Origin of the sequence: Nocardia sp. NPDC004168 (assembly GCF_040610355.1) — a bacterium.
Classification (GTDB): Bacteria; Actinomycetota; Actinomycetes; order Mycobacteriales; family Mycobacteriaceae; genus Nocardia; species Nocardia sichangensis.
Window position 1 is genome coordinate 56,322 of record NZ_JBEXME010000016.1, and the last position, 57,671, is coordinate 113,992.

The window sequence follows — 57,671 nt, forward strand, 5'->3', positions numbered from 1 at the left end:
CCGCTCCAGCTGATCGCACTGGCGACAGGCGTCCCGGGCAACTCCGGCGAGACGCGCAACTACAATTCGCACACGGCGTTAAAAGCCCTGAATGAACTGGGATTCCCGACCTTCGAAGAAATCACCTACTCGGGCAACGGCAACGTCGTTGTACGCGAGAACCGCAAGCGCGGCTAACTGGCCGCCGCGGCCCCAGCTATTCCAGCACGGACTTCATTGCGTCTTCGGCGACAGCCGGATGAGCGTGCGACCGAGCACCGCGCCCGTGTCGTGCCATACCGCGATCTCGGCATCGCCTGGCCGTCGCGCTCTACGCCGCCGCGCTGCGCCGCAGCGAAGCTGTCGGCCTGAGCCTGGGCGACCTGACCATCGTCGACGGGCCGGACAACGATCAGCGGCTGCGAATCCGTCTGCGGGGTACCCAAGATCAGCCAAACCGAGGTCGAATACCTATACCTGAAGCGTGGTTCTGGTGATGCCCTGTGGTGCGCGCTGCAGCGGTGGCGGGCCGGTAACCCGCTCGCTGGACCCCACCGGACGTGGCCGGGCACGATGGGAGATGAGGTGGAAGCCCGCACGCACCGCGTTCGCGGTCCCTTCGAAGACCGGATCACCCTGACCGGAAACTGCCAGGACAGCGGTCGATACGGCGGAGATGCTGTGCGGCTCAGTCGGAGAAGACCGACCAGCAGATGCTGTTGCGCCGGGCCTGGTCTTCGAGGACCAGGGCGCGGATGGGGTCGGTGAGCTGGTCTCGCTGCCAGTCACGCTCGATCCGGCCCGCCTGGGGATTGCCGGGATGCGCGCTTCGAACGGCTTTGATCGCGTAGGCGGCGGCACCGAGGTCGTGTTCGGCGACGTGTCCAACGCATGCGGCTTGTCCGGCGGCGTAGGCGGCGAACCGGGCCGCGCCGGTCAGCGGGCGGGCGGCGCCCATCGCGTGTCCGCCTGCTGCCCGGGCTTGCATCATCGGCATGTCGCCTCGCGCCCACGCTCTGGCGGCGGCGATGGCGTCTCGTGGGCGCGGATCGTCGGGCTGTTCGTGCTCGAAATGGCCGAGAACGTGCTCGGCGCATGCCGCCGCCCACAGCGCGAGCAGCTGATGGTCGGCATCGGTCAGGCGGCCACCCCGACGGATCGTCACCATCCGGGGGTCTCGGACCTTGGGCAGGATCATCGCCGCTCCGCCCCTCGCTCGTGCCGCGGTGACGGGGTGCGCTCATCTCGCAGGCGGTTGTCGAGCTGGTGCACGAGCTGGCTGAGCCGGTTCGTGCCGGCGCCGATCCTCGGATAACGACGGAGGACGTCGATCAGCAGTGGCGTCGCGAGGTCGACGATGCGCTCGACCGAGTCGCCGTATTCGTCGCTGGGGCGCAGCTCGAATACTCGGATGGTGTGCGCAGACGCGCGCAGGATGTGGTTGACCTGAGCGGCATCCGCCAGCGGATGCAGATACGCCGATGCGGCGGCATCGCCCGCGGCCATCGCGGCGTGAAACGGCACGGGCGCCGCCGCTTCTCGCCCAGCACGGTGGGCGGCAGGTGCCGTCACCCGCTGGGCGCGAGAGCGGCGGCCTCCGTGGACGAACGCGGCTGCGGCGGCGAGCGCGTCGCGGGGTCTGCTGTCATCGGGGTGACATGCCTCGAACAGCGGAAGTACCTGCTCTGCCGAGGACATGGCAAAAGCCGTCACTGCCCTGATCTCGTCCATGGTCAACGCGAAGTCTGGGGTGCGTTGCTTGCGCCGGAGGGGAGGCTCTGACCGGAGGTTCACACCCTCCGATCGTAACCATGAACGTTCGATTGAACGTTGTGGTCACCTAACCAGGGGATGCGACCGTAAACCCTCAAAGCGATGCCACGTCAGCCGCGAATGACCGGACAGCCGAAACGAGCATCCCCACACCTGAGACGGGCCCACCCGTCCAGCGCCGCTTCCACGCCATCGGACAACTGACCCCTGGTCGGAGGTGTCTACGGTCAGCTTCACGTTCGGGTTGAGGACGCGCAGGAGCGCTTCGAATCGCCGCCCAGGGAAGGCTTGGACGATTTCCCGATGATCACGACCGAGGCCCGTCGGCTGATCTGTGGCTTGGACGTTGCGACGAGCCCGGCTGGCGATCATCTTGGTGGCATCGGTCGATCCACCCAGGACCTCGCCGATTTCCTGGAATGTGAAACCGACTGCGTGCCCGCAGGTTTCGGCGGAATACCTTAGATATCCACTGATCCAGGCCCGTTCGCGCGGTGCCTGCTGCTTGGAGGGCAGTCGGGATGTTCGTAGAACCGCTGTCGAGGCATCGCTATTTTCGGACCGCCGACCCCGAGGTGGCCCGGGCGGGGATGAGCGGCATTCTGCGTGAGCACCGGCTCGATCCGAGCGCCTCCACCATGGAGGCCAGCTGCAATGTCGTCCGGTACGGCGATGTCGGCCTGGTCTACAAGCATTACGGGGTCCAGGTTCGGATCCGGACCGAGCCCATCGAAACCTTCCGCCTGGTTCAAATACCGCTGGCCGGGTGGGCCCGGGTGCTCAACGGGACCGCGGATATCGCCTCCGACCCTGCGGTGGCCTCGGTTCCGGACCCGGACGCGCCCCTGGACATGAACTGGCACGAGAGCAGCAGGCAACTGCTCGTCCGATTCGACCGTGCCGCGTTGGACGACCATTTGCGGCGGATGCTGGGCCGGCCGCCGGATCGTCCGCTGCGGATGGCCGTCGCCATGCAATTGCGGTCACCGGCCGCCCGGACCTGGTTCGAATCGCTGCGCATGCTGCAGGACGACGCCGAAGGCCCCGGCCTGTTCCTGGATTCGCGGCTGCGGCCGCAGATCGAGCAGCTGATGATGTCCCAACTCCTGCTGGCCCAGCCGAACAGCTATACCGAGCTCCTGCTCGACGACGCACCCGGAAAGTCGACGCCGCGTCCCATCCGCCTGGCCGAACAACTCATCACCGACCATGCGCACGAAATGCTCACCATCACCGACATCGCTGAGGCAGTGGGACTTTCGGTGCGGAGCCTGCAAGAGGGCTTCCGGCGATACCTCGACACCACACCGACGGCGCGATTGCGTGAAGCCCGGCTGGTGGGCGTGCACACCGCGCTGGCCGCCGCGGACCCCACCATGACCACGGTCGCGGCGGTGGCCGCGGACTGGGGGTTCTGGCATCTGGGCCGTTTTTCAGCCCTGTACCGACGGCGATGGGGTGTGCCGCCGTCGGTTACGCTGCGCGCCTGAAACGCCGCGCCGCGCCGATCCCGCCGCGCAGCCCGGATAGAACTCGCGCGAGGTGGATAGTCGCGGGCGGTCCGGTCCACCCATCATGAGTGCGGCGCTTTTCCGCCGCACCGATACTCGATCTTATCGGCTTCGAAGGGTCAATCATGTTCTCACTCACATTGTTTCGTCGTCTCAGCGTCGCGGCGGCGGCTACCCTCGCGGTCGCTGGATACGGCGCGGCCCTCGCGCCGGCACCGGCGTCGGCGGCTTACGACTGCCCGGGCGGACTGTTCTGCGGCTACGACCACCGCAACGGCACCGGCATGTTCGTGCAGGTCGACAGCAACTGCCTGCTGCACGACATCGGCAACGAAGGAAATGGAGATCGTCTGAGCTCGTACTGGAACCGCACCGGGAAGACGGTCGGCGTCTACAACTGGACCGGTCAGGAGTGGCAACTGCTCGTCTCGGTCCCCGACAACAGCAAGGGCAATGTGCCCGCCGACGGTGACAACAAGGCCGATGCCCTGTGGGTCTGCGGCTGAGTTGAAATTTACAATAATCGGTAAACCCTCTCGGCGCGCAGCCGGGAGGTTTACCGACCGTCCGCGGGCGACGACGTCAGGTCGCGGCCAGGCAGATTATTCGCCCGCAGGTGTGGTGGATCGTCTGGGCGCCTATACACAGCTAATCGGAGGCGTGCAGTGGCCGCAGGGCGTCGTAGCCCTCCCGCCGGTCGGCACCGACGCCGTGATGAACCGCGTTTTGGCGTTGGCCGGTCTACCGCTCGGCGACGGCGCCGGAAAGGTACTGGCGAACCATCGGCCGGCGACCGTCCCGCTCAACGGACAGCCCGTGGAGCTGCCCACCGACCACGACAGCCCCGAAGCCAAGAACTTCGTGGACCGCGTCACCGCCGAGTTCAACCCCACCTCCGCATGAACTGATGCCCGTGCCCCGCACTCGGTGGCACGCGAGCTCCGATCCGGTACAGCGCGAAAGCGCTCCAACGGGACAGGCGTGGCGGTCGATTCCGGCAGGCGGGTCTCGGCGACTACAGGTCAGTCGACGAGGTCCGGCGTCGGCAGTCGGCCGCCACGACCAGCTTGTGTCTCCCAATGATTCGAGCCACTCGACGATGAGGGCCAGGACGAATCCGTTTGCGATTGGCGAGCTGGTCGCGGCATTGGGAATCACAGTTCGAATGTGTTCGCGGCACAAGAGAGTTCGATCCGACGCTGCGGCATCGCATGTGCGGCCAAGGTCGGAGTCCCGCCCGTCCCAGCAAGAGCACTCGCAGCCTGGGATCGCAGACCGGGCCTACTCCCTGGGACTGCCCGAAAAATCGGCGTCGAAAGCTGTGAACTCTTTTGAACCCGCAAACTCCTGCAAATTCTCCGCGTCTGAGAACGGATGTTCTCCAGACTGGAGGTGTTGGGTCTGGCGGATGGCTGGCCGACACCACCCGCCAGGCCCAACCCCGCGACACCACGACACGTGGGAACGGCCGTTCAGGAACAAACGAGTAGGTCGGATCTACCGTGCCTGCCGTCTCCAGACCTTTTCGTGAGATCTCGTGCACCTCGGCTGCACGCCCTGGTCGAGCTCTCGCCGACATCTCAGTCCTTCGGCGCGGAGTTGATTGTGTCGCCGTACCAGCTCAGATCCGAATTCTCGGCGACCTCGAAGGCCTCGAAACGATCGTCGGCCACAACCGCGTCGATCAGAGCCCGTGAGCCGGCGACGATCGTGGAGTCGAAGTCGATCTCGCTGGCCACGACCCATGCGTGGTCGGCGGGCCAGAGCAGCTGGGGCGTCACTCCGGGGAAGTCGGTCGTCCATCCCAGACCCGCCGCATGCACCCAGCTGGGGTCGGCGAGTTCGGAGAGACTGGTGTCGAACAGCATGAAGTCGCGTCCCGGCCACCGCAGGAAAGGCCCTGTCCGGACCGCTCGTCTGACCTGTGGCGCGACAGACGCTGCCAGCTCGGCGTCGATTCGAGCTCGCTCGCGCTCGAGGTTCTGCGGATCGCCGTCGGTGGACGCGACAAACACCGTACCCGAGGATGTGTTCAGCTCGCCGAATCCATTCCACACTCCAGCCGTCACCTCTTCCGGTGCCTCGGTGGCTGCGCGAAGGTGGACTGTGAGCGCGGCCAGCAGACTCGGGTCGAACCACCCCTCGACGGTCTGGCCGACTCTCCAGCCGTCATCGAACGACATCGCCGCTTCGTCCTCATCGTCGGTGAGGTTGCGCCACTGCACCAGCGGATGCATCACTCTGCCGTTGCGCACGGCGACCTCGGCCCACGGCCACTTCACCTCCTCCACGATCTCGGGATTACCCCACTCGTCGGTGACCGTGACATCGCGGCGGGTCGCCTCGACCGGGTGCAGGATCCGCGCATAAGCCTCGAAGCCGGTACCAGCGACGCCGCCGACCCCGTGTTCGCCGACGCGCGCCAGCAGCCACCCACCACGCTCGAAATCCGTTGTGAACTCCACCCAGCCAGCCTAATGAGCCATACCTGTCGGGCAGCTCCATCTCTGGAGGCTGAGTAACACGCAAAGGGGACGCGCGTAACCGACACGGCCCGAGTCCGAATCTTACTGAGTCACGCCTTCGGGCGGTTGTGATCGTCCTCGATTGGCGGGTCGGAACGCACCGCCACGTCACCCGTTACCGTTCGGAAATCGAGAACGAAGGACTGCCCGGCGGTTGGCGGGTAAGAGTTCCATGGGGAGCCCGGTATTGGCGTAGCCGATCGAGAGGACTTGGCCTTGAGTGATCTTTCTCGCCGTGACCTGCTCAGGACGTCGACGGCCGTCGGCGTAGGAGCAGTCGTTGTTTCGGGCCTCACAGGCGCAGACACGCCGGATATCGCGGACGCAAGCGTCCCCGAAAAAAGCCCGGGATGCCCGCCCGCGACGCTGACCGGCCACATCGTCCGACCCGGTGACGTGTCGTACACGGAGGCCCGACTCGGCTGGGATCAGCTCTTTTCGCACTATCCGCTGGTCATCGTCTTCGCGCAGGACACCCAGGACGTGGTGAACGCCCTGACGTGGGCGCGGCAGCACAACGTCGCGTTGCGGGTACGCAGCGGCCGCCACGCCCTCGAGGGCTGGTCGAACGTCGACAACGGCATCGTGATCGACGTCAGCCGGCTGAAGTCGGTCCGGATCGACCCTGGCGCTCGTATCGCGACGGTCGGCGCCGGGCTGAACCAGCTGGAAGCGGTGACGACGCTCGCGAAGCAGAATTTCGCGATCACAACCGGAAGCGAGGGCAGCGTAAGCGTGTGCGGTGCGACGCTCGGCGGTGGCCTCGGGCCACTCAACCGCTGGCTCGGCATGGCCTGCGACAGCCTGATCGCGGCCGAGGTCGTCGTCGCGTCGGGTGACGACTGCGCCGAGGTGATCAACGCGGACTCGCAGCACCACTCGGACCTGCTCTGGGCGCTTCGCGGCGCGGGCAACGGCAACTTCGGGATCGTCACCCAACTCACCTACAAGGTGTATCCGCTCGAGCATCTCGCCTATGTACAGGCGACATGGGATGGACTCGGGGACCTGTACGGGGTCTTCGAGGCGTGGCAGCGTACGGTACCGTCCGCCGACAGCCGTCTGGGTTCCGAGCTCGAGGTCCACAAGTCCCAGATCCTGCTGTCCGCGTGGCTCGTGGAGGGGGCGGCGGCACAGGCCACCGAGATGCTGGCCGCGATCCTGTCGGTCGGCCGCCCCGATGTCACGGTGCAGGTCGGTAACTGGGGCGATATTTTCGCGGGAGCCCAGGTCCCGCTCCCGCGAGAGCCCGCGAACTGGAAGTTCTTCTCGCAGTTCGTCAAAGAGCCGTTCCCGAAGAAGGCGATCGACATCATCGGCGACTTCATGCGAAACGCTCCCACAGAGGACAGCAACTACTTCGTCGATGCCTTCGGTGGGGCGATCAAGTCGGAACCCCCTGGCGGCACGGCGTTCGCGCATCGTGACGCGCTTTTCTACGGTGAGATCGGCGCAGCTTGGGGGACTCGTTCAACACAACCAGGCGCCAGCGACCCGCTGACCTCGCAGGCCCAGGCCTGGACCGCCGAGTTCAGCCAGGCGCTGCGGCCCTACGCGGACGGCGCCTACGTCAACGTACCGAACGTCGGAATGCAAGAGTGGGGAACCGCCTACTGGGGCGGACAGCACTTCGAGCGGCTGCGCACGATCAAAGCGAAGTACGACCCCCACAACATTTTCCAGTACGAGCAGAGCATCCCGCCCGCATCACACTGATCGACAGTCAGTCATGACTGTTCCGCAGACCCGGACCGACCCAACCTATCTCCGCGAGCTGCCGTGACATGCCGGCCTGTCCTGAAGGTTCATCTTCGACCGGCCAAATGCTCGTCGAGTACGCGCGCGATGATCGGCAACACGTGTCGTGCGGTCAGTTCGTCATGGGTGACTCCGATATCGTGATCGACGATCTCGCCGGTCACGTAGGGCCGCCATCCACCGGGGCCCGAGTTGCCGGAAGCGTCGACGGTCGCACTGAAATACACTGCGTCCCCGTCGAATACGGGACGATGATATCCGGTTCTGATCTGTGCCACTATGTTGTACCACCGCGTCAGACGCTCGATTGTGCCCGCATCGATCGGCGAAACACCGCCCAGCTGGGTACGAATCAGATCGGCGGCATCTTCCGCGGACGCATCGGCGGGCACACCACGAATACCCAACATCGGGCCGAAAGTACTGACGAAGCCGCCGGCGGAAAGCTGCTCGATGCTGTCACCATCGATGTCCGCGGAGTCCGTGTCGAGTAGCGCGAGAAGTCCTACATGCTCACCGGCGTTCCTCAACTTCGTGGCGATCGCGTGCGCGACGAGCCCGCCGAACGACCACCCGAGCAGGTGGTATGGACCCGTCGGCTGCAGAATCCGGATCTCGTGGATGTACCGATCGACCAACTCTTCGATCGATCGCGCTAGTGCTTCGCCGCCGCCCAGGCCCGTTGCCTGTAGCCCATAGATCGGCCTGCCCGGCGACAGCACATCCGCGAATCCCGAGTAGGGCCAGGCGACTCCGGAGGACGGAGACACGCAGAACAGCGCGGGTTCGCTGCCGCCGAGCCGGATCGGCCACACGACGTCGAGCATAGGTCCGGCGTCGACTGGAGGCAGCTCATCGGCCATGCGCCCGGCGGCCGCGGCCAATGCGGCGATGGTGCGGTGCTGGAACACCTGAAACGGCGTGCGGTGGACGCCCCGCCGCTCGGCCCTGGATACCAGCTGGAGAGCGAGGATACTGTCGCCGCCGAGAACGAAGAAGGAATCGTCGGCGCCGACTTTGTCGACACCGAGCAGCTCCGCGCAGATGTCGGCGAGAATTGCTTCGGTCGGTGTCGAGGGTGGCCGGTACCCGGCCTGCCCGTCCGCGAATTCAGGTGTGGGCAAGGCGGTCCGATCGAGCTTGCCGACCGCGTTGAGCGGAATCGTATCGAGCACGACGAACACGGAAGGGACCATGTACGCGGGCAGGGCAGCGGTCGCGACCATACGCAGATGCGCGACGTCGACCGTGACATCTTCGGCAGGCAGCACATACGACACCAGTACGGTTGCCCCTGTCGGCCCGGCGCGGCCTATCGTCACCGCATACTCGATCTGTTCATCGCGGCACAGCACGGAATCGATCTCGCCGAGTTCGATCCGCAGGCCGTGGATCTTCACCTGAAAGTCGTTGCGGCCCAGAAACTCCAGCTCGTATGTATGGTCGGCCCCGATGACCCATCGCACCATGTCGCCGGTGCGGTACATCCGCTCCCCCGGCTGGCCGTAGGGATCGGCGACGAAGTGTGTCGCGGTCGCCTCGAAACGGCCGAAATAGCCGCGGGCGAGCGCGGGACCGGCCAGGTACAGTTCACCGGCGACGCCGACCGGCACCGGACGCAACCAGGTGTCGAGCACCATGGTCGCGGCGCCACGGATCGGCCCGCCGATGGTGATCGGTGCTGCCGCGGCGAGATCGCGGTGACAGGTCGCCCAAGTGCTGAACTCTGTCGGACCGTACAGGTTCACCATCCGACGCTCGGTCGACCACCGCTCGATCAGTTCAGCCCTCGCGGGCTCGCCCCCCACAGCAAGCACCCGCAGCTGATCGAGTCCGCCAGGATCCATCGTGGCCAGTACCGACGGCGTGATCGACGCATGGGTGACCCGTTCGGCGCGCAGCAGTCGATCCAGCTCTCCGCCCGCACATACGTCAGGCGGCGCGATCACGAGTTCGCCGCCCGCGCCATGTGCTGTCAGCAGTTCGAAGATCGACGCGTCGAAGCTCGGTGACGCCACATGCAGCACGCCGACCGCCGGATCCAAGTCCAGTGACTCGGTCAAGTCGGCCACCAGATTCGCAAGCCCGCGATGACTGACCAGCACAGCCTTGGGTTCGCCGGTGGAGCCCGAGGTGTAGATCAGGTACGCCGCGTGGTCGATGCGGATGGGACTCCCGCGCTCCGCGTCGGTGATCGGTGCTGCGGAGACCTTCTCGACCCGGCGGCGCGTAACGAGGTCATCGAGCAGCAGCCAGTCGATGGTTCCCGGTAGCGTCTCGCGGGTCACCGTCACGCCGATCTCCGCCTTCGAGTCGGCCAGGATGTGCTCGATCCGCTCGATCGGATAGCAAGGATCGAGCGACACGAACGCCGCGCCGGTCTTGGCGACTGCCCACACCGCCACCACCGATTCCAGCGATCGACCGAGAGCAAGCACGACGCACATTTCCGGCCGCACGCCTCGGCGCAGTAGGACGCGGGCAAGACGATTCGACCAGGCGTCGAGCTCGCCATAGGACATCGTTATCTCGCCCGCGCGAACAGCGATGGCACTGTGGTCGATCCGTGCTCCGGCACAGAGAATTTCGGGCAGTGTTCGCGGCGGCATCGACGCCGGTCCACGCACCGACAGCAGCGTGGCGCGCTCCGCGTCGTCGCAGCACTGTAGCTCGGACACCAGCGCCTGTGGGTTGCCTACGAGTTGAGTCAGGAACCGGACCAAGCGATCCAACAGTAGGCGCGCTGTCTCCGGCACGAACTGGTCGGCGTGGTACTTCACGCTGATGCGCAGCATGGCCTGCCCGTCGCTGCCGGGCAGCGGAACCACCATGAGATTCAACGGATACGGCGTGGCATCGGTGCCCTCGATGTCGACTACCCGCATGCCCGCGATGTCCGGCAGCGCCGACAACGCGCCTCGGTCGAGCGGATACGACTCGAAAACGGTGAGCGTATCGAATAATTCGGCCAAGCCCACCGTCTTGTGAATCGCAGCGAGCCCGACGTGCTGATGATCCATCAGCCGTGCCTGTTCACTCTGCATGCGAGCCAGTAGGTCGGCGACCCGCTCCGCGGGATCGAACCGTACACGCACCGGCAACGTATTGATGAAAAGACCGACCGATTCTTCGACACCGGCCAGCTCGGGTGGCCTGCCCGACACCGTCGCGCCGAATACCACGTCGGATCGGCCCGTCAGCACGGCCAGCAGCATCGCCCAACCCGCCTGCACTAACGTGTTCGCCGTGGTGCCCGAATCGCGCGCGGCCATTTGCAGACGTGCGACGATGTCCTGGGACAGGTCGGCGGACACCGTCCCGGTCCCTGTCGCCTCCGTGCCGGTCGATGTCGAGACCGCCCGTGTCGGGATGTCGATACCTGCCAAGTACTGTGCCCACGCGGCGGTCGAGGCAGCATGATCCTGCTGGCGCAGCCAGGAGAGGAATTCGCGGTAAGAGTGCGCGGGCGGCAGCGCGGAGGTGTCGCCCGCAGTGGCATAGAGCGTGAGTAATTCCCGCACCAGCAGCGCAGTCGACCAGCCGTCCAGCACAAGGTGATGGTTGGTCAGCACGAACCGGTACTGCGTGGGAGCGGTACGCACGAGCGTGCAGCGCACGAGCGGCGGGCGGGTCAATTCGAACCGGCTGCCCGCGTCCAGGGCGATCACCCGGTCGAGTTCTCGCTGTCGTTGCTCGGCTTCGGCGATTCCGGTCAGGTCGATCTCCCGCCAGCAGATGTCGGCGTCGGTGACGACGAGTTGGCGGGGCCCTTCATCGGTCTCTACGAACGCGACCCGCAGGATGTCGTGCCGTGCCACCAGCGTCTGCGCGGCGGAGCGTAGTCGCGCGGTGTCGACGGTACCCGTCAGCGTGAGTAGCGACTGCACCGTATAGACGTCGGCGCCTTCGGGATCGTACAGCGCATGGAAGAGCAGGCCATGCTGCAATGGTGACAGCGGCCAGACATCGGTGAGAGTCGGATAGGTGCGTTCCCAGGCGTCGATCTGTGCCTGCGTCACCGCGACGAGGTCGAAGTCGCAAGGAGTGTTTCCTCCGGCTCCTGGGCTGCCGCTGTGATCGGCCAGTGCCCGCAGCGCGGCTGCCCAGAGATCGGCGAACTCTTCGACGTCTACGGCCTCGAGCAGCCGGGCTGCGTATGCCCACGTCACTTCCAGCCCGTCGTCGGTCAGTGCGGCATTGATATCGACGACCGCGGCCAGCGGCGCTCGCTCGTCCCGCGTTGCCGCGAAGCGTTGCGGCAACCAGGCCCCGGCCTCGCTGTCGGTCGGCACCCGGCCCAGATAGTTGAAGCTGATCTGCGGGGTCGGCGCGTCCACGAGCGCATTCTTGGTGTCGGCGTTCAGATACCGGAGCATGCCGAAGCCGACACCCTTGTCGGGCACCGCGCGTAACTGTTGCTTCGTGGTCTTGATCGCGGCGCCCGCCGCGGGGCCACCGGTGAAAGCGTCTGCGAGGTCGATGCCGGTCAGATCGATGGCGATCGGATGGACCGTGGTGAACCAGCCCACGGTGCGCGCGACATCGGCGCCGGGCAGGACGGCCTCCGTGCGTCCGTGGCCCTCCATGCTGAGAAGCAATGACCTTCGATCACGCCAGCGGCATGCTGCCATCGCGAGCGCGGTCAGCAGCACATCGTCGGCACCGCAGTGGAAAAGGTCCGGCACCGTGGTGAGTACCGAGTTCGCGACATCCGGAACGACGATGGTCCGGAAAGTCCCCGCGGTGGCGGCGATGTCGAGGGCCGGGTCCCAAGCGCTCGTGCCGATCGGCGGATCGGGCGTCGCCAAAATGTTTTGCCAGACCGGCAGTTCGGCGCTGCGGCCTGCCGCATGGTCGACTTGTCCGTGCGCCCAACGCCGAAACGAGGTGCCGACCGGAGCCAGGGCGAGGCCCATGGCCGCGGTCGCCAGATCCGGCAGCAGGGTGCGCCACGACACCGCGTCGATCACCAGGTGATGCAGCACGATCCAGCACAAGGAAGGAGCATCCGCTCGTTCGATCAGCACGAAGCGTGCGACGACTCCGGCCTCCGGATCGAGCAGGTCCGCGGCAGCTTGCAATTCGTCATCGAACGTCGGATCGCCATTGCGATTGGCGCTCACGATGTCCACCAAGGTGCCTGCCTCGACCGCACCGGCTGGTGCGACAACCCATTCCCAGCCGTGATCGGTGTTTCGCATCGAGGAGCGCAGTAGGTCGTGATGGTCGAGAAGCACTTGCACGGCCTCGACCAATCGTGTGTGGTCCACGTCGGCCGGTAGACCGACCAAAACCGCCTGGCCGAGCCTGCGCCAGGTCTGTCCTTGGTCCAGCATCGCCTGCACGATCGGTGTGAGTTCGACGGCGCCGACGCCACCGCCGGGCAGCTCGCGTGCCACCGGAGTGCGCGCCTCGGTGGCCACCGCTGCGAGAGCGGCAACGGTCTTGCGCTCGAATACATCTCGTGCGCTGAGGCCGATCCCGGCGGACTTCGCCTTCGAGACCAGTTGAATGGCCGAGATGCTGTCGCCACCGAGTGCGAAGAAGCTCGCGCCGACGCCCACCGAATCCAGCCCGAGAACCTCGGCGAACAGCGCGGCCAGCGCCTGCTCCCGTGGGGTCGAAGGTGGTCTGCCCACAGGCGCGTCCGAGCCGAACTCTGGTTCTGGCAGTGCCGTGCGATCTACCTTGCCCAGCGGTGTCAGCGGAATACTGTCCAGTATTACCACCGCGGCGGGCACCATATAGGCCGGAAGCGCCTTGTCCGCAGCCGCTTTCAACGCGTCCACAGAGACTTCGGCACCCGGTTCGGGCAGCACGTACGACACCAGCGCGGTGGAACCCGAGTCGGTCTCCTTGCCGAGGGTGACCACGAAGTCGACGCCGGGGTGCTGTCGCAGAACGGCATCGATTTCGCCGAGCTCGATACGGAAGCCGCGCACCTTCACCTGGAAGTCGCTGCGACCCTGATGATCCAGCTCCAATCTCCCGGAACTCTCGGTCCAGCGAGCCAAGTCTCCGGTGCGGTACATCCGCTCTCCGCACGCGTAAGGGTTCGCTACGAATCGGCAGGCAGTGAGGCCTCTACGCTGATGATAGCCGCGCGCCACACCCGCCCCGGCGAGATAGAGCTCCCCGATCGTCCCGGGAGCCACCGGCCGCAACCAGGAATCGAGCACGACCGCCGAGAAACCGCGAGCCGGACTTCCGATCGTGACCGGCCCAGCGGGTCTCAACGCGTCGCTCAAGGTCGCCGTGACCGTGGTCTCGGTGGGCCCGTACCCATTGAGTACAGAACGACCGGACCACCTGGCCACCAACTCGCCTGGACAGCTCTCACCACCGACAACGACAGTGCGCACGCTGGGTAATGTCGCCGGGTCGAGGGATCCCACGACCGCCGGTGTGGCGTCCAGGTGGGACACACCTTCCGCGCGCAGAACCGCCGCCATCTCTTCACCGCCGTACGCCGATGGCGGAACAACGACGAGCGTCGCACCGGCGGCGAAGCTGACCAGGATCTCTTCGACCGAAATATCGAAGCTCGGCGAAACAACATGTGCCATTACGGAATCCGCGGCGACGCCGAAACCCTGCGCGGAGTTTGCGACCAGATTCGCCAAGCCACGGTGTGTGACCAGGACGCCTTTGGGCAGTCCGGTCGACCCTGAGGTGTAGATCATGTAGGCGACCTGATCCAACAGCACCGCAGCGTGCCGCACCGTATCGTCGACCGCGGCCGCACTCTGCTCCGCGATGTCCCGGCCGGTCTCGTCCTCGTCGATGATCAGCCAGTTCACCCGATTCGGAAGCAGACTTCGCGCGGTCGTTACGGTGAGGCCGATGCCGACGCCGCTGTCGTCGACCATATGCTCGATCCGGTCCGAAGGGTAGGTCGGGTCGATCGGCACGAATGCGGCGCCTGTCTTGGCCACGGCGAGCATCGCGAGCACGGAATCGATCGAGCGCGGAATCGAGATCGCCACACCGCGTTCCGGCCCGACACCGGCGGCGATCAGGATGCGTGCCAGCCGGTTGGTGTATTCGTCCACTTGGCGGTAGGTCAGCCGAGCTGACCCGCTATGGACAGCGATCGCTCCGGGGTCGATTCCCGCACCCGCGGCGAGAATTTCGGGCAACGTGCGCGGCGCGACGCTCGTCGGTCCGCGTGCCGGTGCGAGCTCGGCGAGCTCGTTATCAGGTACGACGGGAATCGTGGACAGTGCCGCGTCCGGTCCAGCGGTGAGGAACCTGCGCAGGAACCGCAGAAATCGGCTGTGGTGAGCGATCAATTCGGTATCGCTGTACAGGTTAGCGTTGCCCTGGAAGTCGATGTGGGTGCTCTCGCCCCCAACGCCCGGATACAGATTGACGTAGAGGTCGTCGATCAGCCCGGCCGTCAGCACATGCGCTCGTCCGGTCACCGCACCGAGTTGAACCCTGGTGTCCACCATCATCAAATTCACCGACGGACCGAAGGTCGCTACCTCGTCCATCGGCCAACCGAGGTCGCGGAAGATGTCCTCTTGGCGGTAGCGCTGCCGCCGCAGCGCGCCGGTCAGCTCAGCCTGTGCTGCCCGGATCAGTTCACCGACGGTCGTGGTCGGCCGCAAGCTCAGTCGCACCGGGACGACGTTGGCGATCATGCCGCCGGAGCGCCGCATCGTCGCCGTCGTGCGCGCAGAGACCGGCAGGCTCAAGACCACCTCTGGAGCACTGGTGATCGCAGCCAGATAGGCGCCGAAGGCTGCGACCACCGTAGGCGCCACACCGGACGACGCCGCCTTCGCGACCATCTCCAGCAACGCAGCCGTTTCCTGCGTCAGCGCCGCCTCCACACGTCTGGGATGCGCGTCCACTTCGGCGGTACGGCCCGCCAGACTCACCGGGTCGGCGATCCCGTCCAGGTGCCGAAGCCAATACTCCCGGTCGGCCGCGAAACGGTCGGAGCTGCGGTACGCCTGATCGGCATCGACGATCTTCCTCAGGTCCTCGGCCTGTGCGGCAGGGGGCGGCCTCCCCTCGATCGCCGCGGTGTAGAGCTCGCCGGTGCGTCGCGCCATGGCCGAGACCCCCATGCCGTCCAGCGCGATGTGGTGCATCCGCCAGTAGCAGAACCAGCGGTCGTCGGCGATCCGCAGCATGACGACACAGGCCAGCCGATCGTTCATCAGATCGAGGGGCGCCGAGTATTCGTGGCGCATCCAGGCATGAGCCGCGCCCGCGGGATCGCGCTCACCTCGGAAGTCGACAACGCGTGCACGATCGTCGAGCGTGGTGTCGACGCACTGGAACGGATAACCGTCGCTTTCTATCAGGCGCAGATACCCGGTGCCGAACTCGCGCCCGGCTCGGCGCGCTGCCGGGGCGAGCAGGTCGAGGTCGATCGATCCCGCCAGGTCGACGTACTGGGCAATAGAGATCGGGACATCGCCTGCGACGTGCTGGGCGAACCAAATTCCGCGTTGGGCCGCCGAAAGCGGGAAAACTCCGTCGGACAGCCTATTCCCGGTAGCGATCGGTCTAGCGGAAGACTGTTGCATGACAAGACCTTTATTCTGACCGGTGTAGCCACTCGGGCCATTCCTCACGATCAAGCACTACAGATGTCGTATTCCTTTCTCTCAGTCTGAGCCAGGCTCAGGACGGCGTCCGCGCCGACACAGGTTCCGTCGACGCATCGGCCGCAGTCCGGGATGTAAGACGGCAGACGTCGACCGCTCGATTCGGAAGGCCATAGACGCCGCGACTTGCTGGATACCGCCGGATCGGCGGCAAATGTGAACAGCCCGCCGACTTCACGGTGCACTGGCGGACCACTGATGATCGACTCGTTACCCACGATGAAGCTCAACTCGAGCGAGTTGGCATCTGCCCCTGCCAGCCGGACCAGCGCGGTGGCATCGACCGCCGCGACTGGCTTCGCGAGCGGCGGCATGCAGAGATTGTCGGCGAGCGACGCGGTCGGTGCGTGCATGTCGTATCCCAAGGCCACAGCCAGGAGGTCTGTTGTGCACCCCGACCATGGCCTCCAGCAGGGACTTCAACGATAACTCCGAAGCGAGGGCCAGTGCAGGCTTTCGGTCGGCGGAACTCACCACTTTCTCGACCTGCCTCGACGCCTGCACGGCGGTTCCGCGCCATCACCTGCTCAGTTGCCGATGACCGACGACCAAGTCCACGCGGTCACCTGGACCGCCGTGACCACCTTGCAGCGGGTCGGCGCGAGCTCAACCGGCACAGAACTCATCGGCGCGGACCTGCGCCACGCCGACCTGACCGCCGCCGACCTCAGCGACGCAGTCCTGATCGGTGTGGTGTACCACGACGCCGCGCTGGCCGGGACGGATACACGCCCCCGCTCCGGTGATGAAAATCCCGGCCAGGCCAGCCACCATTCTTCAGGCCCCGGCCCCCCGGGACCATGCATGCCGGCGCGCCAGCGATCAAATCGCATTGGGTTTCTACCGTCGCCGCCTCGGCGGTAGCTGACGCGTCTTACGCGACCGGCGCGACAAGGTGACTGCTACGGCCCATTGGCACGGAGATGATGTTAGCTGGAAAGTTGCCATGCGATTACGTTGGCGGTCGAGCACTGTCCCGTAGGGGACAATCGCAACGTGGGTATGTGCGTGCCTAGGAGCAGGTGATGAACGCCGATACCGGACCGATGCCCGAGTCGGAGGATGCTGCACACCCGCCGCGTGAAGGAGATCCGGGCTCGGCGGCATCGGATCGACAGCCTGACGCCGAGCCGACGCGCCAGGGCGCACTCGAGGTCGCTGGCCGGAGTGGCCGATACACGCTGTTCGCGGCACTTGTTGCGGCTGTCATCTCGAGTGTTGTCGCTGCGGGTTCGGCGGTCTACGTCAACATCGCTCAGTCTGATAGGACCGTCCGTATCGAGACGGATAAAGCTGTGCGCTCCGATCGTCAGAAGGTCTATGTCGACTGTGCTACAACGTTATTCGCGCTTTTCGAACAGCTTGGCAGGATACAAGGAAAATTGATTGCGCGCACAAGTCGGGAAGAGGTCAAACCTGAGTTACCCGAATACTCTCGCGTGGGCATTCGTGTTCTGGGTCAGCTGGAATTGGCGATGATGGTAGGGAGCCCCGCGATGGCGGATGTCGCGGGTCGACTCGCCGAGCGTTATATCCGATTCAATCAGGACGAATGGGTCACTTTTGCGCGGAAATATTTGAGCTTTGGCGCGCCGAACGAGTCGGATATTGCGGAGTGGGAGCATGATTCGGCTGCAATGGTCAAAACTATCAACGATTTCGTCGCCGACTTGGATCACATAAATGTGGAATTCATCAAGGCCGGGCGCGATGACCTATCCGCAAACCGCTGAGCATCAAGTGACGCGCTCACGGAGATGTGTCAACCTGGCTTTCGGGCCGAACTCGTAGCCGAGCGCGAGGGCTTCGTCGTAGAGGCTCCGGTAGTCCTCACCGGCGAGCTGCTGCCGCGGTTGACCCATTTGGCGAGGTCACCGAAGATCTGGCTCTTTCCGTCGAAGGACGCAGCCGCCTCAGGGCACCCCGGGGTACGGGCGTACGTCACCACAGGCTCGGGATGGGGTGGGAAGTGGCTCAGCCTCGTCCGAGGGCGCGGTCGAGCAGCTGCGGGTCGTGGGCGTTGACCAGCAGCAGATCAGGTTCGGCGGCGGCCCGCAGCTCGCGCAGGCGCGCGTGGTTGGCCTCGACCTTCTGCCAGTCGTAGGCGATCACGCGTTCCATCGCGGTGATCGCGCGCGGCGTCGATCCGTTGCCGTCGAGCTGGCCGCATCGACCGCCACGGCTGCATGCTCGCGGCTGTGGCCGGGCAGGTCGATCAGCACGATCCAGTAAACCCACAACGTGGGAAATATGCCAGAGTGGAAGCCATGAACCCCGCACCCGCGACGCCACCGACCTCGACCCGCCAGGCCTCGGCCCGTCGCGGGCGTCCACCGAAGGCGCAGGGCCGGCTCTCCCGTGCGGCGATCCGAGAGGCAGCTCTGGCGGTGATCGACGCCGAAGGTGTCGGTGCGGTGAGCATGCGGTCGGTCAGCCGCTCGCTGGGTGTAGATGCCAAGAGCCTTTACCACTACGTGCGGGACAAGGACGACCTGCTCGACGCGGTCGCCGAATACCTGCTCGAGCAACTGCGTCCACCGGAGCAGACCGGCTCGCTGGAAGATGACCTCCGAGCATGGGCGCATGAGTTCCGCAGGATCACCCTCGCCCACCCCCAAGCCGCCACTCTGGTCCTGACCCGCCAGCTCTCATCGGCCGCCGGCCTGGCTCCGGTCGAGGCCGCTCTCGCGGTACTGCGCCGCACCGGCTGCAGCCCCGAGGACGCCGTTCACTTGATGCGCGCCTTGCTGGCCACCTTGATCGGAACCTTGCTGCGCGAAGCCTCCGCCGGGCCCACCTACGGCACCGCGGACCCCGGCGAAATCGCCGAACGGCAGAGCACCCTCGAGTCATCCGGACTGCCCCAGGTCCGCCTTGCCGCTGCCCACCTCGCCCGCTTCGACCGCGGCCGCGAGTTCGACTTCACGGTGGACCTGATCGTGAGTCTGGTCAGCGCACGCGTCGGTGGCGTCGGCGCGTCGGCAAACAGCCAGAACAACTCCGAATGGTCCGCATAGTTGGCAAGAGTCCACGCCTTGTCGATGAACGGGGCCGGAACACTCCCTGTCCGTCATGTCGATCGGTGTTCGCCAACTACATGTTCGCTCCGAGGACACGGTGGTCACCTAACGTCAGGGCTCCGAAAGGCCTGGCCGCCCAGCAGGCAGCGGATCTCCTGGTCCGGGTACGGGGTGCTCCGGCTCTCCTGCTGGAACGCGCGCATGAACGCGGACATCGCCGCGGCGATCGGCGCGTACCGGGTGATGACCGTGGCGGCCTGCCCAGGGATGCCCTCCGGCGGCTTACCCTCGGCGAAGGCGCACACCATCGCGGCGCGCGCCTCCCGGTCCTCCCGCCGGAGCCCGTACAGGGCCGTGACCAGCCAGTGCACCAGGTAGGTGGCGGTGTAGCCGCGGTCGTAGCTCTGGTGCTGGTCGAAGAACGCGGCCTCCTCCGGTGAGAGGTCGAACGCCGAGGAGAGCGAGAGGCCGTAGTCGCCGAAGTAGAGGCGTCGACCGTCGGTCAGGATGTTCCAGAAGTGCGCGTCGAGGTGCAGCAGCCCGCGGCTGTTCATGAACGCGGTGCGGGCGGCCAGTTCCCGCTCGACCATGGCGCAGGCCCAGTCGGTGGCCTCGTCGCCCGCCTCGATCTGGGCGTTGAGCCACTCGTGCAGGTTCTGCGGGATGTATTCCAGGAACAGCACGATGCTCGCCGAAGAGTTCTGGAGGGCCTCGATCCGGTGGCGTACCTGCGGTCGGCCGTCCCAGTAGGCGACGGCACGGTCGATGTCGGCGAGCTCCTCCGGCAGCGGCGTCGTGTCCGGCAGCACCCGCCAGTGGTACATCAGCGGGAAGCCCTCGTGTTCGGCGGCAAGCACCCAGTTCGTCGTCATGGTGTGCACGGCGAGTTCACGCCAGGCTCCGAAGCCCGGCCCGCCGATGAGGCCGACGCCGTACTGGCAGAAGAGCGGCATGTCGAACAGGTTCGCCGTGGACCGGACGTGCTCCGGCTGCCGTTCCAGGTCGGTGAGGGGCACTCGCTTCATGAAGACCGGGGTTCCGGCGACCTCCAGCAGCGCCGACTTCCCGCCGATACCGGCGCCGATCGGCGTGGCGGTGTCCACGAGCTCGCGCAGCGCGGGATCGCTGTGCAGCGCCAGGGCCGTGGAGACGGCGCTGTGGGCTTGCAGACGCGCCGGGCGCGCCATGTGGCGGGTCGTCGCCGCGTCACGGGATATCGCCGCGCCCGGGGAGGAGGACGTCACTGCGTGCGGGGAGTTCGCTGCGGTCTCCACGTGAGCGCCGACCTCGATTCAGCCATGGCCACGCGGTCGTACCGGCGGCCTGCGGAGCGGGCAGGAGGCCGGTCCGCAGGCCGCACCCGACGGCGGTCCCGGCTTGTCCTCCGGAACCGCACTCTACGTCACGAGCTCCACGTAGGCGTCAAGTGACGGTCCGAGGCTACGGGGCCGCTGGCTTTCGACATGCCGCCGATCCGCAGCACGGCCACGGACCATACGGTTGTCCGACTGCACTCGGAGATACGCACAGCGCCCGTCGCGCCGCATGCCGCCGCGCTGGTCCGGCATGCAGACTCCCCCTGACCGGGAACGTCGCCCTCGGGCCGAGATGCCTCGCGTGCCAGGATGACGCGATGAGCACCGTGTTCAGGCGGCCGGTCAGCGAGGAAACCGTGATTCTGTTCATGGATTACGGGCAGTTCCGCATCGACGGTGGCGTCGAGAGCCCGGTCGAGGAACTCGAACTGCTCGACCGGGCGCTGGCGGCGCACCCGTTCGCCTCCGATGGGCTGGCGGTGGTGGTGTTGAGCCCGCACCAGAACAACTTCCATATGCCAGTAACGGTTCAGGTTTGGGACGAGCGGCCGCCCGGCGATCGCGCCGAGTGGCAGCAAGTGTGTGAGACCCGGTTGCGAGTCGGACCGGAGGGCACACTGTGCCTGTCGTCGCCCACCGACGGCGCGGTCGACTGCCCGGTTCCGGAGGGCCAGTACCTGATCGAGATCAGCGGCCGTGGATTCGTCAACTACGGCTGGCCCGGGTCGACCGAACCCGGCGACGTGTGGCGTATCCGGCTCTGGCCGGACGACGGCAGCGAACCGCTACCGGCCATGCAGTGGAACATGCCCGGATACGGTGTGCCCGAGAATGTCCCGCTACCCGAGGTCACCGCGTCGGTCGACGCGGAGGAATGGGTCGTCGTAGTCGACGACAAAGGCTCTCGCCGCCTGCACATCGACGAACTACCGGCGCAAGCGGCCGCTTTCCAGCGGCAGCGTTGGGGCGGGGAGCCGATACCCCGGCTGGAAGATCACCCGGGCGCGGAAGACCTGGCACGCCATGACCGCGCGATCGCCGAGGCGATCGCCACCATGGGTGATCCCGAGTTGCGGCGCCTGGCGCGCTGGTCGGCGGCCCAAGCCTGCGCGAAAGCAGGCCTCGGCGACCGGCCATGGGTGCGGCCCGCCTTGGCGGCGCTGCGGGACGGCCGACCGCTACCGCCCCCGTTCGACGACGTAGACGCGGCCATGACCCGACTGCACGACGAGGACTTCGGCCCGCCGGATGACGAACACGTCGGCGCAATGGAAGCAACGATGGTTCTCGGTTCGGCCGGTACGACGGCGAACCCCTTCGACCTGGGTCCGATCCACCGTCCGTCCTTCGCACTGCCCACCATCATCGACGCGAACCGACCCGACGCCCTCGATGCCGCGATGACGACCCTGTACGCCACGGGATTGGTCTTCGGCCCCGAGGTGGACACGCTGTTCGCCGCGCTCAGAGCGGAATTCGGGATCCGGTGAGCCGAACGGCGAGGACGGATCCGTATGGTGGGATCCGCAGCAGTGACGGCTGTCGGATACACCGCTGGCACCAAACACACCCTGGCCTACCAACCGACCGACACCACATCGGCGAACGCAGTGGCCTGGGCAGAGATGCGCAACCGCGAGGACGGGACCTGGCCGGCGCGAGGGACGTTCGAGTACTGAGCCCGCTGGGCACGCCGCCCAACGAGGTCGCCGGCAACGAGCTCATGGCCAACACGACGGACACCGCGCCCCCTGGGCCCGGGGAGAACGTTGGGGGCACCGAATTCGAAGGGCGGACCCGCGACGCGAACGGCCAGTGGTACAACGACGGCTACCCCACCAGTCACGACCGCGACGCCAACCCGGCAACTGAGCCGCGGTCCGCGCCGAGCGCGGGACGGTGGGCCGTCCGGCCCGCAGTGTCGGACTCGGCATCGGCATCCGAACGTCTCTGCATGGCCGCCACCGGGGCACGCGACATCAGACTCTTTCAGTAGTCCGCGGTGTTCTGACACATGGCACAGCCGCAAGTCCCCGCTCGGCCCGCCGCGTTCCATTACGCTGACCGGGGCGGACGTCAAGGCTGTCACGCGATGCGCGAATTAGCTGTATTCACAACACTTTTCGGTAGAGAGGGGAAAGCCGATGTATGAGGGTGGCTGTCTGTGCGGGCAGATCCGGTTCCGCGCCTATGCCGAGGCCGGATGGCCGCACCTGTGCTCGTGCCCGCACTGCCAGAAGCTGGCCGGCGGGCCGGTCACAGCCTGGGTCGATTTCCCGCTCGAGAAGTTCGAATGGACCGGTGCGGGCGGTGAGCCGACCTGGTTCGCAACCTTCCCGACCACCAAACGCGGCTTCTGCCCCAATTGTGGCTCGCTCGTCGCCGCGATCGACGACGGCGGCACCGCCATGGGGATCACGATGATGGCCCTCGACGACCACAGCGCGCTCACCCCGGTACACCAGTCCTTCAAATCCCACGCCGTGCCGTGGCTGCCGGTGATCGAAACCGTCGACGGTGGTTCGTAGTCCTGGGCGCTCACCGCGCCGAGCAGGTTTTTGGGCCGGTCGTGGCGGCCGACGATGACGGCGACGGGGCCGGGGATCCAATCGGCGCCCCACCGAGGACCGACGCCCGGGCCCACGTCAGCGGGGCGCCAGGTGGCCCTCGCGCGGTGATGCACTGAACACTCGAGTACAAGATCCTTACCGGCACGTCGACGACTTCGCCTGCGCGAAGCGGTGATAGGCCCGGTATCTATTGCCACTGCGGGGATTTCATGTTTGCGAGTCGCCGAGCGACGGGTTAAGGATGGCTACATGTCGCATGCCACGCTGTCTCTGCGTGAACTCCCTAGGCTACGCACCCGCCACATCGCGCAGATCGGTGGACTGATGCGCCCCGGCACGCACCGTTCCCCCTTGCTGGAATTCGGCGAACGGTTCGTCGTCTCGCCGCCAGGATTTCCGACCATGCTGGTCACTTACGACATGGACGATGTGCGAGGACTGTTCGCCAACCACGACGACTTCTCGGTCGGGCAGGTGCTGAGCCGCTTCTCCAGCCACGACATGATGTTCGGCAAGCAGACGTTGATCTTCCTCGACGGTGACGAACATCGCCGCGAACGTAAGCTGTTCGCACCGCCGTTCCAGAGCAAGGCACTCCGGTCCTACGAGGACCTCATGGTGGAGGTGGTCCAGCGCGAACTGCCGAGCTGGCCTGTCGGTGAACCGTTCGAGTTTCTGAAGGTCGGCTACGACCTGGCCATCGGCGTGCTGCTCGGCGTCGTCTTCGGCGACGTGGCCGCGCCCCGCAAGGACCGGCTGAAACAGGCGGTGAGCCGGTGGTTCGGGGAAATAGAAAGTCGCGGTTTTCTCGCCGTCACCTTGCTCACCCCGCTGGTCGGCGGCTACACGTTGCCCTACCCGCCGCTCAGCCGCCGCCAGGCCGAGGTCGACGCCCTCATCATCGAGGAAATCGCCGCGCGCCGGTCCACGCCCGGTGACAGAAACGGCCGGAAGGATGTGCTGTCGCGGTATGTCGGCACCGAACTGGATCAGCACGACGACGCCGCATTGGCCCGCAATATGCGTGGCATCCTGCTCGGCGCCTACGAGACCACCGCGATCACGCTCGGCTGGATCGCCGCCATGCTGGCCGTCCACCCGGCAGCCATGGCCGAGCTCGATGCAGCGGTCGACGCAGGCGACTCCGCCCGGCTCGACGCATACCTCGACGCCGTGGTCGCCGAAACAATGCGAATCCGCCCGGTGTCACCGTTCACCGGACGGCGCGCACTGCGCGACACCGTGGTCAACGGAGTCCACGTCCCCAAGGGGGCCATCGTCATAGTCCCGATTCTCCTCATTCACGAATCACCACGGCATTACCCGGACCCGATGACCTTCCGCCCTGAACGCTTCCTCGACGAGCCGCCGAACGGCCGCACCTGGCTGACCTTCGGCGCCGGCGCGCATCGCTGTCTGGGTGCCCAATTCGCCTTGGCGGAAGCGCGCATCCTCTTCCGCACCATTCTCGAGCATCGTCGCATCGGTGCGGCCACCGGTCTCGTCGAGCCCCCACGTCGCTATCACACCGGCCTCAGCCCCGCCTACAACGCCCGGATAACCCTGCATCCCCGCTGATCAGACCTGCACCACGGCAGACTGATTCGCCGTCGCGGGAGTCTTCGAGCAACTGGAGTCGTGCAGGTGCCAGCGCGGCCGCGCCATCACCAGAGCACGCTCAGCGGAGAGGCCCTGCTGGTGGTCGACGATCGCGAACGATCTGCGGGCCGAAAGACAGCGTAGAAGGTGAACGTCGCCTGCCAGCGCGCCGCGTGAACGTCGATCCAGGTACCGGCGGCGGTCTCGCGCAGCATGACCTCCTGGAACAACTCCCGCTGTAAATCGGGCATCGCTCGATGCGCGGCGCACCCTCCCGGTGTCCGGTCGAGCTGCACCGCACCTGCGGATCGGGCCTCAATTTCGGCCGATACCAACATGTTCCGCAGCGACATGGTGTCTCATTGCCATTGATCGGCGGTGTTCTGGATGACCGATGCAACCAGTCAGGAGAGTGCCCGCGTGCCACGTGAAATCGATTCGGCTGTCTTCCCCCATCTGGATGCGGACCTGGACCGGGTCCGTGACGTTCTCGGACCCGTTCGGCTGGAGGGTAGGCCTGAACTGGCGGCGCTCACAGCGGAAGGCCCGGATACCTCGCGCCGCTTGGTCCGTCCCACATTGACCCTATTGTCGTACTACCTGCTCACCGATCCCGCGGCCCCGGCCGACGACCGGGCGGTGCGCGCCGCCGCTGCCGTCGAGTTGCTGCATCTGGGCTCGCTCTACCACGACGACGTCATCGATCACGCATACGAGCGTCGAGGCCGTCCCAGTGCCAATGTGGTGTGGGGTTCGCATATGGCCGTGTTGGGTGGGGACTCTGTGATGCTCACAAGTGTGCGCATGCTGGCCGAACTCGGCGGGCGGGAAGTCCTGGCGGGGGCAATCGCCGGTGAGCGGATGTGCGCGGGCATGGTGATCGAGGCCGCCGACCTCTACGTGGCCTCCCGCAGCGAGCAGTCCTACCTGGACGCGATCGACGGCAAGACGGCGGCGGTGCTCTCGCTGGCATGCCGGGTGGGCGCGATGCAGGCCGGCAGGCCCGACGATCAGCAACAGGCGTCGGCCCAGTTCGGCCGGTACTTCGGACTGGCCTACCAGCTGTATGACGACATCCTCGATTTGACCTCCACCGCCGAAGAACTGGGTAAGCCCGTCAACGCGGATCTGTCCGCGGGCATTTACACACTGCCCGTGATCCGCGCGGCCGCCCGCAACAGAAGCCTTGCTCGCCTGTTGCAGAGCAGAATGACACTCGAGCAAGCCGCGCGCGCCCGCGAGATCGTCATCGCCTGCGGCGCCGTGGACGAAGCACAAACGGTGGCTGATGAGTTCATGGACCGGGCCGCCGGTCAGCTCGCCACCCTGCCCGTCGATCCGGGCGCTCGCCACGCGATCACCGCCTACGCCCGGTCCATACTCGACCGGCGAACTCCTGGTCGCGCGGTCCCCCGGCGTTCGACGCAGCCGCCTCGAACCCGCGGCGATGGGCTTCCGCCGCAGCTCGGGCGATGGTTGCGGAACTGGCTGGTGGACACCGGCCTTGCCGTCTCCTCTACCGAGGCGGACTACCACCGGTGGACGGGGGCGATCCAGATCCCGGCGCAAACATTGGCCCCAGCGGCGAACGAGGCCCGGGAACAGACCGCCTACGGCATGGCCGTGCTGGTCCTCGCCTGGGACGACCTTTTCGAGGATCCACAGCTGAGGGACCCGGAAGCCGTGACCGCCTTGCGACGTGGCATGGTGGCGACGTTGCGCCAGGACCCGGAGAAACCGTGGCGGCCCGGCGCGATTCCGACGGCTTGGGCGAGCATATGGCCGCGCCTGCGCGAGGGCCGGACCATCCGCTGGCAGAAGCGGTTCCTCGACGGCATCGAGGAGTGGTTCGAAGCCGCCGAACGCGAAGCCCATCATCGCATCAGTGGCTACGTCCCTTCCACGGCCGACTACCTGCCGATGCGGATGTCGACCAGTGGGATCGAAACCGCCATCGCCTGCATGGAGGTGTACCACGACCGGGAACTGCCATCGACGCTGCGGGAACACCCCGTGATCCGCCGTCTCGAGGAACTCGCCTTTTGGGTCACCTTCGTGGAGAACGACCTGGTGGGACTGGATCAGGACGAGGCAGACCGAGTTCCTTACAACCTGGTGCGGGCGGTCCATCACGAAACCGGCTGCACTCGCGACGAAGCCGTGGACCAAGTGCGGCGCCAAGTGGCGGATCAGCGCGCCCAGCTCGAGGCGGTAATCCACTACGTCCCCGCGCTCCTGCGCGTTCTTCCCGGCTTGGCGGGGCAGGGGAAGGACTACGCGGAGATGTATGTGAACATTACGAGCGTGGGGCTCTGGGGACGTGAAAGCAATCGGTATACGCAAACCTCCGCTGTCGCAGCGCCGGATCTCGAACGCTTGCGCCGTGAGGTCTACCTCCCGGCCGACGAACCGGCTCCTACGCCGTCGTAAGCTCCACAGCCGGGCAAAGCAGAGTCATGTCCCGCACCTCCACCGTGTGGTCGCGCGGGATGCCTCCTCAGTGCTTCACCGACTGTCCGGACCCCTTCGGGCTCCAGGTGCGCATCCACATCGTAGGTCGAAGAGAGGAACGGGTGCGCCGATGGAAAGCGATCAGACCGACGAGGGCGCTCGCGATGAACCAGGCTAGTTGTACGGCGAATCCCGTCAATGGCGTGGCGTCGGAGAAACCGGCTGTGGTCGAAGCCTGCATGGCCCCATAGGAGGGCAGCCAGCGCACGAAATCGCTGTCCGCCCCAGCACTGGCGATGGGGTTCTGTACGGCCATGTCGAAGCAGCTGATCATCGCGATGGCGAACATCCCCTCCACCTCTCGGCGCAGCAGCGCGCCGAAAGCCACACCCAGCGCCCCGTATGTCATCGCCGCGCCGAAAAGCGCCGCGGCGAGCAGGACAGGCTGCCGCGGCGACCAGTAGCAGCAGATGACCGCCGTGGCGTACACGCAAACCACCACCGAGGCCACCACCAGGCAGGCGATCTTCGCCAAACCGGAAGCGACCCGAGGGTACCCCGCCATCGAGAGGCGCCGGTCGAATGCGCCGCTGCTGAAAGTGGCAGCGAACATCATGAAACCTATGATCAGCGAGACCGCCATCAGGGCGCCGCTGACCTGAGCGAGCTCGTTACCGTTGGCGCGCAGAACCAGACCGGTGTCTCGAAGCCGGAACGGCACCGCGAGGTCCGTGACGGCCACGCGGACCACGGTGATCAATATGGGAAGGAAGAAGGCCACCAACAGCATGGCGAAACGGTTACGCGCGTGCTCGATGAGACCGTAGCGCGTGGCGATCACGAACAACCGCACACGATCGCTCATCCGGCATTCTCCTGTCCGCCTCGTAAGACGCCGTCGCGCAACCGCCACACCTGGTCCAGCTTGTCGGTGTCGTGAGCCAGATGCGAGACCACCAAGACCGACCGGTCGGTGTCACGGAATTCCGCGACCAGATCCCAGAAACGCAGATACGTCTCCCAATCGAAACCCTGATACGGCTCATCCAGCAGCAAGACCTGCGGATCATGCATCACCGCCAGCGTCAGGTTGAGCTTTTGCCGCGTACCGCCGCTGAGCGTCCCGACCCGCTCACCGGCGTACTCCGCGAAACGCAAGATCTCCATGGTCTCCTCCGCGCGGCGCAGGTCCGGGATCGCATAGGCCTCGGCGAAGAAGTTCAGGTGCTGACGCACTGTGAAGGCGTCGTTCAGGATCACCTGCTGAGGGCAGTAACCGAACCGCCCACGGTGGCGGACCCTCCCCCGGTCCGGTCGCAGCTCTCCGGACAGAACCTTCAGCAGCGTCGACTTACCCGCCCCGTTCTCACCGACGATGCCCACCAGCATCCCCGGAGGCAACACTATGTCGATGCCACGCAGCACCGACCGTCTGCCGTACGCGTGGTGGACGTCCTCCACCTCCATCAACGCCCCCGATCCAGTGGCCCGACAGCGGCTCGAATGCTATCAATCGACAACGAAACCCGGTGCCGGAACCCCAATTTCGCGACACCGAACCGTCGCGCGGAAGGTGACTTTCTCCGGGCTGTGGTATCCGAGTCCGCATATCCGATCGGCGGCCGGGATGAGTTGCCGGGCAGCCCGACAAACCGGGCATGGCTCCCAATCGCAAACAGCCGCAACGGTTTTTGGCTCGTGCCGGTGTCACCGCAGCGTTGATCTCGGGTAGCGCGACGTTCACACTGAACTGAGCGCAAGTGCCGTCTCCAGTGATCGCTGGGAACGGCATGCTCAGCGGTCGGTCCCGGGCAGCACGCAGAATCAGTCACGGAAAAGGTTGGCTTTGCCGCGATCGTGCACACTTGAGCTACTCGTCCGAGTCGCCACAGAGGGGGAATTCGAATGGACCCGGCCACCATAGTCGCCACCGCGGTCGCGGTCGGCGCCGCCGCCGGTCTCACCGATACTGCCAAGCAATCCGTGACCGACGCGTATGCGGCGTTGAAGGGTCTACTCACCCGCCGCTATCGCGATGTGGATCTAGCACAGGTGGAGGCGGACCCGGACGCCGCCGCCGAACGGGAAGCCCTCGCGGGCGCGCTGGAGGCGTACGGCGCCGCCGATGATCACGAATTACTCACCACAGCAACAGAACTCATTTCCGCGGCAGCGCGAACGGACGTGGGAGCCGCCGGCGTCGACCTGGAGATGGTAGAGGCCGCCGCGTTGCGGATCAGCCGCGTCACGGCAACCGGCACCGGTGTGCGGGTGCACGGCGGACGATTCAGCGGGGATATCCACATCGAGGACATCGATGCGGGGGCCGGTGACTCGTCACACCCCGGCTGAGCGCGGCGGCCTCGACCGACGCCCCCGCGCCGACCACCCATATCGTCACTCGGCTCTCCGACGTTCACGCCCGCGACATCTATCTCACAGCAGGCATTCGCGTGTCGTCTCCGGCTACCAGCGTGGTAGTCGTCGGCCGGATCCCCCGGGAGCCACCACGATTCGTCGTCCGCGACGAGCTGGCACGTCTGCGTCGAGCACTGGAGCGCCCTGCGGCGGCCGTCGTCGTCACCGGACTGCGCGGCGCGGGCAAGACCCACCTGGCGGCCGCTCACGCACGCTCACTGTTCGATTCCGGACAGGGTCTGGTGGGGTGGGTCAATGCCGAAACGCCGGACAGCACACTGTCCGGACTCGCCGATATCGCCCAGCGGCTGGGCGTCGCCGACCCCGACGGCGACTCGGCGGTGTCGGCCCGGCGGTTACGCGATCACCTCTCCGGAGACACCGTCGCGGCGCTATTGGTGTTCGACAACGCCACCGACGCCGACCACCTCCGGGAGCTGTTGCCGACCGGCGGCCGCACGCGCATCGTGATCACCAGCGTCGACCGGTCCTTCGCGGCCTTCGGCGATGCGGTCGACGTCACCTGTTTCACTCGCCCTGAATCGGTGCGCTACCTCGCCGACTCGACCGGACTCGGCGACGACGGTGCCGATCAGGTCGCCGAGGACCTGGGTGACCTGCCGCTGGCACTGTCCGCCGCCGCGGCGACGATGGTCGGTCGCCGCCTCGGCTACGCGCAGTACCGGCAGCTGCTGCACGACAGCCCATTGCCGACCGTATTGCGGCGCACCGCCGGTCACGACTATCCCCGGTCGGTCGTCCAGGCGATCTCGTTGTGCATCGAAACCACCGAGGGCGTCACCGGCGATTACCAGCTCGGGGCCGACGTCGCCTGGCTTCTGGGTGCGATGGCCATGCTCTCGCCCGGTGGCGTGCACCGATCCCTGCTCGCCACCAGCCCCAGGCGAGTCGACGAGGCACTGGAACGATGTGTGGCTGGTTCCCTGCTGTCCTGGTCGACTTCCGGCGAGGCGCTGATCATGCACCGGCTCGTGAGCCGCGTGCTGCGCGAACGCGGTTCGAATACGCAGTCCATCAGCTTGTTCCGGCGAGCGACCGCGGCACTTCGTAATCGGGCTCCTGCCGCGCGGTCCACGGTCGAACTCGTCCGGTCCGCGCTCGCCATCATCATGCGCAATACGTTTCCGCCCTCGCAGGCGTGGGCGCGCCGGCAGGACGGCGCGCATCTCGTCGATCAGATCGACGCGCTGTGGGACACCGGAATGGTGCACAGCAGCACCAGAAAACATGCCGCGGCAATGATCGCCGTTCGCAGATGGGCCGTCGAGCAGCTGACCGAGGCCGCCGACACCGCCAGAGCGCTGACCCTCGCGCAGGATGTCGTCATCTCCAGCGAGCAGATCCTCGGCGGCGAGCATCCCGATACGTTCACTGCCCGATATCTACTGGCCCGGGCCCACGCCGCCTGCGGCAGGCTCGATGAAGCAGCCGCCCGGCTCGAGGCGTACCTGACCGACGCCGGGCAGGTTCTCGGACTTGCCCATCCCGTCACGCTGGCCATGCGCTTTCAACTGGCGGACACGTACCTCCAGGCCGGGTTCCTGGACAAGTCCAGGGCCCTGCACACCGAGAACATCGCGCACAGCCAGCAGGTATTCGGTGCGGACGCGTACCAGACCCTCAACTTTCGCGGCGGGCTCGCTCAGGTCCACCTGTCGGCGGGTCACCTCGCGGACGCGATCGCCATCTTCGAGGATCTTCTGCCCGTCTACCTGAGGGTACTCGGTGCCGATCACGTCGATTCGTTCCTCTGCCTGCACAAACTCGCCCGCGCTTACGGGGCGGCAGGACGCACCGACGAGGCCGTCCCGCTGCTGCGGAAGAACCTCGACGACGCCATGCGGATCTTCGGAGGTGATCATCCCGTCACGCTGGCCTGCCGCAACAATCTCGCCGAGATCTACGAGGCCATCGGCAGAGCCGACGACGCCGTCCGTCTCGGCGAAGCAAACCTCGTCGAGCGGCTGCGGGTCCTCGGGCCGGAACACCCGGACACACTCATAACCCGCCACAACCTCGCCTGTGCCTTGCAGACGGCCGGGCGGCTCGCGGACGCCATCGCACTTTTCGAAGCGAATATCGCCGATTTTCCCCGGATACTCGGTTCCGACCACCCGATCACCCTGCTCACTCAGGGCGGGCTCGCCATCGCCTACAGCGCGTCCGGACGCTGGGACGAGTCGATCGCCATACAGGAAGCCTCCCTGCGGGATCGCCTCCGGATTCTCGGTCCCGACCATCCCGACACCCTGAAGGCGCGCAACAACCTCGCCGACGCCCTGGGAGTGCGGCAACCAGGACGGGCCATTCCATTGCTGGAGGCCAACGTCTCCGCCAGCGCGCGAGAACTCGGTCTCGACCACCCCGACACCTTGACCTACCGGTACAACCTCGCCGCCGCCTACCACGCGGCAGGCCGCATCGATGACGCCCTCACCAACCACCGAACCACCTTGACCGACCGACTGCGCGTCCTCGGACCAGACCACCACGCCACCCTCGCCTCTCGCGACAACCTCGCGGCCGCGTACCGCTCAGCCGGTCACCTCGACACCGCGATCGACTTGTTCAAGACGAATCTCGCCGAGTACCACCGCGCTCTTCCCGGCCATCCACGGCTCCGGAGCACCCGCAACGCGCTTGCCGACACCCTCCGAGCCGCAGGCCGATTCGAGGAAGCCATTCCCCTGTACGAGGCGAACATCGACCAGCAGGAGTTCGGCCCCGACGACTCCCTCACCGGGCGTTCGATCAACGGACTCGCGCTCGCCTATCACGCGGCAGGCCGATTCGAGGAGGCCGTGCAACTCTTCGAGACAATGTTCGACCAGACGAAGCGAGCCCTCGGCAGCGACCATCCACTGGCTGACGTGGTGCGCGACCATCTTGCCGCGGCCGAGCAGGTAGCCGAGACCCATCGGCGGCATCCTACGAACCCGCCGGCCTGAGCTTCGATTCAGCCACATCCCCCTGCGGCGCAGCAGCAGGTCAACCCAGGAAACGATGCAGTTCCAGGCTCACTCCGTCTGATCAGGCATCAAGTGGACGACGGAGCCTTGACCGCCCGCCCAGTTTCAACCCGCGGTAACGGTCACCAGCGTCCCGTGGCAGCTGCGCTCCTCACGCTCGCGTGACCTGTCGAAGATCGAACACTCCACCAGCGAAATTCGGCGAGGCATCACGCACGTCCCATGACGAGGGGCGACCCCGCGATCACGCGCATCCGATCCCATTGCGATAGCCACGGTCTCTCCACTACGCCACATTCCTGGAGCTAGTTGTGGCACTGTGCGAGTGTCGGATGAACGTCCTAACCTGTGATACGGCAAGCGATACCGGGACAACTTGTGCTGCAATCTGTCTCGTCGCCGCGTCGTTGGGGCAGCCCCTGGCCGCCCCCGCCTGCGCGGTGCAGCAGTGCAGGTACTGCTGGAGGTGCGTGGACAAGGCCTGGGGAGGTTCTTCGTCGAACGACCTTCCGGCCGTGCGGTGACGATCAGACGGGGAAGGTGACTCCGGTCAGTTCCTCCGAGACCGTCCACAAGCGTTGCTGAATCGCCATGTCATGGGATCGGGCGCTCGATTCGACGATCTTCGGGTAGCCGCGGGTCTCCAGGAATCCGCCCGGCCCGTAGTACTGACCGCCCAGCACGCCGGGATCGGTGGCCGCGCGGAGGACCGGCAAGGCCCCCATCGCTGGGCTTTGCGTGACGATGGGCGCGATGACAGGCACGAGCGCACGCAGCGCAGTGGGCATGTTGCGCATGAGGTCGGTGTTCGCGGCACCGGGGTGTGCCGCGACCGCGATCGTTTTGCCGTTGCCGGACAGACGACGTTGCAGTTCGTAGGTGAACATCAGATTCGCCAGCTTGGACCGGCCGTAGGCCGCCACCCGATTGTAGGACCGTTCGCCTTGCAGATCGTCGAAGTCGATTCGCGCCCGGATTCGATGTCCGACACTGCTGACCGTGACCACCCGCGAGCCCGGCACCGGCAGCATTCTGTCCAGCAGCAGCCCGGTGAGCGCGAAGTGTCCCAGATGATTCGTCCCGAATTGCAGCTCGAACCCGTCGCTGGTGGTCTGTCTCGGCGGGTACATCACCCCGGCGTTGTTGATCAAGAGGTCGATCGTGGCGTGAGCGGATTTCAGCTGTTCGGCAGCAGTCCGTACAGATGCCAGCGAGGTCAGATCCAGCTGTTGGATGATGGTGTCCGCGCCGGGAACGGCACCGGCGATACGGTCTGCGGCGTGTTTGCCCTTGTCGACATCCCGAACCGCCAACACCACCGACGCACCGTGCGCCGCGAGCGCTCGGGCCGTCTCGAACCCCAGCCCGCTGTTGGCGCCGGTGACGACCGCTAGTCGTCCCTTCTGGGCTGGTATGTCTTGCTCGGTCCACCTGTTCGCCATTTTTCCTCCCAACGATCGGACGGTCCGTCGCATTGTCCGACGAGCCCGGCGGGGGTGGGACTCACACTCACACCGTCGCGCTCCCGCCGCGGTTGCGCAAGAGGGCGGCGAGACATCGATCGGGAGGTCCTTGCGTGGCCGACGACGGTCATGGTGTCGCGGGTGTGCGACGGCCTGAAAGGTCTGCCGGATGCGATCACCACCGTGTGGCAGCGCGGTCGTGCACACAGCGTGCGCAACACATTCCGGTATACCCGCCAGTCTCGCGGCGGCCCGGGCCTGGCTCCGGTGCCCAGCGGTTTACCTATTGAGGGAGAATACGGACGTGAGCGACGCACCGGAACCCTTGCCAGGGCCCAGCCGGAAGGGGTACGACGAGCTGGAACGGTCGCGCCGAAACAGGAAGAAGGGATGAAGGCTGTGGAGACTCCCGGAGCGGGAGACGGCACGTCGAAAGTCACCCGACTACCACGTCGCCCGCGGCGCGTGGCAGAAGAGGCCGGCGAACGTCTCCCAAAGACTCGACGCTCGGACGGTGGCTCCGTCTATGATCCTGCACCGACCAAGCCCGTACTGCGATCGGAACTGCAGCGGGAGACAGGGTGGTGGCCGGTCGACCCCGGCGCGGCGCGGCACCCCGCTCCGAAGGATGCTCCGGGCAGTGCCGAGCCTGATGCCAGTGTCATCGATCTCGACGCGTTGCGGCGGAAACGAGCTGGTGAAGATGCTCCGGCCGCCGGTATTCGGCGCATGGTCAAACCGCGCCGAGTGGGAAAAAGTGCAAGCGAGAGAGCAGGCACCGAAGGCCAGCCCGACAGTGGTCGCGACGGTGACCCCGACCAGGTGGACGGACCTGCTGGCCCACGCTGAACTCTTCCTTCGCTAGGCCGTGGCCGCACCCAGCGCCCACACATATCCGTCGGCAACCCACATTGCGTGAACCGGTGCGGGAAACTCATACCGTTGGGGACGACTCTGGCGGCACCGACAGCAATCCGCCACCGGTCCGCCGACATCGAACACGACTCTGAGCAGCCGTAGAAATCGTCCGCAACTCCGCGAAATATCCGCGCAGTCCTCAGGCACAAACTCGGTCGGTGCCGACCACTGCGAACTCGCTCGCCGCCGTTCCGCACCTGACGGCCAGGTTGAGCAAGTGACCGGGACCGGCCCTGGGCAGCGCCGCTCTCACCGACCGCGTCCGACGCGTCACGACGAGTGCCGGACCATCACGAACCACGGACTCCCCGTCATGGTCCCGTCGTCGGCGCGACACCGTTGTGGATGGCTTGCGCGACAGCTGGATGGGCAAGGTACTCAGCGATGCTGTGGGCCCGTTCCTTGGGATTGTCGACGGGAATCTCCCGCAGCTGTCCCTTCCAGATATGGCGCAGCGGGCATCCGATGGTGATCGGATCCACCACGGACCAGGCATTCAGCCAGTCGCCGACACGCTCCGGCCGGTGCGGTCCTGGGACCAGGAGTTTGTTGTAAACCGCGTCCAGCCCCAGGGGACTGCCGAGAGTGAGCAGCACGGCGACGTCGAGCTGGGGCTGGAGCCGGGTGAGCAGATCCATCGCGACCACGGTGCCGAGGCTGTGGCTGACGAGGGTGAGCCGTCCCGATGCGGGAGCGGTCTCGAGGACACAGTCGAGTACCGCTTGCCGGATCTGCTCGTCGGCGAGGTACGAAGCGACGTCCCGGAAGACTTGGGCGATGATGAGCTCGTCCAGGTCGGTACGGGCGGCCAGCCAGCTGAGCTGCCGCTGCAGCCTGCTCACGATCGCGCTGCCGATCGAACCGAGTCCTTCCGCTTCGACCCGGTCGGCCGGTTGCCCGTCCTCGGCGGGCATGCCCGCGTCCGCGGCCGCGTTCTGCAGGATCTGTTCGTACAGCCGGCGAGCCTGCGGCGTGGTCGGCGCCATTGCCAGCGCATGATCGACGGCCATGGTCTCGGGCGCGAGTGCCGTTTCCTCCGTGGGCTGCAGCAGGGCTGCCAAACGGTCGCCGTAGAACGGGAAGAAGGCATCCGCGGGATCGAACGTGCTGAGCCCGGCGAGGGTGAGGCCCTTGTTGAGGCCGGCGGTCCACTCGCGGCGCAGAAGTTCGGGATCGCGACCATGCTGGCTGCGGCCATGCAGGAACAGCAGGTGACGTGTGCCGCCGAAGGCGCCTGCTCGGGCGGTGACGCCGTGGCGGAGTTCCGTGCTTTCACGCGGCGCCGAAGCCGGACCTATCTGTTCGGTGCGGTCCTCGGCAGGTGCGAGGCGGGGGCGGATTGCCGATGGTCCGCCGACCGGCCCGGCGTCGGGACCGAGTTCGGCGAGAAACTCGTGGTCGCGCGCCGAGCGCTGCAGTCCGGCCAGGTGCATGAGGATCGCACTGATACGCACTCCCTCGTTGGCCCTCCAGGCAATCGCGTCGTCACCGTCGCCTTCGTGCCAGACTGTGCCGTCGCGGCGCAGAAGCCGCCCTTGCTCGTCGGTGCGCGGAACGCCGGAGTGGTGCAACGCGACGACCTCCCATTGGTCGTTGAAGACCGGCGAGCCGGAGTTCCCCGGTTCGGTGTCGGTCGAGTAGTGCAGGAAGTCATCGAGCTGCAAGTCGAGCTGGTTGCGGCGGATGCCGATCTCCTTGAGCCTGCCCATCGGGTGCCCGATGACGTTCATCGCCTCACCGATGACGATCTTTCCCTGGTCCATGATCAGCCGGTTCCACCAGCCGACGGCGTCGCCGGGCGGCTTGCCGTCGGCGCCGGGACGAACCGGCACCAAAGTGAAATCCAGGTGCTCATCGGTGACGAAGAAGTCGGGGTCGAGACGGAACCGCACAGGAAGGCGAGGGTCGTTGTCGATCGTCGTCTCGGCGCCGAACTCGATCACGGCCTGCCGGGCGGTGTCCTGATCGGGAAGTACGTGATTGTTGGTCAAGAGCAGCCGGGGCGACACCAGGAACCCGGTGCCCAGCGGTACTTCTCGGCCGTTGCGGCTCAGCGATATCCGCGCGACCGACGCCGCCGTGCGAGCACCGCGGGAAAGGAAGTTGGCCGGTTGGAGTTCGTTGCTGGCGCCGATGATCCGCTCGAGCGTCGTGATCCGGTCGGAGGGCTCGATCCGGCCGGCTTCGATCATGGCCTCGACCGGCATCTCGCCGCTGGTAGCCAGCCGCTGCGCCCGAGCGCTGATCTGTTCCGGAGAGTCGACAACCGGGCTGTCCTTCATTTTGCGACGTTGCTCGATGTCTTCGCGCTTGGTCTCGGTCGCGACGTAACGCTCCGCGGCGGCCCCGATCTGCTTCAACCACGCCGCTTGGACTTGTTCACGAGAATTCATGGTGCAACCGCCTGGAAACAGAGGTTGATGTGGTCATGTCCGCTACTGGCGGAGTGTTCCTCAGGCGCGTCACACCACCGTCACCTCAGCGTTTCGCCCAGCGCGGCAGTGCCCGACAGCGTTCGTCCATTGTCACCGCGCCCGTGCGACTCGTGTCAGCGATTCGGGAGCGACTCGACCGCCGGGGCGTCGCACTTCTGGACGCGGAGGAGGAGTTCGTCGAATTCCGGCGACGGCTCGGTGTCGAACTCGGCCCACAGCAGGTCTCGGTATCGCCGGTATTCCCGAAGGGCGTCGATCTTGTTGCCCTGCGCGAGATGGATACGCATCAGAATCCTGCGGGAACTTTCCCGGAGCGGCTCTGCCGCCGCCACCGCCGACGCGGCCATCAGGGCGGCGCCGACCTGCCGACGCTCCAGCAAGGCTTCGGCCGCCGCTTCCAGCGCCGCGACCCAGGCCAATCGGTACCGTTCCCGGTCGACGACCACCCACTCCTCGTCCCAGTCCGCCAGCAGCGCTGCGCGATCCAGCAGCAGCGGGACGCGCGCGAGATCCTCCGAGCACGGCTGGTGAACCAGTTTCTGCGCCAATTCGGTCAGATACGCCAGGTCGACGACCACGTCCGGATGGAGGCGAAGACGGTCGCCGTTGATCTCCACGACTGCATCCTGGATACGGCGCAAGCGCCACAAGGCGGTTCGCAGACGCTGCGCCGCACAGTGATCAGCGCACTCCGGCCACAGCGCGCCGGCGAGGCGGCCACGAGAGACCGGCCGGTTCAGCAGTGCCAGATAGGTCAGCACCCGCTCCGCCGCGTGCGGAATGGAAAGTCGGCGGTCGCCGCTGTGCAGGGCGAATTCTTCGATCAACGTGAGCTGGAAACACGTCGCATGCGTGGCATTATGGATGAGCACCATTTCACTACTCGATCGCGGCGTCGGTCTTCATTTCGCAGGCGTACGTCGACCGGTCGATCTCGGCTATCGCACACCGGCCATCATGCCCAGGTCACGAACTGTCGGCGCGAGTAGCCGACTACGCGATCGCGAGACAACGAACGTCGACGAATGACTATGGTCGCCACGCCCAGAACGAACCGCCGCGTAGCGGACTACTCGCATGCGGTATCAACGGAGTGAGACCCACGATCTCGCACTATCGAAGCAAAACTCCTCCACGTAAAGCGGTCCGGAGAATCTTCGTCGACAGCGATGAGTTCTCCGACGGTGCTCCGTCCTATCCGGTGAACGCGCTGCCAACGCGGCGCACCAACCAGAAGGACCAGGAATGACCACCGCCAACCCCACCACCAACTTCTCCAGCGACGTCACCGACCGTCCCGGCAAGGTCCGCAACCGCGTCCTGTGGGCCCTGCAGATCCTGCTCGGCCTGTTCTTCATCATCGCCTCCGGCGGGCCGAAACTCGTTATGCCGAGCGCCCTGACGGACAACGCCCCCGAGAATCTGACCATCCCCCTCGGGTTGCTCGTCTTCATCGGAGTTGCGGAGGTGGCGGGCGGTATCGGCCTGATGGTGCCACGGCTCAGTGCCCTGGCTGCCGCAGGTCTGTCCGTTCTCACCGTGCTCGCCGCAGCGACGCAGGCTTTCATCGCCGACAAGCCCTTGATGGGAATCTTCCCTTTGGTGCTTGCCGCGATCTTCGCCTGGATCGCCTACGAGCGCCGCGCCACCATCACGGATCTGCGCAACTCGCTGTCGCGATGACGAATCCATAAGTGCGACCGGGCGTTGGAGGCAGGCCCAGAGCCTGACGCCTGCCTCTATCCGATGAGCGCCGATGAGTTTCGAGCGTGTAGGAGGTCTACCTCGTCATGAGGAAACTGATCTACGGGTTCAGCGTGTCCCTGGACGGCTACATCAACGACCGCGACGGCAGCATCGACTGGACCAACCCTGACGAGGAGCTACACCAGTTTCACAACGACCGTTACCGCGAAATCGAGGTCTCGCTGCACGGCCGTCGCCTGTACGAGCTGATGGCCGAGTACTGGCCGCATGTGCCCGCGGACGCGCCGCGCATCGAGCGGGAGTTCAGCAGGCTCTGGACGGAGAAGCCGAAGGTCGTCTTTTCCCGGACGCTCACCGAGGTCCACTGGAACAGCACGTTGATCAGCGAGAACGCGGTCGAGGAGGTCCGCAGGCTCAAGGCGGGAGGCGATGGCGTCATGGAGATCGGTGGCGCCAGCCTCGCGGCTTCGCTGATACCACACGGGCTGATCGACGAGTATCAACTGTTCGTCTTGCCCGTGGTGCTCGGCGGCGGCACACCGCTGTTCCCATCGTTGGACAAGCGCATCCAGCTCCGATTGGTCGAGACGAGGCACTTCGACACCGCAGTGATGCTGCGCTATCTCGCCGACTGAGCTCCGTTCGACCGCAGCACCCTCGTCACCAGACACGGCGGACACCGTAAGCGAGCGGCTCCGCGGCACCGGCCCCGGAGCCTCCGCAAAACCTGTTGGTCGACCGCGGCGACCACTGCTAGCCTTCCGGAAGCCGTGCAAGTGAACGAGGAGGTGGTACCCGTGAACGCAGTATCTACATGGGTGCTCCCCTCTGGGGTCACGGTCGGGCGATAGATCGTCCGGGAGCGCCGTTCAAGAGCACTCCCGAAAGGCACCACCGTGCAATTCATTTCTGAACAGCGCCTCGACGACGATATCCTCGAGCGCGAATTCACCCTAGGCGAGATCCCCGGCGTCCTGTGGACGCCCGGATCAGCATCCGCGCCGGCACCGCTGATCCTGATCGGCCACCCAGGCGGACTGGACAAGATGTACCCCCGACTGGTTGCCCGGGCCCGGCACTCCGTGGCGGAGGGCTTCGCCGCAGCCACCATCGAGCTCCCCGGCAGCGGTGACCGGCCCCGTTCGGCTGCCGCCGAGCAGGTCCGCGCCGACCTGCACCGGGTGCTACGGGCTGGCGAGCCGGTCACCGACGACATCGTCGACCGGCTCGTCCTCCCGCTGGTCGACCAGGCGGTCCCAGAATGGCGGGCCGCCCTGGACGCCCTTCTCGCGCTGCCCGAGATCGGCGGGCCGGTCGGGTATTCGGGCGGGGTGATCTCCATCGGCACCCGGCTGGCGGCGGTCGAGCCGCGCATCGTGGCCGCCGTTCTGTTCGCCGGGAGTTTCGTGCCGCGCGCCATATTCGAGGAGGCCCGGCAGGTCACTATTCCACTGCATGTCCTGCTGCAGTGGGACGACGAGAGAAACGACCGGCAGATGGCCCTGGACCTGTTCGACGCCTGCGGCTCCAAGGAGAAGACGCTGCACGCCAACATGGGCGGGCACACCGGCGTCCCGCAGTTCGCGGGAGAGGAGGCAAACCGGTTCTTCGCCCGGCACTTGAAGTGAATCCGGCCCGACAGGCCGACATGGAGGCGGATAGCGGCCGACTCGTCGAATCCGCGCATTCTCGGGTTATGGGGGTGACGGCTGCTTCAGACTGAAGTGTTGGGCCCGGCGATGATCAAGTGCATCTCCGGGCCCGACTCAGCTCCCCACTCGCCTCCCGAAACTTCCTCGGATAGCACCCTGAGCTTCCGTGGCGCCGCAGTACGAGGCGCTCACTCCCGACACCACGCTCGTCACCGTGGGGATCGGCGGCAACGACATCGGACTGGTCCAACTCGCAGCCAGCTAAGGTGTTTCCGGGGGCCGGCGTTGAGTTACTCGCGAACCTGAGCGTTCATCGTGGGATGCGTGTCACCGCTGTCCGCGTCCAGCCCCGCGAGCAGACGCAGCCCGTCCTCGGCGGGGCTGCCGGGGAGCGCGGACAGCACCAGCAGCTCCATGCCCGTTTCGTCCGGTAGTGCGAAGTTCTCCTGATGCAGTTCCAGCAATCCGACCAGCGGGTGTCGGTACGCCTTGCGTCCATGCGTGCGGGCGCGCACGTCTGCGCGGGCCCAGAGGCGGCGGAAGCGCTCACTGCCCATCGCCAGCTCACCGATAAGCGAGGCCAGGCGGGGGTCCTCGGGGTATTTGCCTGCGGCCAGGCGCAGGTGCCCGACCACGTCGAGGGTGCAATTCTCCCAGTCGGCGTAGAGGCCGCGCTCGGCCTCCTCGAGGAAGATGTGCCGGGCGGTGTTCAGGCCCGGCATCGGTCGGCCGTAGAGAAGGCCGGCGAGCCGATTTCCGGCGAGCACGTCCATGCGGTGGTCCATGATCAGCGCGGGTGCGTCGGCGACCAGGTCGAGGACGCGTAGCAGCTCCGGTCGGACCCGCCCGCTCGGCGCCTTCGCGCGGCGGCGGCGCTGCCGGGCGAGCCGGTAGAGGTGCCCGCGTTCGGTCTCATCGAGGCCCAGGACGCGAGCGAGCGCGTCGAGGACCTGCTCGGAAGGCTGGGTCGCGCGGCCCTGCTCCAGGCGCACGTAATAGTCGACGCTGACCCCGGACAGGTGCGCGACCTCCTCGCGGCGAAGCCCTTCGACCCGGCGGCGCCTGTCGATGGGAATGCCGGCGGTCGCCGGGTCGACCCGGGAACGCCGGGTCCGCAGGTAGCCCGCAAGATCGTCCACGTCCCCAGTATGGCCTCGGTGGTGCTCGTGAAGGTGGTCCTGCCGTTACCAGGAAGTCCCGTCCGACGGAAGAAGCGTCTCTGAACACCGGGCGCAGCGGTGCTCAGGATCGAAGGCACCTGATCCGAAGGAGTTCCCATGAAGGCGCTGATCGTCTACGCCCACCCCGAGCCGAAGTCGCTCAACAGCTCGCTGAAGGACCTCGCTGTGTCCACATTGGAGACAGCCGGGCACGAGGTACGAGTGAGCGATCTGTACGCGATGAACTGGAAGGCGGTCGTGGACGCCGCAGACTACGGGCCCCACGCCTCGAGTCCGCTGAAGGTCGCCCTGGACTCCGGCCGGGCCTTCGACGCCGGGACGCTTACCCCGGACGTCGCGGCCGAGCAGGAGAAACTGCTGTGGGCCGACATGATCATTTTCCAATTCCCGCTGTGGTGGTACACGATGCCCGCGATCCTCAAAGGCTGGGTAGACCGCGTGTTCACCTACCACTTCGCATATGGCGTCGGCGAGCACAACGACACGAAGTACGGTGAGCGCTTCGGCGAAGGCACACTCGCGGGCAGGAAAGCTCTGCTGTCGGTGACCGCCGGCGGCCCGGAGTCGCATTACGCCGCCCGCGGCATCAACGGCCCGATCGAGGATCTACTGTTCCCGATCCACCACGGCATCCTCTACTACCCGGGCATCGAAGTGCTGCCGCCGTTCGTGCTGTACGGGACCGACCGGATGACCGGCGAGGACTACCCGGACGTCGCCAAGGCTTGGCAGCAACGCCTGCTCACCCTGGATTCGACCGAGCCGATCGCGTTCCGGCGGCAAAACTTCGGTGATTATGAGATCCCCTCGCTGCAGCTGAAGGAAGGGCTGGAGCCCTCGGGCCGCACGGGTTTCGGGCTGCACGTGCGCGGCTGACCGAATGGGGCAACCCGCGCCTGCAGCCCTCCTCGCCGGTGCGGCACGAACAAGCTCGGGTGCTACGTCGCCGTTACAGTTCCGGGCGGCCTCGTCGCATTCGTGACCCGAAATCTCCGAGCCCGATGCACCTCAAAAAGCGTGTGTGGCGGCGCGTCGTCTCAGCGAGACTCTGGTCGGGTACCTGCCCTGAGCGCCCCGGAGGGGGGCGACAGCCGAATTCCGGCTGCGCGGACACCGCACCGATAGGTCCTGAGCCTGCTGGTCATTCTGGGGTTGGTCATGTCGAGCCGGAAACGACCGCCGTCTCAGTCGTGGGGATAGAGGGTGCGCTCCCAGATGACGGCGACCGTGTCGACGGCCGCGTCCACCGACTCGGGTGCGGCGCCGACGACCTCGTCGAGCAGATAGTGCACGTTCATCGCGACCAGGGCCCGGGCAACCGACACAGCGGGAAGCCGCTCGTCGGCTCGCGTGATCGTCTCGGCCGCAACCTCTTCCAGTGGAGCCAGGAACTCCTGCCACAACTGGGCGGCCTCCGCGTCCCGCTGCGAGGCCACGGCCAGGGTGCGCAACAAGGCGCCGTCGCATTGATACATCCGCGCGGCCGATTCCAGCGCGGCACGCGCGGCCGGGCGGGGATCGGCCGCAGTGCGCCACCGGGCGATGGCGGCATCGGTCTCGGCGCGCAACGGAGCGAGTAGTTCACGCAGCAATGCGACCCGATCCGGGAAGTACACATAGAACGACTTCCGCGACAACGTCGTCCGGGCCATGATCGCGCTCACGGTCACCGCTTCGGATGCCTGCTCACGCAGCAGCGCGCCAGCCGCTCCCAGAATCTCCGCACGAGCCTCCGCCACGGTGCGCCTACGCCGTTTCACCTCCGCTATTGCCACAGTGGCAGTATAAGCAATACAGTTACTGCCACTATGGCAATAAGGAGTCTCGTGGTTGCCCATACCTTTCGAAGATCAGCGGAGATGACTGCCACACAGTGGTATTGCTCCGTCGTCGGACTGTTCCTTCTCATCCGGTCGCTCACCACACTGCTCGGCGCTCCGGCATTCTCCCTTCCTGGATCGGGATGGCGCGCGGCCCTGCAAGCGGTAGTCGGTATCACCCTGCTCGCCGGGCTGCGCACCCGACCCGTCCCGGTCGTCACCGCAGTCGGAATCCTCTACGCGATCGAAACCGCCCTGGGCATCGTGGGCGGCGACGCCATCCTCGGCGTCATCCCGGTCGACATGCGCGACCGCATCGTGCATCCAACCCTCGCGATCACCGCCGCCCTCGCGGTCTTCGCGACACTGCGTCGCACGAAGCGCCGAGGGCCAGTCGATGCCTGACGCGCCTACGGATGACCTCGTGGCCCGGGCCTTCGACGAGGAGTGCACCGCCTGGGTGCGGGCCACCGCCACACTGACGGCACACCAGTTCACATTGCCAACCCCATGCCCACCATGGACAGTCGCCGAACTCGTCGCGCACGTCACAGCTGCGATCGCTCGCGTCCCCGACGGCTTGGCCGCTCCCCCGCCCGCCCGCGCGAACCTCGATGCCGCCGGCTACTACCACCCGCGCATCTTCGACGCGACCGCCAACGCCGCACGCGTGTCGGCGGCCCAGGACGCCGCAGCCGCACATCCGAATACAGCGGCGCTCGTCGCCGCCTTCGACCATCAACGCCGCCGCGCTCTGCGCGCCATCGCCGGACAACCGCCCGAGCGGCTCCTCGTCACTCGATGGGGCGACGGCATGACTCTGCGAGAATTCCTGCTCACCCGCGTCGTGGAACTGGCCCTGCACGGCCTCGACCTGGCCAACGCCCTCAGCGCCCCCGCTTGGACCACACCCGCGGCCGCAGCCGCCGTCACCGACTTTCTCGGTGTCGGCACGGCCGCCACGCGCCTTGGCTGGGACCGCACCACCACATTGGCCAAAGCAAGCGGGCGTGCACCACTCACCGCCGACGAACAGTCCGAACTCGCCCGCGCCCGGATACCCTGGCATCAATTCGGGTAGGGAGGTCCTCCACCCACTCGTCCACCGATGACTTTCGCGGCACGAATGCCACTCTCCGAGAGGAATTTCGAGGTATTGCTCCAGTCGAGCCGATGAGCTCGGCCGGAGCTGTTCAGTCCCGCTCGCGAACCAGCGAGGGACGCAATTCGAGCACCCCGTCGTCGGGTCCGAAACCAAGCGATCGAGCGCGCGCGATTGATTCGTCCAGGGCGGCGGCGACCGTGTCGGCGAATTCCGCCGGGCGGCGAGACACCCGATCGACGTTCATGCTCAGGAACTCGAACGAGCTCGCGACCTCGCCGACGGTGCGATTGACCAGATACGAGATGCCGCGCGCGACCTTGTCGGTGCGCCCGAGATCGCAGACGTGCACCGAGACCTCATGTCCCACCAGCACTTCCCGGTAGTAGGCGACGTGCTGCTCCATCGCGAACAGACCGAACTCCCCGGACTCGGTGTAGCCGAGCGCACGGTGTTGCTGCCACATCGCCTCGCCGTGCAGACGAAAGTAGTGCATCACGTTCATGTGCCGGTTGCCGTCCTCGAACTCCGGCGGAATCTCCCTGATGAACGCGGCGGGGACCGCGAGTACCCGGGTGATCTCCGGCCGCACCGCGGCCACCTTCGCCCGGCTCATCGAGATTCGGCCTGGATCGCCTGCCGGTAGCGCTCCGACAGCACGGACGGAAATCCCAGATCGCCTTCGATGACCCGAACCGCCAACGACGAGGCCAGAGCGCGCAGACGTGCGCACCCGTCTTCGCCGATCGCCTCGTACGGATAGACCGCCAGCTCGTCGGTCCTGTCCTCGATCGCCCTGCGCCGGGCGGCGCCGTGCTCGCTCAGAGCGAGAGCGCCGTTCGCCAACCACCCGCGGGCACGAAGCCGGTCGACGCCGGATGCCCAGTCCTGCTCACTCCAGGATCGGCTGAGGCGCAGTACCTCGGCGGCGACCTCGCCGGTCGCGCTGTGCGTGATCAGTGCTTCGATACCGTCCAGTCCCTCCGTCGTCAGCAGCGCCACATGGCCGTCACCTCGATACTCCCGCAACAGTGTCTGTGCGTGCCAGAGCACCAGATGCGGTTCGTCGGGCCAGGGCAGCGCCGCATGGGCCGCGAACAGCGCGCGCCCTTGGGGCCGCTCGCGGGCGCGTTCGGCGGCACGCCGTGCCAAATCAGCGGCCTCGCGGACGTCGGCGCCGGCGATGTCATCGCCCCACGCCTGCCGCAGCGAACGGTCCACGGCGAGCAACCTAGCGCGCAAGATCGCTGCGGGAGATGCGATTTCCCACGCGGCAGGCAGGGCGACACGCACCGCGGCCGGATTGAAGTTGAAGAACGCGGCGACGGTGACATCGGCCGCCACCGGACCGAAGGCAGCGGACCTGGAGGCGAAGTACATCATCCGCGGATCCGTCAGACCGAGGTCGCGATACATCTCAGGGCCGTGCGGGGTGAAGTAGATCATGCCGTGGATCGGCTCGAGGGCGCGGAAGGTCAGACGAGCACTCCGCGGGGAGACCGTGGTCAAGAGACTGCTCCGATATCTCGTGGTGCTGAAAAGTCGACTTCGATAGTTACCCGAATCCGATGTCACGTTCAAGATACGGCTAGGCGTAGGGGCCGCTCTTCATCGGCGCCTCATGCGGTTAGCCCAGCGCTCGATATTGAACATGAACTCAGATTCAACTACGCTCGGGTTGCGAAAGCATGCTCGGACTGCCGGACATCGCCCAGTGCTCGGCCGCGCCGCCGACAACTGCACGCACTCGACAACGTGACGCCGCGTCCGGCGGCACGGAGTGGAAAGGAACTCTCATGACCGGTCCCACCTCCGTACCCGCCGAGCACCGGGCGACCGCCGTGCTGTTCGACTTCGGGGGTGTGCTGACGTCCAGCGTCTTCGAGGCGTTCCGAGAGTTCGGCGAGTCGATCGGCTGCGATCCCCGCCTACCGCTGCGCCTGTTCAGCGATGACGTGGAGGCCCGGGCACTGCTGGTCGCCCACGAGGAGGGACGCATGGGCGAGCGAGAGTTCGAACAGGGCTTCGCGGCGCGGCTGCGTGCGCACGGGGTCGAGGTGGACGGAGCCGGGCTCGTTCACCGCATCCAGTCCGGCCTGCGAGCCGACAGCGCCATGATCGAGCTGGTGACCGAAGTCAGGAATGCGGGATTCCGTGTGGGGCTGCTGTCGAACTCACTCGGCGACGACTGCTACGCCGGATTCGACCTCGCTTCGATGTTCGACGCCGTCACCATCTCCGGCGAGATCGGTGTACGCAAGCCATCGCGGCGCGCGTACGACATCGCCTGCGCCCGTTTGAATGTGGAGCCGGGAGCCACGGTAATGGTGGACGACCTGCCACAGAACATCGTCGCGGCCGAACACGCGGGGCTCACCGGCGTCCTGCACCGCGACGCGGCGGACACCATCGAGCGGCTGTGGGCCGCTCTCGGCCCGTCGTGAGTTCGGCGTTCCGCCGATCTACGCTCGCAAGCACCTGTTCAGCGAGAACAACGAAGGGCACCCCGAATGAGCCCGAGCACCAAGGAATCCACCGACATCGTGCTGGCCGAGAACGCGAGCCCGGACGCATCCCATTCAGAGCATTAGCACGAACTTTCCGATATTCGCTCCGGTGAACATCGTGCCGGGCAGTCGTTCGTGCGTCAGAGCGCTCCCAGTTCGGAATCGCCCGCGGGCAGCGCGTCGAAGACCAGCACCTCGGCCGGATGACTGAGCGCGTCGCCCAAGGCCTCGTTGACCTCACGCAACACCGCGCTCTGGCCGTGGGCGCGCAGCGCTTCTTTCGACGCCCATTTCTCGATCATCACGAATCGACCGGGTTCGCCGATCCGTCGATGCAGTGCGTAGAGCAGACAGCCCGGCTCGGAGTGCACCGCGGGCGCGGCCGTCCGCAACGTCCGCTCCACCAGCTCTTCCTGGCCCGGCTTCACGATCATGGTCGCCACCACCACACAGGGCTCGGCCATACGTTCCTCCTTTTGAAGTGGGTTGTGCCGCTTCGTCCTGTCCGGCTACGGTCGCTTGCCCCATGAAGGATCGCGGCGGCGCAACTCCATCTGGGCGATCGTGCGCTTGTGCACCTCGTCCGGCCCGTCCGCCAGACGCAAAGTGCGCAGATGCGCGTACATGTTCGCCAAAGGGAAGTCGTCGGAGACGCCACCACCGCCGTGGACCTGGATGGCCCGGTCGATCACCTTCAGCGCGACTTGGGGCGCGGCCACCTTGATCGCGGCGATTTGGACGCGCGCGTTGCGATTTCCGACGGTGTCCATCAGATAGGCGGCCTGGAGTGTCAGCAACCGCGCCATCTCGATTTCGATGCGGGACTCGGCAATCCAATCCTGAATGTTGGCGCGGTCGGCCAGCGGCGCGCCGAACGTCGTCCGCGCTTGCGCTCGGTCGATCATCAGGTCCAGCGCCCGTTCGGCCATGCCGATCGCTCGCATGCAGTGGTGGATCCGTCCCGGCCCGAGCCGGGCCTGGCTGATCATGAACCCGTCGCCCTCACCGGCCAGCAGCGCGGTGCGCGGCACTCGGACGTTCTCGAACACCACCTCGGCGTGCCCTTCCCGGTCCTGATACCCGAAGACGGGCAGGTTGCGCAGGACCGTCACGCCAGGGGTGTCGATCGGGACGACCATCATGCTCTGCTGACGGTGCACGGGCGCATCCGGATCCGTCTTGCCCATCACGATGAGGACCTTGCAATTCTTGTGCAAGGCGTTGGAGGTCCACCACTTTCGGCCGTTCAGCACGTACTCGTCGCCGTCGGGCCGCATGCGCAGCTCGATGTTGGTGGCATCGGAGCTGGCGACCGCCGGCTCGGTCATCGCGAACGCCGAGGCGATCTCGCCGTCCAGCAGCGGACGCAGCCACGTCTGTTTGTGCTCGGGCGTGCCGAACAGCGTCAGCACTTCCATGTTCCCGGTGTCGGGAGCGTTGCAGTTGGTCGCCTCCGGCGCCAGATGCGCGCTTCGTCCCATGATCTCGGCGAGCGGCGCGTACTCCAGATTCGTCAGGCCCGGACCCCACTCCGGGTGCGGGTGGAACAGATTCCACAGACCGCGCTTGCGCGCTTCGGTCTTGAGTTCTTCGAGAATCGGCGGGTGGAAATGCGGATCACCGGACTCCGTCATCTGTGCGTGGTAGACCGCCTCCGCGGGGTAGACGTGCTCGTCCATGAAGGCGAGCAGATCCTCGCGGTATCGGCGAGATCGCTCCGAGAGCTCGAACATGGCGACTCCTCGTACTGACTGACGGCTGCCTACGCACCGTATTTGAATTCGACTTCAGATTCAACTTCGCCCATTGCCGGGTCCGCCCCGCAATGCCGACGACGCGCGCGATCTGCCCGGCTGCCGAGCCGACCGGCGCCCGCCCACGACGGTCTCACCGGGGGCGTCGAGAGTGTGCCGGTCATCGGTTGTTCTACTCGAGTGCTTCGATCCCGATGCGCAACAGCGGTTCGACCCCGGATCCCACGGTCTCGAAGCCGGATCCCACGGTTTGCCCGTGGAGATGGCGGTAGTGGATGCCTTCGAGGATCGCCGCGAGCTTGAAGGCGGCGAGCCCCAGATAGAAACCGAAGTGCGCGAGGTCGCGGCCGCTGTGTTCGGCATAGCGGTCGAGCAGTTCGGCCTCGGTGAGGAACCCGGGCGCGAGCGCCACGTCGCTGACACCGGTGACGCCGATCTCGCCGAGGCGGCGATACAGCAGCAGGAGCGCCACATCGGTGAGCGGATCACCTAAAGTGGCCATTTCCCAATCGATTACGGCGACCACGCGGTCTTCGGAGTCCATCAGGATGTTGTCGAGCCGGTAGTCGCCGTGGACGATTCCATCCGGAGACTGCGGAGGCTGGTGGGCCGCGAGCCTCCCGTACAGCGCGTCCGCACCCGGCAGTTCCCGGGAGTAGGAGGCGTCCAACTGCTTCTTCCAGCGGTGCACCTGCCGCACCAGGAATCCGCTCGAACGTCCGAAATCCGCGAGTCCGGCTGCCGCGGGATCGACGGCGTGCAGAGCGGCCAGAGCGTCGACCATTCCGGTCGAGATGGTTCGCGTCCGGTCGGCGCCGATCGCTGCGAGTTCGGCCGCCGTGCGGTAGGGCGTCCCGATCACCCGCTCCATCAGATAGAAGGGCGCGCCGAGGATATCGGGATCCTCGCAGAGCGTGTAGGTGGCGGGAACGGGTACGCCGGTGCCGGCCAGCGCGGTCATCACCCGGTATTCCCTGGACATGTCGTGTGCGGTTGCCAGCACGTGACCGAGCGGGGGCCGCCGCACGATCCACGCCGACCTGCCGTCGCTGATCTCGTAGGTCAGGTTGGATTTCCCGCCTGCGATCAGGCGGCCGGTGAGCGGCCCGGCGAGCAGATCCGGCTCGACATCGGCCAGCCATGCCGCCAGGCGATCCAGATCCAAGCCGGGCAGATCCTCGCGGTTACGGTCGCTCATCAAGGCACCAGCACCGCGACCGTCTCGGCGACACACGCGGGCTTGGCGGCGCCGTCGATGTCGACGGTGACGCGGCTGACCGCCTGGAATCCCAGGTTCGCAGGCGCGAGCGAGAGCAACTCGACTCCCGCGCGCAGCCGGGACCCCACGGGAACGGGCGCGGGGAACCGCACCTTGTTGGCGCCGTAGTTGACGCCCATCGACAACCCTTCGACGCGATAGATCTGCCGGGTCAGCATCGGAATGAGAGACAGCGTAAGAAATCCGTGGGCGACGGTCGTGCCGAACGGCCCCGTCGCCGCTTTCACCGGATCCACGTGAATCCACTGGTGATCGCCCGTCGCGTCGGCAAAACGGTCGATCTGTTCCTGGGTCACGGTGTACCAGTCGCTGTATCCGAGGTGAGTTCCGATGGCCTTCTCCATCTCGGCCAAGCCCTGGAATACCTTCATCGGTCGCTGTCCTTCCGTCCTAGTCCCGAGGTCCGCCGGCCACATAGACGACCTGGCCGGACACGAATCCCGCTCCCCGCTCACCAGGAACGACACCGATGGCGGTCTTTCCTTCGAACGATCGCTTATCAACGCTGCCCACCCTGCGCGATATATCAGTCCGATTCGAGCTGCAGCGCGTTGACCCACAGCTGCGTCAGGGTGGTGACGAGCTTCTCGAACGGGATGCGCTGATTCTGGACGAAGACCAGGTAGGCCATCCGGCTCACCATCACCGACAAGGCGTGCGCGGTGATCATGGGATCGAGGTCCGCGCTGGCCCGGCCGGATTCCTGCAGCGCGCTGATCATCTTCGCGTTGCGCTCCGCGAAAGCCTTGCCTCGTTCCATCCGCAGCTCGCGGAAATCCTCGTTGATCAGGGCGACCTCCTCGAGCACGGCCATCAGGCGCGCGTTGCGCTTGTAGGAGCGAAGGTAGTCCCGATTGGCCGCCTCGATGAGGTCGCGCGGGTCGGTGACGCCCGTGCGCCCGCGAACGTGAGGGTGCAGCATCTCTTCCTGCACCTGCTCCGCCACCGCCGCGAAGATCTCTTCCTTGCCGTCGAAATAGGTGTAGAACGACCCCGACGCCGTCCCGGCGACCTTGGAGATATCGGAGATCTTGGCATCGAGGTATCCGTCGCGCTCGAATACCTCGCGCGCCGCGGCGATCAGCGCGGCGCGTGTGCGTTCCCCGCGCTTGGTGCGCGGAAGTCCTTTACGAGACTCGGCCTCACTCACAACGGACTCGGACACCAACGCTGGCCACTCACTGTCGGTCGACGGGACGTTTGTCGCGTTCACGGTATCACCGCGAACAGCGCGAACAGGTGGTCGAGGCGGCGCGCACCGCCACCACCGGAGGGCACTTCGTCGCCGAACGGATCCGGTCCTCGAAGCGGCATGACCACAGCTGGAGGCCGACATCGGAACCGGATCAGCAGAGGGCTCACCGCATTCGGCGCTAACTGATCGGCAGCGCGCTGAAGATCGGGTTGTAGGCCCAGTTCACCATGCGCTCGGCGTCATCCTTCGCGGCAGCGCCGCTGTCGGGTGAGCTGTGCAGGACCACACCGATCAGCGGTATTCCTGCCCTGACCGTCTCGAACAGCAGGCAGGTTCCCGCAGCGTCGGTGTATCCGGTTTTGATGCCGATAGTGCCGGGATAGTCGTGCAGCATCCTGTTCGTGGTCTGCCAGAGGTGAGCGCGGTTGTCCGGGCCGGCGGGCACGTGATAGCTCTGCGAACTGACGATCTCCCGGAACACCGGCAGGCTCATCGCGCGCAGGCCGAGGGCGACCAGGTCCGCCGGTGTGGAGTAGGTGGAGTGGTCGGTGGGGGCAGGCAGCCCGCTGGGGTCGGCGAAATGTGTTCCCGTCAGGCCCATCTGACGCGCGGTGTTGTTCATTTTGGCGATGAAACCGTCTTGTCCGGGCCCGTAGGCTTCGGCAAGGGTATAGGCGGCGTCGCAGCCGGACGGCAGCATCATCGCGTACAGGAGCTGTCGCGCGGTGAGCACCTCACCGGGGACCAGGCCTGCGGTGCTTCCGTCGTACTCGGTGTCGTAGGCGATGATTTCCTGCGGCACGGTGATGGCCCGGTCGAGGTCGCCGGCATTGATCACGACCAGTGCCGTCATCACCTTCGTGATGCTGGCTATCGGGACCGGGGTGTTCGGCTGTCGCGACCACAGCACCGTGCCGGTGATTCCGTCTGCCAGCGCCGCACCCGACGCCTGCACCGCATCCGGCCCAGACGTCAGCCAGGGCAACTGAATATGGGCGTCGCTCGCGGCGGGGGCGGCCGCGACACCCTGACCGGCCACCACAACCAGCGCCCCGGCGACGACAGCGTGCAACAATCTAGCAAATGTCCGCATCGCCACATTCTGCCGTGGCATTTCCCTGATTAACGGCATTTCATCGGTCGAGTTGCCGCGTAACTTCGGCGACAGCATCTAATGAGCTAATCCAGGCGCCTCCGAGCTGGACGCTTCGGTCGACGGCCGAAACAGCTGGTCTCGTCAGTCCGTGGTCACCTTGACGATCGTTCTGCCGCGGGTGCGCCCGTCGGGGCTGAAGGCCGCGGGGGCGTCGGCCAGGGAGCAGACGCTGCTGACGAGCGGGATGAGCCGGCCATGACGGAGGCGGGTGGCCAGTTGGGCCAGTTGCTCGCGGTTGGGCTCGACGACGAAGAAGATGGCTCGGCCGTCGTGAGGGTGGATGGTGGGTGGACCGGCGATGGTGACGAGGGTGCCGCCGGGGCGTAGTAGCGCGGTAGAGCGGTCGCGGATGTCGCCGCCGATCACGTCGAGTACCACGTCGACCTCGCCGACGTCCTCCAGGAGCTCTCCGTCCAAGTCGACGAACTCGTGGACGCCGAAATCTCGGGCCGCGTCCCGGTCGGAGGCTCGGCCGGTGCCGATGATGTGGGCTCCCGCCTCCTGGGCGAGTTGCGCGGCGACAGAGCCGACGGCGCCACCGACTCCGTGGATGAGGACGGTTTGGCCGGTTTCGAGGTGAGCGTGGTCGAACAGGGCTTGCCAGGCCGTCAGACCGGAGATCGGTAGCGCGGCCGCGGCGACGTGGTCGACGTCAGCGGGGAGCGGGGCCAGGTTGCGGGCTTCCACGGCGGTGTACTCCGCGAGCGAACCGTTGCGGGCCCAGTCGGTCGGCCCGAAGACGTGCTGGCCCACCGTGAGTCCAGTGGTGCCGTAGCCGAGCGCGACGACTACACCTGACAGTTCGTGGCCGGGGACACTCGGGGTGCGGTCGCGACCGGCGCGATCGGTCCACGTCCCTGGCCAATCGAGCTCGCCGCGGGTGAAGCCGGCGGCGTGGACTTGCACGATGACATCGTTCTCAGCGGCGTGCGGGTGGGGCAGATCGGTCAGGGTCAATCCGCCGATGCCAGCCTCGCGATCCCGGACTGTGATGGCTCGCATGAAGGTCCTTCCGGTCGTCGGAGTACTGGTCGGCTTCGACGTTACGCACTTCAGGTCCACAATCGGCGGGCCAGTTGAAGGTGCAGCCGATGGCCCGCCTTCAGTAGTGATGGCCGACGATCGGGCCGTCGGAATGGATCAGGAGCACGGGCCGCCACGCCGTACTGTCGAAGCATGAGCGTTGTGGACCACCTCGTGATCCCCGACACGGCCGCCTCATCGGCCGCCCTGGAGGTAGCCGCCGCCTACCACTCCGCCGCCCTGCTGAACCACTCGCACCGCGTCTACATCTGGGCGGCCGCCTACGGCAGTCAACAGGGCATCCGCTACGACACCGAACTGCTGTTCACGGCTGCCATGTTCCACGACATCAGCCTCGTGCCGGAGTTCGACAGTCACACCGTCTCCTTCGAGGAGGCCGGCGGCCATGTCGCCCGGGTGTTCGCCGCCGGCGCCGGTTGGCCGAACGAGCGCCGCGAACGCCTCGGCGAAGTCATCGCCGGGCATATGGGGCCTGACGTGGACGTGGCCGATGATCCCGAAGGGCACTTGCTGTCGCGGGCCGCGGCGCTGGACATCGTGGGAAAGAACATCGACGATTTCAGCCCCGCCTTCCGTGCCGAGGTACTCCAGCGGTACCCCCGGCTCGGGCTCGCCGACGAGTTCCTTGCCTGCTTCCGGGCTCAGGCCGACCGTAAGCCCGGCAGCTCCGCCGCACGCGCAATACAGTCGGGCCTCGCGGTCAGAATGGCCGCGAACCCCCTCGACGCCGGTTCCGAGCACACGCCCGATGAGAACTAGTGTCGGCTGAGGTCGTCGACTCAGCGCGGCGATCTTCGAGGGCATACGTGATACGCCGCCCTCGAACGCGCCCGCGGTCAGCACGGCCGTCTTCGGACAAGCTTTTCCTGCCGAAGCTCGGCTACAGCACCGCTGCCGGGATGACCGAGATCAGTCCGCCGTCGACGAGGATGTCCTGTCCGTTGATGTAGGACGCTTCGTCCGACGCGAGGAAAGCGACCGCCGCCGCGACATCCTCCGGGGTGCCGACCCGGCCGGCGGCAACCGTGGTGGCGATCGTGGACTTGATCTCGGCGGATGCTTCGGCCTGGAAGGCTGGGGTGTCGATGTACCCAGGGCTCACGGAGTTGACGCGGATGCGCCGGGTTGTCAGATCGGCGGCGAGGGTCCGGGCCAGACTCTGCACCGCGGCTTTGCTCGCGGTGTAGAGGGCGGCGGCGGGCGCGCCGCGATACGCGGCGAAGGACGCGTTGATAACGATCGCCGCACCGTCCGGCAGGAGGGGCAGCGTCTTCTGGATGGTGAAGAACGCGGCCTTGAGATTGGTGTCGAGGACACGGTAGAACTCGTCTTCGGTGACCTCCTCGATGGTCTGGAACGCGCCGATGCCCGCGTTCGCGAACACCACGTCCAACCGGCCGAACCGGTCGCGGATAGTCGTCACCAAGGTGTCCAGATCGCTGAGGTCGGCTGCGTCACCGGCAATCCCGATCGCCCGATGCCCGAGTTCGTCGACCGCCGCGTCGAGCCGGGCCTTGTCGCGCCCGGTGACGATCACCTTCGCTCCTTCGGCGATGAGCCGCCGCGCGGTGGCCGCCCCCATGCCGCTGGTGCCGCCGGTGACGAGTGCGATCTTGCCGTTGTATCGGGAGCTGTCGTGCGTCATGGCTCCAGCGTGCCGACCCAGCCCCGAAGCAAACAGTGCGCATTTATGGTGGGTGTGGCACCACCACCTTGCGGCCGTCAGGCGGGCGAGGCGACGCGCCCGCGGTGTAGCCGTTCCAGGCGCTCGCCGGTCGCGGTGCCCGGCCTCGGGTTGTACAGCACGAGTTGCCATTCGGGATGGTCCGCGACCGTCAACGTCGTCGCGTCGAAGAACAATTCACCGACGTCGGGATGACGCAGCGCGTTCACCGCCTGCTCCGGAACTCCGACTTCCTGCCGCTCCCACAGTTCGGTGAATTCCGGGCTCATCAACCGGAGATTGTCGACCACCCTGCGGAAATCGGTGTCGCCGGGGCAAATGCCCGCGCTTGCGCGATACGCGGCAACGATGGCGGGTGCGTTCGCCGCCCACAGCTCCTCCATGGCGCGATAGCGAGGATTGGTGAAATACGTGAGGAGGCAATTGTGTTCGCCGTCGCCGTAGCCGAACACCATCCGGGCGGTGTCGTTGAACCTCAGCACATTCCAGTACCGATCGCGCAGTACCGCGGGCCGCCCGTCCCAAGCATCGATCAACTGCTGCACTTCCGGCGTGACGGCTGTTACGGGCGCGCACTCCAGGGTGGGCGGATTGAGTCCTGCCAGCAGGTACAGATGGATTCGTTCCGGTTCGCTCAGCATCAGGACTCGGGCGATCGCATCGAGCACCTCGTCGGAGACGGTGATGTCGCGCCCCTGCTCCAACCAGGTGTACCAGGACACCCCGACTCCGGCCAGCACCGCGAGCTCCTCTCGCCGCAATCCAGGCGTGCGCCGCCGGCCCGTCGCCGGAATCCCGACATCCTCGGGCCGCACCCGCGCCCGCCTGGCACGCAAAAAGTCACGTAGCAACTCGCGGCGTCGTGGCACGGCTTCGCTCGTCATAAGCCACGGTAACAAGCGCCCCCGGCGTCGCGTCAGACCACCACCGCAGATATTCCGCCGTGGGCTACCAGACCCCGGCCGGATACACGTCCATCTGCAATCACCGATGACCGGCTCAGCAGCGAATATCGGTGCACTCATGCAGCATGTGCGGACTCCCACGAATTGGGATTGTTGCCGTTGTCCCCGAACTGCTGCGGGTCGGCTCTATTCGCTGGACCCCAATATCGCGGCTTGGCCTTTCTCTCGATCGGGATACCGAACCTTAGTGTCCGTACTCGGGTGCGGCCTGCAGGTCGGGTGCGGCGGCGGCCAGCAACTCGTCGCGGTCGCGGTTCAGCGGAGGGTAGATACGGCGAGTGTTGATGGCGCGCTTGGTGTCTTTGGCTGCCTCGCCGCATGCGACCACATGGCGGTCCCAGCCCTCGGTATACACTGCTCCTGCCGGTCCCAGATCGAGAACCGTTACATACCAAGGGATCCGCAACGGCTTCATGGGCTCGCCCAGAAGATCGCCGATGACGTTGTATCCCGCCCATCGGCCCATCGGGCGGCTGTGCTGGCAGGACATCACCGACATATGCTCGTCGTCCATTTTCGCGGCAGCGACGTCACCTGCGGCGAATACCCCGGGCACACCGCAGACACGCAGATAATCGTCGACGGGCAGTCGCCCCAGCCGGTCACGGTCGACGCCGAAGTCCGCGGTCAGCAGGCTGGCCCGCATGCCCGCACACCAGACGACAGTGGCGGCGGGCACCATTTCACCCGAGGAAAGCGTCACGCCGCGTTCATCGATGGACATCACCCCGACGCCCAACTTGGTCTCGATCCCGCTGGAGGCCAACGCCGCCTCGATGACCGGTCGGGCCGATACACCCATGTCCGAGCCGACGAACGGGTTGCGGTCGACCAGGATGACCCGCGGTGCGACGGCACGCGGGGCAAAGACGTCGGCGAGCATCGCGGGCAGCCCGGTCGCCTCTTCGATCCCCGTCAAACCTGCCCCGACGACGACTACGGTGGCGGCAACCGGGTCAGCGGGCCCCTCGGCGAGCCGGCGCAAGTGAGCCTGCAGTCTCGTCGCTGCGTCGTGGGTATCGATGTCGAACCCGAACTCCCGCAGGCCAGGGATATCGGGCTTGACCACCTGGCTGCCCAACGCGAGCACCAGCCGGTCGTAGCCGTGAGCGCCCGCGGTGGATTCCACGATTCGCGCCGCAGCGTCGATCGCCGTCACTTCGCCGGTGATGTGCTCGATTCCGACCGGATCGAGAAGAACGCCGAGCGGGATGCGGGATGTGCTCAGATCGGTCTCATAGTCACGCACGCGGATGTCGTGGTACGGCGTGGAAC

Annotated in this window: 51 protein-coding genes and 1 pseudogene (2 of these 52 cut by a window edge); 24 read left to right on the top strand and 28 right to left on the bottom strand. The window is 66.3% G+C overall.

Annotated features, from left to right (window positions below):
* Positions 1-177, top strand: the 3' portion of a protein-coding gene (locus tag ABZW96_RS25325) for a hypothetical protein (protein WP_355078109.1). It extends 138 nt beyond the left edge of the window; the window shows 177 of its 315 coding nt (coding positions 139-315); its start codon lies off the left edge, out of view; its stop codon occupies positions 175-177.
* A 490-nt stretch (positions 178-667) separates the two neighbouring features.
* On the opposite strand, the gene ABZW96_RS25330 is transcribed toward ABZW96_RS25325, so the two are convergent.
* Positions 668-1,177 carry a putative immunity protein gene (locus ABZW96_RS25330; RefSeq protein ID WP_355078110.1) on the bottom strand — a complete coding sequence of 170 codons (510 nt, stop codon included), beginning with the start codon at positions 1,175-1,177 and terminating at the stop codon, positions 668-670.
* The gene (locus tag ABZW96_RS25335) at positions 1,174-1,710 is read right to left on the bottom strand and encodes a putative immunity protein (RefSeq protein ID WP_355078197.1); all 537 of its coding nucleotides are present in this window, start codon (positions 1,708-1,710) and stop codon (positions 1,174-1,176) included. The genes ABZW96_RS25330 and ABZW96_RS25335 overlap by 4 nt, the downstream gene beginning before the upstream one ends.
* Positions 1,711-2,055: 345 nt before the next feature.
* On the opposite strand from ABZW96_RS25335, the gene ABZW96_RS25340 reads away from it, so the two are divergent.
* The 4 genes from ABZW96_RS25340 to ABZW96_RS25355 all read left to right on the top strand — a co-directional run bounded on the left by ABZW96_RS25340 (position 2,056) and on the right by ABZW96_RS25355 (position 4,166).
* Entirely contained in the window at positions 2,056-2,217 is a 162-nt protein-coding gene (locus ABZW96_RS25340; protein ID WP_355078111.1) for a hypothetical protein, read from the top strand.
* Positions 2,218-2,342: 125 nt separating this feature from the next.
* A complete protein-coding gene (locus ABZW96_RS25345; RefSeq protein ID WP_355078112.1) occupies positions 2,343-3,242 on the top strand; it encodes an AraC family transcriptional regulator in 900 nt (299 codons plus the stop codon).
* Between the two features lie 89 nt (positions 3,243-3,331).
* The gene (locus ABZW96_RS25350; protein WP_355078113.1) at positions 3,332-3,769 is read left to right on the top strand and encodes a peptidase inhibitor family I36 protein; all 438 of its coding nucleotides are present in this window, start codon (positions 3,332-3,334) and stop codon (positions 3,767-3,769) included.
* Between the two features lie 154 nt (positions 3,770-3,923).
* Entirely contained in the window at positions 3,924-4,166 is a 243-nt protein-coding gene (locus tag ABZW96_RS25355) for a hypothetical protein (protein WP_355078114.1), read from the top strand.
* 677 nt (positions 4,167-4,843) lie between these two features.
* Here ABZW96_RS25355 and ABZW96_RS25360 read toward each other — a convergent pair.
* Positions 4,844-5,728 (bottom strand): hypothetical protein, encoded by an 885-nt coding sequence (locus tag ABZW96_RS25360; RefSeq protein WP_355078115.1) that lies wholly within the window; start codon positions 5,726-5,728, stop codon positions 4,844-4,846.
* 456 nt (positions 5,729-6,184) lie between these two features.
* Between ABZW96_RS25360 and ABZW96_RS25365 the strand changes: the two genes are divergently transcribed.
* Positions 6,185-7,504 (top strand): FAD-binding oxidoreductase, encoded by a 1,320-nt coding sequence (locus ABZW96_RS25365; protein ID WP_355078116.1) that lies wholly within the window; start codon positions 6,185-6,187, stop codon positions 7,502-7,504.
* Positions 7,505-7,593: 89 nt separating this feature from the next.
* Here ABZW96_RS25365 and ABZW96_RS25370 read toward each other — a convergent pair whose 3' ends face one another.
* Both ABZW96_RS25370 and ABZW96_RS25375 read right to left on the bottom strand, forming a co-directional pair.
* Complete coding sequence (locus ABZW96_RS25370; RefSeq protein ID WP_355078117.1) at positions 7,594-16,089, bottom strand: amino acid adenylation domain-containing protein; 8,496 nt, start codon at positions 16,087-16,089, stop codon at positions 7,594-7,596.
* 50 nt (positions 16,090-16,139) lie between these two features.
* Positions 16,140-16,523, bottom strand: a complete 384-nt coding sequence (locus ABZW96_RS25375; protein WP_355078118.1) for a hypothetical protein — start codon at positions 16,521-16,523, stop codon at positions 16,140-16,142.
* A gap of 184 nt (positions 16,524-16,707) precedes the next feature.
* On the opposite strand from ABZW96_RS25375, the gene ABZW96_RS25380 reads away from it, so the two are divergent.
* Entirely contained in the window at positions 16,708-17,034 is a 327-nt protein-coding gene (locus ABZW96_RS25380) for a pentapeptide repeat-containing protein (protein WP_355078119.1), read from the top strand.
* A gap of 161 nt (positions 17,035-17,195) precedes the next feature.
* The gene (locus ABZW96_RS25385) at positions 17,196-17,903 is read left to right on the top strand and encodes a hypothetical protein (RefSeq protein WP_355078120.1); all 708 of its coding nucleotides are present in this window, start codon (positions 17,196-17,198) and stop codon (positions 17,901-17,903) included.
* A 3-nt stretch (positions 17,904-17,906) separates the two neighbouring features.
* Here the strand turns inward: ABZW96_RS25385 and ABZW96_RS25390 are convergent, their stop codons facing one another.
* Both ABZW96_RS25390 and ABZW96_RS25395 read right to left on the bottom strand, forming a co-directional pair.
* A complete protein-coding gene (locus ABZW96_RS25390; protein ID WP_355078121.1) occupies positions 17,907-18,032 on the bottom strand; it encodes a hypothetical protein in 126 nt (41 codons plus the stop codon).
* Positions 18,033-18,144: 112 nt separating this feature from the next.
* Positions 18,145-18,291 (bottom strand): hypothetical protein, encoded by a 147-nt coding sequence (locus ABZW96_RS25395; protein WP_355078122.1) that lies wholly within the window; start codon positions 18,289-18,291, stop codon positions 18,145-18,147.
* Between the two features lie 146 nt (positions 18,292-18,437).
* Between ABZW96_RS25395 and ABZW96_RS25400 the strand changes: the two genes are divergently transcribed.
* Positions 18,438-19,187: a TetR/AcrR family transcriptional regulator C-terminal domain-containing protein gene (locus ABZW96_RS25400; protein ID WP_355078123.1), complete on the top strand. Its 750-nt coding sequence runs from the start codon at positions 18,438-18,440 to the stop codon at positions 19,185-19,187.
* 104 nt (positions 19,188-19,291) lie between these two features.
* Here the strand turns inward: ABZW96_RS25400 and ABZW96_RS25405 are convergent, their stop codons facing one another.
* Positions 19,292-20,464: a protein kinase family protein gene (locus ABZW96_RS25405; protein WP_355078124.1), complete on the bottom strand. Its 1,173-nt coding sequence runs from the start codon at positions 20,462-20,464 to the stop codon at positions 19,292-19,294.
* A gap of 359 nt (positions 20,465-20,823) precedes the next feature.
* Here ABZW96_RS25405 and ABZW96_RS25410 point away from each other — a divergent pair, with 359 nt between their 5' ends.
* The 3 genes from ABZW96_RS25410 to ABZW96_RS25420 all read left to right on the top strand — a co-directional run bounded on the left by ABZW96_RS25410 (position 20,824) and on the right by ABZW96_RS25420 (position 24,654).
* Positions 20,824-21,996, top strand: a complete 1,173-nt coding sequence (locus ABZW96_RS25410) for a hypothetical protein (RefSeq protein WP_355078125.1) — start codon at positions 20,824-20,826, stop codon at positions 21,994-21,996.
* 654 nt (positions 21,997-22,650) lie between these two features.
* On the top strand, positions 22,651-23,034 hold the full coding sequence (locus ABZW96_RS25415) for a GFA family protein (RefSeq protein WP_355078126.1): 384 nt from the start codon (positions 22,651-22,653) through the stop codon (positions 23,032-23,034).
* A 291-nt stretch (positions 23,035-23,325) separates the two neighbouring features.
* Positions 23,326-24,654: a cytochrome P450 gene (locus tag ABZW96_RS25420; RefSeq protein ID WP_355078127.1), complete on the top strand. Its 1,329-nt coding sequence runs from the start codon at positions 23,326-23,328 to the stop codon at positions 24,652-24,654.
* A gap of 86 nt (positions 24,655-24,740) precedes the next feature.
* Here the strand turns inward: ABZW96_RS25420 and ABZW96_RS25425 are convergent, their stop codons facing one another.
* Positions 24,741-25,028, bottom strand: coding sequence for a hypothetical protein (locus tag ABZW96_RS25425; protein ID WP_355078128.1), 288 nt, complete (start codon positions 25,026-25,028; stop codon positions 24,741-24,743).
* 67 nt (positions 25,029-25,095) lie between these two features.
* Here ABZW96_RS25425 and ABZW96_RS25430 point away from each other — a divergent pair, with 67 nt between their 5' ends.
* Complete coding sequence (locus ABZW96_RS25430) at positions 25,096-27,105, top strand: polyprenyl synthetase family protein (RefSeq protein ID WP_355078129.1); 2,010 nt, start codon at positions 25,096-25,098, stop codon at positions 27,103-27,105.
* A gap of 67 nt (positions 27,106-27,172) precedes the next feature.
* On the opposite strand, the gene ABZW96_RS25435 is transcribed toward ABZW96_RS25430, so the two are convergent.
* Both ABZW96_RS25435 and ABZW96_RS25440 read right to left on the bottom strand, forming a co-directional pair.
* Positions 27,173-27,973: a hypothetical protein gene (locus ABZW96_RS25435; RefSeq protein ID WP_355078130.1), complete on the bottom strand. Its 801-nt coding sequence runs from the start codon at positions 27,971-27,973 to the stop codon at positions 27,173-27,175.
* 14 nt (positions 27,974-27,987) lie between these two features.
* Positions 27,988-28,593 (bottom strand): ABC transporter ATP-binding protein, encoded by a 606-nt coding sequence (locus ABZW96_RS25440; protein ID WP_355078198.1) that lies wholly within the window; start codon positions 28,591-28,593, stop codon positions 27,988-27,990.
* A 438-nt stretch (positions 28,594-29,031) separates the two neighbouring features.
* Between ABZW96_RS25440 and ABZW96_RS25445 the strand changes: the two genes are divergently transcribed.
* Together ABZW96_RS25445 and ABZW96_RS25450 are read left to right on the top strand one after the other, a co-directional pair.
* Positions 29,032-29,478 (top strand): hypothetical protein, encoded by a 447-nt coding sequence (locus tag ABZW96_RS25445; RefSeq protein WP_355078131.1) that lies wholly within the window; start codon positions 29,032-29,034, stop codon positions 29,476-29,478.
* Positions 29,479-29,579: 101 nt separating this feature from the next.
* A complete protein-coding gene (locus ABZW96_RS25450; protein WP_355078132.1) occupies positions 29,580-32,513 on the top strand; it encodes a tetratricopeptide repeat protein in 2,934 nt (977 codons plus the stop codon).
* Positions 32,514-33,061: 548 nt separating this feature from the next.
* Here the strand turns inward: ABZW96_RS25450 and ABZW96_RS25455 are convergent.
* The 3 genes from ABZW96_RS25455 to ABZW96_RS25465 all read right to left on the bottom strand — a co-directional run bounded on the left by ABZW96_RS25455 (position 33,062) and on the right by ABZW96_RS25465 (position 38,225).
* Positions 33,062-33,976 (bottom strand): SDR family NAD(P)-dependent oxidoreductase, encoded by a 915-nt coding sequence (locus ABZW96_RS25455; RefSeq protein ID WP_355078133.1) that lies wholly within the window; start codon positions 33,974-33,976, stop codon positions 33,062-33,064.
* A gap of 1,250 nt (positions 33,977-35,226) precedes the next feature.
* Positions 35,227-37,308, bottom strand: coding sequence for a serine protease (locus tag ABZW96_RS25460; RefSeq protein ID WP_355078134.1), 2,082 nt, complete (start codon positions 37,306-37,308; stop codon positions 35,227-35,229).
* Between the two features lie 155 nt (positions 37,309-37,463).
* Entirely contained in the window at positions 37,464-38,225 is a 762-nt protein-coding gene (locus ABZW96_RS25465) for a BTAD domain-containing putative transcriptional regulator (RefSeq protein ID WP_355078135.1), read from the bottom strand.
* Positions 38,226-38,595: 370 nt separating this feature from the next.
* Between ABZW96_RS25465 and ABZW96_RS25470 the strand changes: the two genes are divergently transcribed.
* The 4 genes and pseudogenes from ABZW96_RS25470 to ABZW96_RS25485 all read left to right on the top strand — a co-directional run.
* Positions 38,596-39,033, top strand: a complete 438-nt coding sequence (locus ABZW96_RS25470) for a DoxX family protein (protein WP_355078136.1) — start codon at positions 38,596-38,598, stop codon at positions 39,031-39,033.
* A 107-nt stretch (positions 39,034-39,140) separates the two neighbouring features.
* A complete protein-coding gene (locus ABZW96_RS25475) occupies positions 39,141-39,692 on the top strand; it encodes a dihydrofolate reductase family protein (RefSeq protein ID WP_355078137.1) in 552 nt (183 codons plus the stop codon).
* 261 nt (positions 39,693-39,953) lie between these two features.
* Positions 39,954-40,685 (top strand): alpha/beta hydrolase, encoded by a 732-nt coding sequence (locus ABZW96_RS25480; RefSeq protein WP_355078138.1) that lies wholly within the window; start codon positions 39,954-39,956, stop codon positions 40,683-40,685.
* A 184-nt stretch (positions 40,686-40,869) separates the two neighbouring features.
* A pseudogene (locus tag ABZW96_RS25485) lies at positions 40,870-40,965 on the top strand (SGNH/GDSL hydrolase family protein); the annotation flags it as partial.
* A gap of 34 nt (positions 40,966-40,999) precedes the next feature.
* On the opposite strand, the gene ABZW96_RS25490 reads toward ABZW96_RS25485, so the two are convergent.
* Positions 41,000-41,848, bottom strand: a complete 849-nt coding sequence (locus ABZW96_RS25490) for a helix-turn-helix transcriptional regulator (protein ID WP_355078139.1) — start codon at positions 41,846-41,848, stop codon at positions 41,000-41,002.
* 138 nt (positions 41,849-41,986) lie between these two features.
* Between ABZW96_RS25490 and ABZW96_RS25495 the strand changes: the two genes are divergently transcribed.
* Positions 41,987-42,766 carry an NAD(P)H-dependent oxidoreductase gene (locus ABZW96_RS25495; protein ID WP_355078140.1) on the top strand — a complete coding sequence of 260 codons (780 nt, stop codon included), beginning with the start codon at positions 41,987-41,989 and terminating at the stop codon, positions 42,764-42,766.
* A gap of 308 nt (positions 42,767-43,074) precedes the next feature.
* Here the strand turns inward: ABZW96_RS25495 and ABZW96_RS25500 are convergent, their stop codons facing one another.
* Positions 43,075-43,665 carry a TetR family transcriptional regulator gene (locus tag ABZW96_RS25500; RefSeq protein ID WP_355078141.1) on the bottom strand — a complete coding sequence of 197 codons (591 nt, stop codon included), beginning with the start codon at positions 43,663-43,665 and terminating at the stop codon, positions 43,075-43,077.
* An 84-nt stretch (positions 43,666-43,749) separates the two neighbouring features.
* Here ABZW96_RS25500 and ABZW96_RS25505 point away from each other — a divergent pair, with 84 nt between their 5' ends.
* Entirely contained in the window at positions 43,750-44,115 is a 366-nt protein-coding gene (locus tag ABZW96_RS25505; protein ID WP_355078142.1) for a hypothetical protein, read from the top strand.
* A gap of 19 nt (positions 44,116-44,134) precedes the next feature.
* Positions 44,135-44,791, top strand: a complete 657-nt coding sequence (locus tag ABZW96_RS25510; protein ID WP_355078143.1) for a maleylpyruvate isomerase N-terminal domain-containing protein — start codon at positions 44,135-44,137, stop codon at positions 44,789-44,791.
* Between the two features lie 112 nt (positions 44,792-44,903).
* Here ABZW96_RS25510 and ABZW96_RS25515 read toward each other — a convergent pair whose 3' ends face one another.
* Both ABZW96_RS25515 and ABZW96_RS25520 read right to left on the bottom strand, forming a co-directional pair.
* Positions 44,904-45,428, bottom strand: a complete 525-nt coding sequence (locus ABZW96_RS25515; protein WP_355078144.1) for a thioesterase family protein — start codon at positions 45,426-45,428, stop codon at positions 44,904-44,906.
* Entirely contained in the window at positions 45,425-46,321 is an 897-nt protein-coding gene (locus ABZW96_RS25520; protein ID WP_355078145.1) for a hypothetical protein, read from the bottom strand. The genes ABZW96_RS25515 and ABZW96_RS25520 overlap by 4 nt, the downstream gene beginning before the upstream one ends.
* 287 nt (positions 46,322-46,608) lie before the next feature.
* Here ABZW96_RS25520 and ABZW96_RS25525 point away from each other — a divergent pair, with 287 nt between their 5' ends.
* Positions 46,609-47,256, top strand: coding sequence for an HAD family phosphatase (locus tag ABZW96_RS25525; protein WP_355078146.1), 648 nt, complete (start codon positions 46,609-46,611; stop codon positions 47,254-47,256).
* Between the two features lie 203 nt (positions 47,257-47,459).
* Here ABZW96_RS25525 and ABZW96_RS25530 read toward each other — a convergent pair whose 3' ends face one another.
* The 7 genes from ABZW96_RS25530 to ABZW96_RS25560 form a co-directional block, all read right to left on the bottom strand.
* The gene (locus ABZW96_RS25530) at positions 47,460-47,783 is read right to left on the bottom strand and encodes a putative quinol monooxygenase (protein WP_355078147.1); all 324 of its coding nucleotides are present in this window, start codon (positions 47,781-47,783) and stop codon (positions 47,460-47,462) included.
* A 45-nt stretch (positions 47,784-47,828) separates the two neighbouring features.
* Positions 47,829-49,052, bottom strand: a complete 1,224-nt coding sequence (locus tag ABZW96_RS25535; protein ID WP_355078148.1) for an acyl-CoA dehydrogenase family protein — start codon at positions 49,050-49,052, stop codon at positions 47,829-47,831.
* A gap of 193 nt (positions 49,053-49,245) precedes the next feature.
* Entirely contained in the window at positions 49,246-50,271 is a 1,026-nt protein-coding gene (locus ABZW96_RS25540; RefSeq protein ID WP_355078149.1) for a phosphotransferase family protein, read from the bottom strand.
* Positions 50,271-50,723, bottom strand: coding sequence for a MaoC family dehydratase (locus ABZW96_RS25545; RefSeq protein ID WP_355078150.1), 453 nt, complete (start codon positions 50,721-50,723; stop codon positions 50,271-50,273). The genes ABZW96_RS25540 and ABZW96_RS25545 overlap by 1 nt, the downstream gene beginning before the upstream one ends.
* Before the next feature lie 155 nt (positions 50,724-50,878).
* Positions 50,879-51,502 carry a TetR/AcrR family transcriptional regulator gene (locus ABZW96_RS25550; protein WP_355078151.1) on the bottom strand — a complete coding sequence of 208 codons (624 nt, stop codon included), beginning with the start codon at positions 51,500-51,502 and terminating at the stop codon, positions 50,879-50,881.
* Between the two features lie 223 nt (positions 51,503-51,725).
* Entirely contained in the window at positions 51,726-52,718 is a 993-nt protein-coding gene (locus ABZW96_RS25555; RefSeq protein ID WP_355078152.1) for a serine hydrolase, read from the bottom strand.
* A 66-nt stretch (positions 52,719-52,784) separates the two neighbouring features.
* Positions 52,785-53,705 carry an NADP-dependent oxidoreductase gene (locus ABZW96_RS25560; protein ID WP_355078153.1) on the bottom strand — a complete coding sequence of 307 codons (921 nt, stop codon included), beginning with the start codon at positions 53,703-53,705 and terminating at the stop codon, positions 52,785-52,787.
* A 174-nt stretch (positions 53,706-53,879) separates the two neighbouring features.
* Here ABZW96_RS25560 and ABZW96_RS25565 point away from each other — a divergent pair, with 174 nt between their 5' ends.
* On the top strand, positions 53,880-54,506 hold the full coding sequence (locus ABZW96_RS25565; RefSeq protein ID WP_355078154.1) for an HD domain-containing protein: 627 nt from the start codon (positions 53,880-53,882) through the stop codon (positions 54,504-54,506).
* A 121-nt stretch (positions 54,507-54,627) separates the two neighbouring features.
* On the opposite strand, the gene ABZW96_RS25570 is transcribed toward ABZW96_RS25565, so the two are convergent.
* The 3 genes from ABZW96_RS25570 to ABZW96_RS25580 form a co-directional block, all read right to left on the bottom strand.
* Complete coding sequence (locus tag ABZW96_RS25570; RefSeq protein ID WP_355078155.1) at positions 54,628-55,392, bottom strand: glucose 1-dehydrogenase; 765 nt, start codon at positions 55,390-55,392, stop codon at positions 54,628-54,630.
* A gap of 77 nt (positions 55,393-55,469) precedes the next feature.
* Positions 55,470-56,315: a helix-turn-helix transcriptional regulator gene (locus tag ABZW96_RS25575; protein WP_355078156.1), complete on the bottom strand. Its 846-nt coding sequence runs from the start codon at positions 56,313-56,315 to the stop codon at positions 55,470-55,472.
* A 265-nt stretch (positions 56,316-56,580) separates the two neighbouring features.
* Positions 56,581-57,671: the 3' portion of an FAD-dependent oxidoreductase gene (locus ABZW96_RS25580; RefSeq protein WP_355078199.1), read on the bottom strand. The gene runs 127 nt beyond the window's last position; the window shows 1,091 of its 1,218 coding nt (coding positions 128-1,218); its start codon lies off the right edge, out of view — the gene reads right to left on this strand; its stop codon occupies positions 56,581-56,583.

Excerpts from the sequence above, each read along its gene's own strand:
- ABZW96_RS25475 (WP_355078137.1), top strand. The coding sequence starts at position 39,141 with ATGAGGAAACTGATCTACGGGTTCAGCGTGTCCCTGGACGGCTACATC.
- ABZW96_RS25420 (WP_355078127.1), top strand. The coding sequence starts at position 23,326 with ATGTCGCATGCCACGCTGTCTCTGCGTGAACTCCCTAGGCTACGCACC.
- ABZW96_RS25330 (WP_355078110.1), bottom strand. The coding sequence starts at position 1,177 with ATGATCCTGCCCAAGGTCCGAGACCCCCGGATGGTGACGATCCGTCGG.
- ABZW96_RS25530 (WP_355078147.1), bottom strand. The coding sequence starts at position 47,783 with ATGGCCGAGCCCTGTGTGGTGGTGGCGACCATGATCGTGAAGCCGGGC.
- ABZW96_RS25455 (WP_355078133.1), bottom strand. The coding sequence starts at position 33,976 with ATGGCGAACAGGTGGACCGAGCAAGACATACCAGCCCAGAAGGGACGA.
- ABZW96_RS25465 (WP_355078135.1), bottom strand. The coding sequence starts at position 38,225 with ATGGTGCTCATCCATAATGCCACGCATGCGACGTGTTTCCAGCTCACG.
- ABZW96_RS25400 (WP_355078123.1), top strand. The coding sequence starts at position 18,438 with ATGAACCCCGCACCCGCGACGCCACCGACCTCGACCCGCCAGGCCTCG.
- ABZW96_RS25460 (WP_355078134.1), bottom strand. The coding sequence starts at position 37,308 with ATGAATTCTCGTGAACAAGTCCAAGCGGCGTGGTTGAAGCAGATCGGG.
- ABZW96_RS25470 (WP_355078136.1), top strand. The coding sequence starts at position 38,596 with ATGACCACCGCCAACCCCACCACCAACTTCTCCAGCGACGTCACCGAC.
- ABZW96_RS25515 (WP_355078144.1), bottom strand. The coding sequence starts at position 45,428 with ATGAGCCGGGCGAAGGTGGCCGCGGTGCGGCCGGAGATCACCCGGGTA.
- ABZW96_RS25415 (WP_355078126.1), top strand. The coding sequence starts at position 22,651 with ATGTATGAGGGTGGCTGTCTGTGCGGGCAGATCCGGTTCCGCGCCTAT.
- ABZW96_RS25335 (WP_355078197.1), bottom strand. The coding sequence starts at position 1,710 with ATGGACGAGATCAGGGCAGTGACGGCTTTTGCCATGTCCTCGGCAGAG.
- ABZW96_RS25395 (WP_355078122.1), bottom strand. The coding sequence starts at position 18,291 with ATGGAACGCGTGATCGCCTACGACTGGCAGAAGGTCGAGGCCAACCAC.
- ABZW96_RS25495 (WP_355078140.1), top strand. The coding sequence starts at position 41,987 with ATGAAGGCGCTGATCGTCTACGCCCACCCCGAGCCGAAGTCGCTCAAC.
- ABZW96_RS25445 (WP_355078131.1), top strand. The coding sequence starts at position 29,032 with ATGGACCCGGCCACCATAGTCGCCACCGCGGTCGCGGTCGGCGCCGCC.
- ABZW96_RS25565 (WP_355078154.1), top strand. The coding sequence starts at position 53,880 with ATGAGCGTTGTGGACCACCTCGTGATCCCCGACACGGCCGCCTCATCG.
- ABZW96_RS25410 (WP_355078125.1), top strand. The coding sequence starts at position 20,824 with ATGAGCACCGTGTTCAGGCGGCCGGTCAGCGAGGAAACCGTGATTCTG.
- ABZW96_RS25375 (WP_355078118.1), bottom strand. The coding sequence starts at position 16,523 with ATGCACGCACCGACCGCGTCGCTCGCCGACAATCTCTGCATGCCGCCG.
- ABZW96_RS25505 (WP_355078142.1), top strand. The coding sequence starts at position 43,750 with ATGACTGCCACACAGTGGTATTGCTCCGTCGTCGGACTGTTCCTTCTC.
- ABZW96_RS25345 (WP_355078112.1), top strand. The coding sequence starts at position 2,343 with ATGAGCGGCATTCTGCGTGAGCACCGGCTCGATCCGAGCGCCTCCACC.
- ABZW96_RS25380 (WP_355078119.1), top strand. The coding sequence starts at position 16,708 with ATGACCGACGACCAAGTCCACGCGGTCACCTGGACCGCCGTGACCACC.
- ABZW96_RS25425 (WP_355078128.1), bottom strand. The coding sequence starts at position 25,028 with ATGTCGCTGCGGAACATGTTGGTATCGGCCGAAATTGAGGCCCGATCC.
- ABZW96_RS25560 (WP_355078153.1), bottom strand. The coding sequence starts at position 53,705 with ATGCGAGCCATCACAGTCCGGGATCGCGAGGCTGGCATCGGCGGATTG.
- ABZW96_RS25575 (WP_355078156.1), bottom strand. The coding sequence starts at position 56,315 with ATGACGAGCGAAGCCGTGCCACGACGCCGCGAGTTGCTACGTGACTTT.
- ABZW96_RS25525 (WP_355078146.1), top strand. The coding sequence starts at position 46,609 with ATGACCGGTCCCACCTCCGTACCCGCCGAGCACCGGGCGACCGCCGTG.
- ABZW96_RS25440 (WP_355078198.1), bottom strand. The coding sequence starts at position 28,593 with ATGGAGGTGGAGGACGTCCACCACGCGTACGGCAGACGGTCGGTGCTG.
- ABZW96_RS25390 (WP_355078121.1), bottom strand. The coding sequence starts at position 18,032 with ATGGGTCAACCGCGGCAGCAGCTCGCCGGTGAGGACTACCGGAGCCTC.
- ABZW96_RS25340 (WP_355078111.1), top strand. The coding sequence starts at position 2,056 with ATGATCACGACCGAGGCCCGTCGGCTGATCTGTGGCTTGGACGTTGCG.
- ABZW96_RS25370 (WP_355078117.1), bottom strand. The coding sequence starts at position 16,089 with ATGCAACAGTCTTCCGCTAGACCGATCGCTACCGGGAATAGGCTGTCC.
- ABZW96_RS25540 (WP_355078149.1), bottom strand. The coding sequence starts at position 50,271 with ATGAGCGACCGTAACCGCGAGGATCTGCCCGGCTTGGATCTGGATCGC.
- ABZW96_RS25545 (WP_355078150.1), bottom strand. The coding sequence starts at position 50,723 with ATGAAGGTATTCCAGGGCTTGGCCGAGATGGAGAAGGCCATCGGAACT.
- ABZW96_RS25555 (WP_355078152.1), bottom strand. The coding sequence starts at position 52,718 with ATGCTGTCGCCGAAGTTACGCGGCAACTCGACCGATGAAATGCCGTTA.
- ABZW96_RS25535 (WP_355078148.1), bottom strand. The coding sequence starts at position 49,052 with ATGTTCGAGCTCTCGGAGCGATCTCGCCGATACCGCGAGGATCTGCTC.
- ABZW96_RS25570 (WP_355078155.1), bottom strand. The coding sequence starts at position 55,392 with ATGACGCACGACAGCTCCCGATACAACGGCAAGATCGCACTCGTCACC.
- ABZW96_RS25385 (WP_355078120.1), top strand. The coding sequence starts at position 17,196 with ATGAACGCCGATACCGGACCGATGCCCGAGTCGGAGGATGCTGCACAC.